Source organism: Nonomuraea sp. NPDC001831 (assembly GCF_042892035.1).
Taxonomy (GTDB): domain Bacteria; phylum Actinomycetota; class Actinomycetes; order Streptosporangiales; family Streptosporangiaceae; genus Nonomuraea.
Map to the genome: position 1 here is coordinate 226,729 of NZ_JBIATU010000012.1, position 56,382 is coordinate 283,110.

General features: G+C 73.3%; 47 protein-coding genes (2 of these 47 cut by a window edge). 24 read left to right on the top strand and 23 right to left on the bottom strand.

Annotated elements, in window-relative coordinates; translation table 11 throughout:
• On the bottom strand, positions 1-16 hold the 5' end (the start) of the coding sequence (locus ACFYYW_RS33445; protein ID WP_387654716.1) for an Lrp/AsnC family transcriptional regulator. 965 nt of this gene lie to the left of the window's left edge; only the first 16 of its 981 coding nucleotides appear in the window; its start codon is at positions 14-16; its stop codon lies off the left edge, out of view.
• Positions 17-101: 85 nt separating this feature from the next.
• On the opposite strand from ACFYYW_RS33445, the gene ACFYYW_RS33450 reads away from it, so the two are divergent.
• Positions 102-1,481: an MFS transporter gene (locus tag ACFYYW_RS33450; RefSeq protein WP_387654718.1), complete on the top strand. Its 1,380-nt coding sequence runs from the start codon at positions 102-104 to the stop codon at positions 1,479-1,481.
• A gap of 138 nt (positions 1,482-1,619) precedes the next feature.
• Here ACFYYW_RS33450 and ACFYYW_RS33455 read toward each other — a convergent pair whose 3' ends face one another.
• The 4 genes from ACFYYW_RS33455 to ACFYYW_RS33470 all read right to left on the bottom strand — a co-directional run bounded on the left by ACFYYW_RS33455 (position 1,620) and on the right by ACFYYW_RS33470 (position 10,094).
• A complete protein-coding gene (locus ACFYYW_RS33455; protein ID WP_387654721.1) occupies positions 1,620-4,406 on the bottom strand; it encodes a BTAD domain-containing putative transcriptional regulator in 2,787 nt (928 codons plus the stop codon).
• Between the two features lie 90 nt (positions 4,407-4,496).
• Positions 4,497-6,221, bottom strand: coding sequence for an acetolactate synthase large subunit (locus ACFYYW_RS33460; protein WP_387654724.1), 1,725 nt, complete (start codon positions 6,219-6,221; stop codon positions 4,497-4,499).
• Positions 6,222-6,288: 67 nt separating this feature from the next.
• The gene (locus tag ACFYYW_RS33465; protein ID WP_387654726.1) at positions 6,289-9,552 is read right to left on the bottom strand and encodes a BTAD domain-containing putative transcriptional regulator; all 3,264 of its coding nucleotides are present in this window, start codon (positions 9,550-9,552) and stop codon (positions 6,289-6,291) included.
• Between the two features lie 74 nt (positions 9,553-9,626).
• Positions 9,627-10,094, bottom strand: a complete 468-nt coding sequence (locus ACFYYW_RS33470) for an ATP-binding protein (RefSeq protein ID WP_352318303.1) — start codon at positions 10,092-10,094, stop codon at positions 9,627-9,629.
• Positions 10,095-10,289: 195 nt separating this feature from the next.
• On the opposite strand from ACFYYW_RS33470, the gene ACFYYW_RS33475 reads away from it, so the two are divergent.
• Complete coding sequence (locus ACFYYW_RS33475; protein ID WP_387654729.1) at positions 10,290-10,565, top strand: hypothetical protein; 276 nt, start codon at positions 10,290-10,292, stop codon at positions 10,563-10,565.
• On the opposite strand, the gene ACFYYW_RS33480 is transcribed toward ACFYYW_RS33475, so the two are convergent.
• Complete coding sequence (locus ACFYYW_RS33480) at positions 10,562-11,245, bottom strand: DUF2267 domain-containing protein (RefSeq protein ID WP_387654732.1); 684 nt, start codon at positions 11,243-11,245, stop codon at positions 10,562-10,564. The genes ACFYYW_RS33475 and ACFYYW_RS33480 overlap by 4 nt on opposite strands.
• Positions 11,246-11,306: 61 nt before the next feature.
• On the bottom strand, positions 11,307-13,586 hold the full coding sequence (locus ACFYYW_RS33485; RefSeq protein ID WP_387654735.1) for a xanthine dehydrogenase family protein molybdopterin-binding subunit: 2,280 nt from the start codon (positions 13,584-13,586) through the stop codon (positions 11,307-11,309).
• Positions 13,587-13,674: 88 nt separating this feature from the next.
• Here ACFYYW_RS33485 and ACFYYW_RS33490 point away from each other — a divergent pair, with 88 nt between their 5' ends.
• Positions 13,675-14,157, top strand: coding sequence for an MSMEG_6728 family protein (locus tag ACFYYW_RS33490; RefSeq protein ID WP_387654737.1), 483 nt, complete (start codon positions 13,675-13,677; stop codon positions 14,155-14,157).
• Here ACFYYW_RS33490 and ACFYYW_RS33495 read toward each other — a convergent pair.
• Positions 14,146-15,183 carry a carboxymuconolactone decarboxylase family protein gene (locus ACFYYW_RS33495; RefSeq protein WP_387654740.1) on the bottom strand — a complete coding sequence of 346 codons (1,038 nt, stop codon included), beginning with the start codon at positions 15,181-15,183 and terminating at the stop codon, positions 14,146-14,148. The genes ACFYYW_RS33490 and ACFYYW_RS33495 overlap by 12 nt on opposite strands.
• A 166-nt stretch (positions 15,184-15,349) precedes the next feature.
• Here ACFYYW_RS33495 and ACFYYW_RS33500 point away from each other — a divergent pair, with 166 nt between their 5' ends.
• From ACFYYW_RS33500 to ACFYYW_RS33510, 3 genes are all read left to right on the top strand, one after another.
• On the top strand, positions 15,350-16,480 hold the full coding sequence (locus ACFYYW_RS33500) for a sensor histidine kinase (protein ID WP_387654743.1): 1,131 nt from the start codon (positions 15,350-15,352) through the stop codon (positions 16,478-16,480).
• Positions 16,477-17,148 carry a response regulator gene (locus ACFYYW_RS33505; protein WP_387654746.1) on the top strand — a complete coding sequence of 224 codons (672 nt, stop codon included), beginning with the start codon at positions 16,477-16,479 and terminating at the stop codon, positions 17,146-17,148. The genes ACFYYW_RS33500 and ACFYYW_RS33505 overlap by 4 nt, the downstream gene beginning before the upstream one ends.
• A 135-nt stretch (positions 17,149-17,283) precedes the next feature.
• Positions 17,284-18,693 (top strand): LCP family protein, encoded by a 1,410-nt coding sequence (locus tag ACFYYW_RS33510; RefSeq protein ID WP_387654749.1) that lies wholly within the window; start codon positions 17,284-17,286, stop codon positions 18,691-18,693.
• A gap of 76 nt (positions 18,694-18,769) precedes the next feature.
• Here ACFYYW_RS33510 and ACFYYW_RS33515 read toward each other — a convergent pair whose 3' ends face one another.
• Positions 18,770-19,336: an NAD(P)-binding domain-containing protein gene (locus ACFYYW_RS33515; protein WP_352318322.1), complete on the bottom strand. Its 567-nt coding sequence runs from the start codon at positions 19,334-19,336 to the stop codon at positions 18,770-18,772.
• A 115-nt stretch (positions 19,337-19,451) separates the two neighbouring features.
• Here ACFYYW_RS33515 and ACFYYW_RS33520 point away from each other — a divergent pair, with 115 nt between their 5' ends.
• Positions 19,452-20,279, top strand: coding sequence for an alpha/beta hydrolase (locus tag ACFYYW_RS33520; RefSeq protein WP_387654753.1), 828 nt, complete (start codon positions 19,452-19,454; stop codon positions 20,277-20,279).
• Between the two features lie 200 nt (positions 20,280-20,479).
• Here ACFYYW_RS33520 and ACFYYW_RS33525 read toward each other — a convergent pair whose 3' ends face one another.
• Positions 20,480-20,650, bottom strand: a complete 171-nt coding sequence (locus ACFYYW_RS33525; RefSeq protein ID WP_352318325.1) for a DUF3073 domain-containing protein — start codon at positions 20,648-20,650, stop codon at positions 20,480-20,482.
• 86 nt (positions 20,651-20,736) lie between these two features.
• Between ACFYYW_RS33525 and ACFYYW_RS33530 the strand changes: the two genes are divergently transcribed.
• Positions 20,737-21,069, top strand: a complete 333-nt coding sequence (locus ACFYYW_RS33530) for a helix-turn-helix transcriptional regulator (RefSeq protein WP_090938046.1) — start codon at positions 20,737-20,739, stop codon at positions 21,067-21,069.
• Here ACFYYW_RS33530 and ACFYYW_RS33535 read toward each other — a convergent pair.
• Positions 21,062-21,625, bottom strand: coding sequence for a hypothetical protein (locus tag ACFYYW_RS33535; RefSeq protein ID WP_352318327.1), 564 nt, complete (start codon positions 21,623-21,625; stop codon positions 21,062-21,064). The genes ACFYYW_RS33530 and ACFYYW_RS33535 overlap by 8 nt on opposite strands.
• A 76-nt stretch (positions 21,626-21,701) precedes the next feature.
• Between ACFYYW_RS33535 and ACFYYW_RS33540 the strand changes: the two genes are divergently transcribed.
• Genes ACFYYW_RS33540 through ACFYYW_RS33550 form a run of 3 tightly spaced genes read left to right on the top strand, consistent with a single transcriptional unit; the run spans position 21,702 to position 24,055 of the window.
• Positions 21,702-22,214: a PadR family transcriptional regulator gene (locus tag ACFYYW_RS33540; RefSeq protein WP_387654758.1), complete on the top strand. Its 513-nt coding sequence runs from the start codon at positions 21,702-21,704 to the stop codon at positions 22,212-22,214.
• Positions 22,215-22,224: 10 nt separating this feature from the next.
• Complete coding sequence (locus tag ACFYYW_RS33545) at positions 22,225-23,103, top strand: 1,4-dihydroxy-2-naphthoyl-CoA synthase (protein ID WP_352318330.1); 879 nt, start codon at positions 22,225-22,227, stop codon at positions 23,101-23,103.
• A 34-nt stretch (positions 23,104-23,137) separates the two neighbouring features.
• Positions 23,138-24,055, top strand: coding sequence for an aminoglycoside phosphotransferase family protein (locus tag ACFYYW_RS33550; protein WP_387654761.1), 918 nt, complete (start codon positions 23,138-23,140; stop codon positions 24,053-24,055).
• A 4-nt stretch (positions 24,056-24,059) separates the two neighbouring features.
• Here the strand turns inward: ACFYYW_RS33550 and ACFYYW_RS33555 are convergent, their stop codons facing one another.
• Both ACFYYW_RS33555 and ACFYYW_RS33560 read right to left on the bottom strand, forming a co-directional pair.
• Positions 24,060-24,707: an HPP family protein gene (locus tag ACFYYW_RS33555; protein WP_387654763.1), complete on the bottom strand. Its 648-nt coding sequence runs from the start codon at positions 24,705-24,707 to the stop codon at positions 24,060-24,062.
• Positions 24,708-24,719: 12 nt separating this feature from the next.
• Positions 24,720-25,580 carry an alpha/beta fold hydrolase gene (locus tag ACFYYW_RS33560; RefSeq protein WP_387654766.1) on the bottom strand — a complete coding sequence of 287 codons (861 nt, stop codon included), beginning with the start codon at positions 25,578-25,580 and terminating at the stop codon, positions 24,720-24,722.
• 97 nt (positions 25,581-25,677) lie between these two features.
• Between ACFYYW_RS33560 and ACFYYW_RS33565 the strand changes: the two genes are divergently transcribed.
• Positions 25,678-26,199 carry a CGNR zinc finger domain-containing protein gene (locus tag ACFYYW_RS33565; protein WP_387654768.1) on the top strand — a complete coding sequence of 174 codons (522 nt, stop codon included), beginning with the start codon at positions 25,678-25,680 and terminating at the stop codon, positions 26,197-26,199.
• Positions 26,200-26,325: 126 nt separating this feature from the next.
• On the opposite strand, the gene ACFYYW_RS33570 is transcribed toward ACFYYW_RS33565, so the two are convergent.
• Positions 26,326-27,240: an NADP-dependent oxidoreductase gene (locus tag ACFYYW_RS33570; RefSeq protein WP_387654876.1), complete on the bottom strand. Its 915-nt coding sequence runs from the start codon at positions 27,238-27,240 to the stop codon at positions 26,326-26,328.
• Between the two features lie 155 nt (positions 27,241-27,395).
• On the opposite strand from ACFYYW_RS33570, the gene ACFYYW_RS33575 reads away from it, so the two are divergent.
• The 3 genes from ACFYYW_RS33575 to ACFYYW_RS33585 are packed head-to-tail and all read left to right on the top strand — an operon-like array spanning position 27,396 to position 34,799.
• Positions 27,396-27,947 carry a hypothetical protein gene (locus ACFYYW_RS33575; protein WP_352318337.1) on the top strand — a complete coding sequence of 184 codons (552 nt, stop codon included), beginning with the start codon at positions 27,396-27,398 and terminating at the stop codon, positions 27,945-27,947.
• Positions 27,947-29,923, top strand: a complete 1,977-nt coding sequence (locus ACFYYW_RS33580; RefSeq protein WP_387654771.1) for a flotillin family protein — start codon at positions 27,947-27,949, stop codon at positions 29,921-29,923. The genes ACFYYW_RS33575 and ACFYYW_RS33580 overlap by 1 nt, the downstream gene beginning before the upstream one ends.
• A 1-nt stretch (position 29,924) precedes the next feature.
• A complete protein-coding gene (locus ACFYYW_RS33585) occupies positions 29,925-34,799 on the top strand; it encodes a DNA repair ATPase (protein WP_387654774.1) in 4,875 nt (1,624 codons plus the stop codon).
• 39 nt (positions 34,800-34,838) lie between these two features.
• Here ACFYYW_RS33585 and ACFYYW_RS33590 read toward each other — a convergent pair whose 3' ends face one another.
• Complete coding sequence (locus ACFYYW_RS33590) at positions 34,839-36,629, bottom strand: ABC-F family ATP-binding cassette domain-containing protein (RefSeq protein ID WP_387654777.1); 1,791 nt, start codon at positions 36,627-36,629, stop codon at positions 34,839-34,841.
• Between the two features lie 158 nt (positions 36,630-36,787).
• Positions 36,788-37,228 (bottom strand): MarR family winged helix-turn-helix transcriptional regulator, encoded by a 441-nt coding sequence (locus ACFYYW_RS33595; RefSeq protein ID WP_387654780.1) that lies wholly within the window; start codon positions 37,226-37,228, stop codon positions 36,788-36,790.
• Between the two features lie 84 nt (positions 37,229-37,312).
• On the opposite strand from ACFYYW_RS33595, the gene ACFYYW_RS33600 reads away from it, so the two are divergent.
• Positions 37,313-38,500 (top strand): FAD-dependent oxidoreductase, encoded by a 1,188-nt coding sequence (locus ACFYYW_RS33600; RefSeq protein ID WP_387654782.1) that lies wholly within the window; start codon positions 37,313-37,315, stop codon positions 38,498-38,500.
• Here ACFYYW_RS33600 and ACFYYW_RS33605 read toward each other — a convergent pair.
• On the bottom strand, positions 38,462-39,340 hold the full coding sequence (locus ACFYYW_RS33605) for a 4-hydroxy-tetrahydrodipicolinate synthase family protein (RefSeq protein WP_387654784.1): 879 nt from the start codon (positions 39,338-39,340) through the stop codon (positions 38,462-38,464). The two genes, ACFYYW_RS33600 and ACFYYW_RS33605, sit on opposite strands and share 39 nt — an antisense overlap.
• A gap of 71 nt (positions 39,341-39,411) precedes the next feature.
• Between ACFYYW_RS33605 and ACFYYW_RS33610 the strand changes: the two genes are divergently transcribed.
• Positions 39,412-40,281 carry a LysR family transcriptional regulator gene (locus ACFYYW_RS33610; protein ID WP_364413047.1) on the top strand — a complete coding sequence of 290 codons (870 nt, stop codon included), beginning with the start codon at positions 39,412-39,414 and terminating at the stop codon, positions 40,279-40,281.
• On the opposite strand, the gene ACFYYW_RS33615 is transcribed toward ACFYYW_RS33610, so the two are convergent.
• Together ACFYYW_RS33615 and ACFYYW_RS33620 are read right to left on the bottom strand one after the other, a co-directional pair.
• A complete protein-coding gene (locus ACFYYW_RS33615; RefSeq protein WP_387654787.1) occupies positions 40,209-45,035 on the bottom strand; it encodes a hypothetical protein in 4,827 nt (1,608 codons plus the stop codon). The genes ACFYYW_RS33610 and ACFYYW_RS33615 overlap by 73 nt on opposite strands.
• A 118-nt stretch (positions 45,036-45,153) precedes the next feature.
• The gene (locus ACFYYW_RS33620) at positions 45,154-45,741 is read right to left on the bottom strand and encodes a helix-turn-helix domain-containing protein (RefSeq protein WP_352318352.1); all 588 of its coding nucleotides are present in this window, start codon (positions 45,739-45,741) and stop codon (positions 45,154-45,156) included.
• A gap of 84 nt (positions 45,742-45,825) precedes the next feature.
• On the opposite strand from ACFYYW_RS33620, the gene ACFYYW_RS33625 reads away from it, so the two are divergent.
• Positions 45,826-46,779: a zinc-binding alcohol dehydrogenase family protein gene (locus ACFYYW_RS33625; protein WP_387654789.1), complete on the top strand. Its 954-nt coding sequence runs from the start codon at positions 45,826-45,828 to the stop codon at positions 46,777-46,779.
• 38 nt (positions 46,780-46,817) lie between these two features.
• Here the strand turns inward: ACFYYW_RS33625 and ACFYYW_RS33630 are convergent, their stop codons facing one another.
• On the bottom strand, positions 46,818-47,768 hold the full coding sequence (locus ACFYYW_RS33630; protein ID WP_352318355.1) for a serine hydrolase: 951 nt from the start codon (positions 47,766-47,768) through the stop codon (positions 46,818-46,820).
• A 124-nt stretch (positions 47,769-47,892) separates the two neighbouring features.
• Between ACFYYW_RS33630 and ACFYYW_RS33635 the strand changes: the two genes are divergently transcribed.
• The 3 genes from ACFYYW_RS33635 (at position 47,893) to ACFYYW_RS33645 (ending at position 50,244) form a co-directional block, all read left to right on the top strand.
• The gene (locus ACFYYW_RS33635) at positions 47,893-48,876 is read left to right on the top strand and encodes a polyprenyl synthetase family protein (RefSeq protein ID WP_387654791.1); all 984 of its coding nucleotides are present in this window, start codon (positions 47,893-47,895) and stop codon (positions 48,874-48,876) included.
• Between the two features lie 84 nt (positions 48,877-48,960).
• A complete protein-coding gene (locus tag ACFYYW_RS33640; RefSeq protein WP_387654793.1) occupies positions 48,961-49,635 on the top strand; it encodes a hypothetical protein in 675 nt (224 codons plus the stop codon).
• Between the two features lie 48 nt (positions 49,636-49,683).
• Complete coding sequence (locus ACFYYW_RS33645; RefSeq protein WP_387654795.1) at positions 49,684-50,244, top strand: hypothetical protein; 561 nt, start codon at positions 49,684-49,686, stop codon at positions 50,242-50,244.
• Here ACFYYW_RS33645 and ACFYYW_RS33650 read toward each other — a convergent pair.
• Both ACFYYW_RS33650 and ACFYYW_RS33655 read right to left on the bottom strand, forming a co-directional pair.
• On the bottom strand, positions 50,222-51,652 hold the full coding sequence (locus tag ACFYYW_RS33650) for an MFS transporter (protein ID WP_352318361.1): 1,431 nt from the start codon (positions 51,650-51,652) through the stop codon (positions 50,222-50,224). The two genes, ACFYYW_RS33645 and ACFYYW_RS33650, sit on opposite strands and share 23 nt — an antisense overlap.
• Positions 51,653-51,693: 41 nt before the next feature.
• Complete coding sequence (locus ACFYYW_RS33655; RefSeq protein WP_387654797.1) at positions 51,694-52,422, bottom strand: class I SAM-dependent methyltransferase; 729 nt, start codon at positions 52,420-52,422, stop codon at positions 51,694-51,696.
• 127 nt (positions 52,423-52,549) lie between these two features.
• Here ACFYYW_RS33655 and ACFYYW_RS33660 point away from each other — a divergent pair, with 127 nt between their 5' ends.
• From ACFYYW_RS33660 to ACFYYW_RS33670, 3 genes are all read left to right on the top strand, one after another.
• The gene (locus ACFYYW_RS33660; protein ID WP_387654799.1) at positions 52,550-53,929 is read left to right on the top strand and encodes an LCP family protein; all 1,380 of its coding nucleotides are present in this window, start codon (positions 52,550-52,552) and stop codon (positions 53,927-53,929) included.
• 98 nt (positions 53,930-54,027) lie between these two features.
• On the top strand, positions 54,028-54,957 hold the full coding sequence (locus ACFYYW_RS33665) for an ATP-binding protein (RefSeq protein ID WP_387654801.1): 930 nt from the start codon (positions 54,028-54,030) through the stop codon (positions 54,955-54,957).
• A 77-nt stretch (positions 54,958-55,034) separates the two neighbouring features.
• Positions 55,035-55,421, top strand: coding sequence for an SCO5389 family protein (locus tag ACFYYW_RS33670; protein WP_358291377.1), 387 nt, complete (start codon positions 55,035-55,037; stop codon positions 55,419-55,421).
• A 35-nt stretch (positions 55,422-55,456) separates the two neighbouring features.
• On the opposite strand, the gene ACFYYW_RS33675 is transcribed toward ACFYYW_RS33670, so the two are convergent.
• Positions 55,457-56,382, bottom strand: the 3' portion of a protein-coding gene (locus tag ACFYYW_RS33675) for an LLM class flavin-dependent oxidoreductase (RefSeq protein ID WP_387654804.1). The gene runs 55 nt beyond the window's last position; the window shows 926 of its 981 coding nt (coding positions 56-981); the start codon falls outside the window, past its right edge; it ends in the stop codon at positions 55,457-55,459.

The window sequence follows — 56,382 nt, forward strand, 5'->3', positions numbered from 1 at the left end:
GCGTGACGTTTTCCACCAGAGAAGGCTACAGAGCGCGGAAAACCGGCAGAACTGCTTCGACGGCTAGGGTTATCCCCCGTCCGGGCCGGATTCTTGCCGCCATGAACACGACATTGACCCGTACGAGCTGGTGGCCGCTGGCCGCCGCCTGCCTGGGCGCCTTCATGCTCCTGGTGGACGTGACCATCGTCATGGTGGCCCTGCCCGGCATCACCGCCGACCTGAAGATGTCCTTCACCGACGCCCAATGGCTCCTGGACGGCTACGCCCTGGCCCTGGCCGCGCTGCTGCTGGCGGCCGGCTCGGTCGCCGACCACGCCGGGCGGCGCAAGGTGTACCTGATCGCCCTGGGCGTGTTCGCGCTGGCCTCCCTGGCCTGCGGACTCGCGCCCACCGGGGGTCTGCTGCTGGCGGCCCGCGTGCTCCAGGGGGCGGGCGGCGCCGCCATGATGGCCACGACGCTGGCCCTGATCAGCGCCACGTACCACGGCCGGGAACGCGGCATCGCGTTCGGCGTGTGGGGCGGCGTGAACGGGGCCGCCGCGGCGCTCGCCCCCGTGCTCGGCGGGCTGCTCACCGAGCACCTGCACTGGCGGGCGGTCTTCCTGGTGAACCTGCCCATCAGCCTGGCCGCCGCCTGGATGACCTGGCGTGCGGTCGGCGAGTCCCGCCTGCCGGGCGGGGGCCGGCCGGACGTGGTCGGGATGGGCACGTTCACCCTGGCGGCGGGCGCGCTCACGTACGGGCTGATCGAGGCCGGGCCGCACGGCTGGACGTCGGCGCGCACGCTGGCGCCGCTCGCCGTGGCGGTGCTCGCGTTCGCCGCGTTCGTGCTGGTGGAGTCGCGCAGTGCGCATCCCATGGTGGACCTGCGGCTGTTCGCGGACAAGGCGTTCAGCGGGATCATGGCGGGGGCCGGGCTGCTCATGCCGGCCGCGTTCGCCTGCCTGGCCTTCACCTCGCTCTGGTTGCAGCAGGCCGGCGGGCTGGGGCTCGGGCCGGTCCAGGCGGGCCTGGCGCTGACGCCGATGGCCGGCACCTCGCTGGTCGTCTCGGTCGCCATCGCCCGCCTGCTCCCCCGGCTGACGGCGCGCGCCGCGGTCGGCGGCGGCCTGCTGCTGATCGCCGCGGGCGCGTTGTTGCAGGGCATGCTCGACGAGCACTCCACGTGGACGGCGCTCGCGCCGGGCCTGGTGGTGACCGGGATCGGCGTCGGCCTGGCCATCCCGGCCCTCAGCTCGGCCGCCATGGCGCACGTCCCGCCGCACCGGGCGGGGATGGCGGCGGGCGCGGTCAACACCGTCCGGCAGCTCGGGTACGCCCTCGGCGTCGCCGCCTTCGGCATCCTGTTCCAGGACGGCATGACCGGGCCGGGTTCGTTCCCTGCGGCGCTGAACGCCGTCTACCTGGCCGCGGCGGTCACCGGGCTGCTCGCCGGGCTGCTGGTGCTGGCCGCCGTCCGGCCCGCGCGGTCGGCGTGAGCGGGGCGGCGGCTCGCGGGCCGGCCAGGTGAGAGCGGATCCCCGGCCAGGTGAGAGCGGGATCCCCGGCCAGGTGAGAGCGGGATCCCCAGCTCGGTGAGAGCGGGATCCCCAGCTCGGTGAGAGCGGGATCCCCGGTCAGTGGACGCGGCTCCGGATCAGCCGGTCGAGCAGGCCGTGCACCTGGGCGGGTGACAGGGCGGCGCCCTCGCGCAGGCACTCGGCCAGCTCGGCGGCGGGCAGCGCGCCCCGGATCAGCGCCTCCCGCTCGGCGCCGTCGGCCGGGTCCAGCTCCGGCGGCGAGAAGCCGACCCGGGCCCCGACCGCCTCGACCGCGCCGAGCAGGCGGGCGCCGTCGCGCGGCAGCCCGCCCGCGGTGAGCACCCCGGCCAGCGTGTGCGCCATGACCAGCCAGGACGTGACGTCCTTGTCCTCGTCGAGCATGCGCAGGATCGGCAGCCCGGACGCCAGCGGCCGGTCGGTACGGCCGTTCAGCAGGTCGATCTTCATCAGCAGCCAGGTCGAGGAGGCGGTGACGAAGCGGTGTCCCGTCCTGGTGGCCACCTCGATCGACCGGGTCAGCCAGCCGGCCGCCTCGCCCGTCTCCCGGGCGAACACCAGCAGCATGCCGAGCACCATCAGCGCCTCGGCGTGCAGCCACTCCATGCCGGCCACCTCGGCCAGGTCGAGCGCGGCACGGGCGTCGGCCAGGGCGTTGGGCGCCCCGCACAGGCCGCCGAACAGCGCGCGGTAGGTGAGGGCGCGTCCCTCGGCGACCAGGTCGTCGGCCAGACGGGCCATCTCGGCCGCCTCCCTGGCCCGCCGGCTCGCGGCGACGAAGTCGCCGGCCAGGTAGTGCAGGCCGGCCATGCCGATCAGCGCCTGGGAGCGCACGCCGGGCTCGGCGTCGGGGTAGAGCTCCATGGCCGCCGACAGGCTGGCCAGCCCCTCGGCCACATGGCCCCTGCGGTACCAGAACCACGACAGCAGGCCGGTGAGCCGCAGCGCGTACCCGCCGTCCCCGGCCAGCATCGCCGAGGTGAACGCGGCCCGGTGCTCGGCCTGGTCGGCGAGGAGCACCTCCATCGCGGCGGGCGCCCCCTCGCCGCGGATCCTGGCGTCGGCGGCCTCGGCGCGGGCCAGCACCCAGGCACGATGCGCGGCCTGGGCCTCGGCCAGCTCGGCCGGGTCCTGCCGGGCGCGGGCGAACTCCTTGATCGTCTCCAGCAGCCGGTAGCGGCGCGGCGAGGTGCCGGGCTCGACGGAGACCAGCGACTTGCGCACCAGCGCGCCCAGGCCGCCCAGGACCGGCCGCCCGCACACCGCGGCCGCGGCGTCCAGGTCGAAGCCGGAGGCGAACGCGCCGAGCCGGTGGAACAGCTCGCGTTCGGCTGGTTCGAGCAGGTCGTAGCTCCACTCGACGGTACGGGCCAGCGTGCGGTGCCGTTGCGGGCCGGCGCCGTCGGTGAGCACGCTGAACCTGTCGTCCATCGAGGTGAGGATCTGCTCGACCGACAACATGCGGCACTGCCCGGCGGCCAGCTCGACCGCCAGGGGCAGCCCGTCGAGCCCCAGGCAGAGGCGTTCGGCGTTGGCCAGCTCGGCGGGCGTCGGCTGCCAGCCGGGCGCGGCGGCCCTGGCCCGGCTCAGGAACAGGTCGCGGGCGTCCGCCGTGGACAGCGGCGGCACGTCGTACAGGGCCTCGCCCGGCACGCCGAGCGTCTCGCGGCTGGTGGCCAGCACGCGCACGCCGCCCGTCCCGGCCAGCAGCTCGGACACCGTGTCGCGGACGGCCGCCACGAGGTGCTCGCAGTTGTCGATCACGAGCAGCGGGCTCCGGCCGCGCAGCGCGTACGCCAGGCGTTGCCCGGTGACCGGGCCGGTGAGCCCGAGCACCTGGGCGATGGCCCCGGCCACCAGCGAAGGGTCGGCCAGCCCGGCCAGCTCGACCAGCCAGGGCCCGTCGGCGTCGTCCCTGGCCCGTGCGGTCTCCAGCGCCAGCCGGGTCTTGCCGATGCCGCCCGGCCCGGTGAGCGTGACCAGCCGGTGCCCGTCCAGCAGCGCGGCCACCTGCTCGACCTCGGCCGCCCGGCCGACCAGCGCGGTCACGGGGAAGGGCAGGTTGCCGCCGCGTTCCGGCAGCGGCGCGGCGACGCCGGGGCGCAGCGCGTCGTCCTGGGCCAGCACCGCCGCCTCCAGCTCGCGCAGCCCCGGCCCCGGGTCGATGCCCAGCTCCTCGGCCAGCACGCGGCGGGCGGAGCGCAGCGCGGCCAGCGCGTCGCCCTGGCGGCCCGACCGGTACAGGGCCAGCACCAGCAGCTCCCAGCCGCGCTCGCTCATGGGCTGCTCGGCGGTGAGCTTCTCCAGCTCCGGCACGACGACCGCGTGCCGTCCGAGTGCGAGCTGCGCGGCGAACAGGCTCTCCCGCGCCGACAGGAACAGCCCCTGGAGCCGCGCGATCTCCGGCACGGCGAAGGCCGCGCCCGCGAACTCCCCGTACGGCTGCCCGCGCCACAGCTCCACGGCCTCGCTCAGCACGGCCAGCGCCGAGCTGTGGTCGCCCGACTCCAGCAGGAGCTGCCCTTCGGCGACCTTGCGGGCGAACCGCTCGGCGTCCACGGCGTCGGGCTCGACGCGCAGCGTGTAGCCGTTGCCGACGCGGGCCAGCACGCTCTCCGGCGACCGGCTGGTCCGGCCGGGTTCGAGGGCTTTGCGCAGCCTGGTGATGTAGGAGTGCAGGGTGGGCATCGAGGCGGGCTCGCCCTCGTCCCAGGCGGCGTCGAGCACGCGTTCGGCCGAGACCACCTGCCCGCGCGCCGCGACCAGCACGGCGAGCACCGCGCGCTGTCTCGGGCCGCCGAGCGCGACCTCCACCCCGTCGATCTCGGCCACGATGGGCCCCAGCACCTTGACGCGCAGCGCCACTTTCCACCTCGGTTCCGCGGCCCGGGCCGCCCCGGGTCAAGGAAGCTTAAATGAGGTTCGGCACCTTTGGCTGCTTTGTTGCGACTTGACTCATTCGTCATCTCCCCAGTTCGGAGCCAGGTCCCTGGCGATCCGGATGTCGTCGTTGCTCGTGCCGGCGGGCACCATGGGCCACACCATCGCGTCCCGGTGCACGACGAAGTCCACCACCACCGGCCGGTCGTCGATCGCCATGGCCTTCTCGACGACCGCGTCCACGTCCTCGGGGCGCTCGCAGCGCAGGCCGTGGCAGCCGTACGCCTCGGCCAGCGCGACGAAGTCGGGGATGCGGCGGGCGGCGCGCAGGTCGGTGTTGGAGTGGCGGCCGCCGTACATGAGGGTCTGCCACTGACGGACCATGCCGAGGCTGCCGTTGTTGATGACGGCCACCTTGATCGGCACGCCCTCCAGCGCGCACACGGCCAGCTCCTGGTTGGTCATCTGGAAGCAGCCGTCGCCGTCGATCGCCCACACCGTGCGGTCCGGGCAGCCGATCTTGGCCCCCATCGCGGCGGGGACCGCGAAGCCCATCGTGCCCGCGCCGCCGGAGTTGACGAACGAGCCCGGCCGCTCGTGGTTGATGAACTGGGCGGCCCACATCTGGTGCTGGCCCACGCCGGAGGTGTAGATGGCCTCGGGACCGGCCAGGACGCTCAGCCGCTGCATGACGTACTGCGGGGCGAGCGTGCCCTCGACCGTCTCGTAGCCCAGCGGGTACGTGCGCCGGTAGCCCTCCAGCGTGCGCAACCAGTCCGCGCGGTCGCCCGGCCGACGGGCCAGGGCGTCCAGGGCGGCCGTCAGCTCGGTCAGCACCTCCTTGCAGTCGCCCACGACGGGCACGTCGGCGTGCCGGTTCTTGGAGATCTCGGCCGGGTCCACGTCGGCGTGCACGACCTTGGCGTGCGGCGCGAACGTGCCCAGGTCGCCGGTGACACGCTCGTCGAACCGGGTGCCGAGCGCGACGATCAGGTCGGCCCGCTGGAGGGCACCGACGGCCGCGACCGAGCCGTGCATGCCGGGCATGCCCATGTGCAGCGGGTGGCTGTCGGGGAACGTGCCGCGGGCCATGAGCGTGGTGACGACCGGGATGCCGGTCAGCTCGGCCAGGCGCAGCAGCTCGGCGGACGCGCCCGCCTTGTGCACGCCGCCGCCGACGTACAGGACCGGCCGCCGGGCCGCGGCCATGAGCTCGGCGGCGGCCCTGATCTGCCGGGCGTTCGGCCGGGCGACCGGGCGGTAGCCGGGCAGCCGCATGACCGGCGGCCAGACGAAGGCGGTCTCGGCCTGGAGCGCGTCCTTGGTGATGTCCACCAGCACCGGCCCGGGACGGCCCGTGGAGGCGATGTGGAACGCCTCCATGATCGTGCGGGGGATGTCGGCCGCGTCGGTGACCAGGAAGCTGTGCTTGGTGATCGACAGGGTGATGCCTGTGATGTCGGCCTCCTGGAAGGCGTCCGTGCCGATCTGCGAGCTGGGCACCTGGCCGGTGATCGCGACGATCGGCACCGAGTCCATGTAGGCGTCGGCGAGCGGCGTCACCAGGTTCGTGGCCCCCGGGCCGCTGGTCGCCATGCAGACCCCGACCTTGCCGGTGGCCTGCGCGTAGCCCTCGGCCGCGTGCCCGGCGCCCTGCTCGTGCCGGACCAGCACGTGCCTGATCGAGGTCGAGCGGTACAGCGGGTCGTAGGCGGGCAGGACGGCGCCGCCGGGGATGCCGAACACGGTGTCCACGCCGACCCGCTCAAGCGCCCGCACCAAAGCCTGCGCACCCGTCATCCCGCACTCCCCTCCCGGCGATCGGCTCCCCTGGCGATCGTCAGGAGAGTCGACCAGGGAGCCCTTGTCATCCGCTGGTGGCCAGTTGCAGGTGCTTGCGGCCGGGCCCCCGGCGGGCCTCGGCCGCCCGGTCGCGCCACCAGGTCAGGCCGTTGCGGGCGGCCAGCCGTTCGAGCTCGGTCAGGTGCCGGACCGCGCTCTCGTGCCGGCCGGTCGCCTCGGCCAGCAGCGCGAGGTGCCAGTCCACCGGCCCCACCCAGGCGCAGGCCGACAGGACGGTGATCCGGCCGCCGAAGGGCAGCAGCGCCTCGTAGAGCAGGCGGCACTCGTGCACCCGGCCGAGCGCCGCCGCGGCGGCGGCCCGCAGGCACAGGGTGGACGGGCGCGACCGGTCGAGCAGCGGTTGGCCGTTCAGCTTGCGGGCCTCGTCCATGCGGCCCTGTGCGTGCCGGTGAAGGGTGCGCACGGCCTGGTCGAGGGCGTGGTTCGCGCCGCGCAGGACGTCGATGAGCGGGCCCGCGGCGGCCATCGTGCCCCGGTGGTAGTCCAGGGCCAGGCGGCCGGCGGTCACGGCGCGGGCGGCGTGCCAGATGCCGAGGCCGGTCGCCTGGTCGGCGGCGTCGGCGTACAGGTCGTCCGCCTCGTCGAAGTGGCCGCCGAGCACCAGCCGGCCCGCCCGCCACAGCGTGTGCTGGAAGCGCGGCCAGGGCAGCGGGAGCCGGTCGAGCAGGTCGTCGCAGCGGGCCGCCGCCAGGTCGGCGCCGGTGACGTCGAAGAGCTCCAGCCGGTTGTGGGTGTCCATCATGTTCGCCAGCAGCTGGTAGGCCGGCTCGCCGTCCGCCAGTTCGTGCAGCTCGGCGGCGAGGTCGGCCAGCTCGTGCACGTGCAGGGGACGCGGCAGCGACAGGTGCCTGGCGTTGAGCGCGCGCATCAGCAGCCGCCGGTCGCCCAGCCGCCGGGCCATGGCCACGGCCCGCGCGGACAGCTCGTCGGCCCGCGGGTCGCCGGAGGCGTCGTAGAGTTCCTGGGCCAGCCCGGCCAGCAGCATCGCGCGCTCGGGGCCGTCCGGTTCCGGCAGCTCGCGCAGCGCGTCCTCGAAGCGGCGGACGAGCAGCGGGTCGGCCGCGCCGTACGGGTCGCGCAGCGTCCAGATCGACGGCGTGTCGAACGAGGTCAGCGCCCGGACCCGGAGCGCCGCGCCCCCTTCCGTGATGCGGTCGGCCGCCCGCACGGCCTGATCCCTGACCCGGCGGGCGCCGGCCGGCTCGCCCGCCGCGAGCAGCGCGCGCACCTGCCGCAGCAGCAGCTCCACGTGCTCGGCCGGGTCGCCGCCGCAGGCGTCGTGCGCGGCCACCGCGTGCCCCAGCCAGGACGCGGACTCGGCGTAGCCCAGCCGCCGCTCGGCCTGCTCGGCCGCGGCCCGCGCCCACCGCGCCGCCTCCGCGTACGCCACCGGCCCGGCCTGCACGGCGTGGTGGGCGATCACCTCGACGTCGGTCGCCGGACGCGCGGCCAGCGCGGCGGCGAGGTCCCGGTGCAGCGCGGCCTTGCGCAGCGGCGGCAGATCCCTGACGAGCGCCTCGCGCACCAGGTCGTGCACGAACGCCAGCCGCCCGCCGGCCCGCGCCGCCAGCAGGCCGCCGCGCACGGCCCGGTCGAGCGGCCCGTACGCCTCCTCCCCCGCGACCCGGGCCACCACGGCCGGGTCGAACTCCCGGCCGGCCAGCGCCGCGACCGCCAGCACGTCCGTGACCCCGGCGAGCGCGTCCAGCCGCAGGCGGACCAGCTCGGTCACCGCCTCGGGCACCTCGTCCACATCCGGGTCCTGGGCCAGCAGCCTGAGGCTCTCGCGCAGGAAGAACGGGTTGCCGCCGGTGCGGTCGGCCATCCTGGCGCACGACTCGTCGTCCAGCTCGACGCCGAGGTCGGCGGCGATGGCCCGGACCGCCTCGGGGCCGACGCCGGTCAGGCGCAGCCGCGACAGGTCGTAGCGGACCAGCCGCCCGAGCACGTCGCCGGTCCCGGTGCGGAAGGCCGCGACCAGCGTGACCGCGCCGCCGCGCAGCAGCATGACCAGGTGCCTGAGCAGGTCGAGCGAGGCAGGGTCGGCCCACTGGAGATCGTCCAGGACGATGACGAGCGGCTGGGCGCGCGAGGCCGTGACCAGCCACCGGGCGGCGGCCTGGTTCCGGCGCGACAACAACGCCTCGGCCGGGCCCCCGGCGTCCGGCGGCGCTTCGGGGCGGGCGTCGAGGAGGCCGGACAGGGGCTCGCGGTCCGGCGGCGGGCAGTGCGGCTCCAGCGCCTGGAACACCTGCGTCCACGGCCACAGCGCGGGCGTGCCCTCGGCGTCGTGGCAGCGTCCGCGCAGCACGAGCCGGCCGAGCCGCGCGCAGTGCTCGCCGAACGCCTCCAGCAGCCGCGTCTTCCCGATCCCCGGCTCACCGCTGACCTCGGCGACCGCGAGCCCGGCGGGCGTGGCCCGCTCGGCCACCGCCACCAGCTCGGCCAGCTCGGCCTCCCGCCCGTGCGGGACGTCCGGCGGGCGTGGCGCGGCCACCAGCGCCGGGGTGTCGTCCACCGGCGCGAGCGAGCCGGCCTGGCGCAGGATGTCCGACTCCAGCGACCGCAACTCCGGCCCGGGATCGAGACCCAGCTCCTCGGACAGCCGCCTGGCCGCCGTGCGCAGCACGGCCAGCGCCTCGGCCTGGCGCCCGGTGCGGTACAGGGACAGCGCGAGCAGGCACCACAGGCGCTCGCGCAGCGGGTTGGCGACGGTCTCGGCCTCCAGCTCGGTGATCAGCGCCTGGGGACGGCCCAGGTCGAGCAGCGCACGGGCCCGCCGCTCGACCGCGACCAGGCGCAGCTCGCGCAGGCGGCTCACCTCGATGATCGCCCACGGCTCGTCCTGGAACTCCTCGTACGGCGAGCCGCGCCACAGCCCGAGCGCCTCCTCCAGGCAGGCCAACGCCTCCTCGGCCGACCGGAACTCGGCCCGGTTCACCAGCTCGGCGAACCGGAGCGCGTCCACGTCGGCGGCGGCCAGCAGGTAGCCGGGCGGGCGGGCGACCAGCGTCCTGGGCCGGGCGCGCGGCCCCCGGTCCGGCTCGATCGCGCGGCGCAGGTTGGAGACGTAGGAGTGCAGGGTGGGCAGGGCGCTGGGCGGGGCGGCGTCGCCGTACAGGTCGTCGATCAGCGTCTCGGCGGGGACCACGGCCCCCTGCGCGACCAGCAGCCGGGCCAGCACGGCTCGCGGACGGGGGCCGCCGAGACCGACCACGCCCCCGTCGGCGTCGCGGACCTCCAGCGGCCCCAGAACTCGGAATTCCACGTTGTCCCACTCATCGGCTTCGTCCTAATTGATCACAGTATGGTCGGGCCGACTTGCAGGAGACTGGAAGCCCTCTACGTGCCCGCCCTGATCGGCACGACGTTGCCGGGCCCGCCGCGGCGTGGCAGCGCGAACCAGGTGGCCTTGCCGACCAGGTCGGGGTGGGTCAGGTAACGCTGGGGATGGCAGCCGTAGAAGCCGTCGGAGAGCCGGGCGACGATGCGCAGCCCCCGTCCGTGCTCGGCGGACGGGTCGGGGACCGAGGGGGCGGGCAGGGGCGGCCCGGCGTCCACGACGACGCACATGACCTCCTTGGCGTCCACGTGGAGCAGCAGCTCGTAGGGGCCCTCGCCGTACATGAACGCGTTGGTGACCAGCTCGCTCACCATGAGGACGGCGTCGTCCACGACGTCGTCGTGCAGGTCGAGCCCGGACAGCTCCTCCCGGATGATCGACCGGGCGTGGCCGACGGTCCGGGCGTCCGGGCGCAACGGCCATACGTACTGCATCCGGCTCCGCCGGGCCGACCGCAGCCTGGACATGGCCTCTCCATCCTGGGAAGGGCGGCGACGAATGCTCGTTTCAGTCAACACGAGACCTGCCTCCGAGTTGTCGGACATGCGGCTGTCCAAACCTGTACGCACGGAAGGGCGGTTCGGGTCGAACGTTTTCCGAGAAATCCTGACTTTCTTCGCAGCTCGACATGTCTTCCCAGGTCAGCGGGTACGGACAGGGCCATGAGCAGTCCTGACGAGAGCACCCCCAAGACCGACGCCAAGCCGCTCCCCGACGCGGCCAGGCGTCCGGCCGAACGTGCGGCCGGACGTGCGGCCGGGCGGCCCGGCAAGGCGGGCGAGGCGGGGAGGAGCCCCGCGGGGCACAGGACCGCCGGGCAGGCGGCGCTGGAACAGGCCCTGTCGCAGTCGGGCAAACACCTGGAGGACCTGACCGGCGAGGCGCCCGACCGGCACCGGGCCGGCCCGCGCCCCGGAACCGGCCGGGCCCGCGGCTAGGGCCGGCCGATGCCGGCGCCCACCTCCTCGATGAGGTCGTCCACCCGCCGGGCCAGCTGGACGTCGAGGGCCGTCACCGCGCCCACGGAGACGGTCCTGACCACGATGGCCAGGCCGTCCGCGGTGTCGTGGAGCTGGGGCTGCCGGCCGTAGGTGACCTTGAGCCGGTCGAGCGCGCGGCGGACGGCACGCAGGTTCTCCCGCGGCAGGGAGATCTCCCGGCGCAGCGCCGAGCGGTCGCCCGACCACAGCGGCAGGGTGGCGAGGGCCGCGGCGACCTCGTCGGCGGTGAGCGGGGCGGCGTGCCCCTTGGGGCCGGTGATGCCGCCGCCGCTGTCCGGCGGGTCGAACAGGGGGCGTACCTGCTCGGGGATGTGCAGCCGGGCGATCAGCTCGGGATCCTGCTCGGCGACGGCGGCCAGCACGGCCTGGGCCCTGATCCTGGCCTGCTCGGGCGGACGGCGGCCGAGCAGCGCTGCCTGCCGGACGAAGCCCTCCTCGGTGCCGTCGTTGCGCGGATGGTCCATGGGGAAGTCGTCGGTCAGCTCGGGCGGCAGGGCGTCGATGAGCTCGCGCCGGTCGTCGTCGTCGAGCGTGCGGGCGAGCGTGGTCAGCGTGGCCTCCGCCGCCGCTCTGGCCGGGCCGGCGCCCAGGCCCGTCATGCGGCCGATGGACGCCAAGAGTGCACGATATTCCATGATTCGTCCCCCGATCCGAACCTTCAGGCTCCTCGTGCCCAGGTCAGGGCTGCCGACACCTCCACACCACCTGGGGGGTGAGGGGCACGTCGGTGAGGCGTCCGGCCAGCTCGGGCATGGCGGCGGCGACCGCGTTGCCGATGGCGGCGGGCGGGCCGATCGTGCCCGCCTCGCCGGCCCCCTTCATGCCGCCCGGGGTGAGCGGCGAGGGCGTCTCCAGCAGCACGACCTCGATGTCGGGCACCTCGCGGGTGGTCGGCAGCAGGTACTCGGCGAGCGGCTGCCCGTCCTCGGTGTGGACGATCTCCTCGGTCAGCGCCATGCCGATGCTCTGTGCGACCCCGCCGCGGATCTGGCCCTCGACCACGGCCGGGTTGACCAGCGTCCCGGCGTCGTTGACCACCCAGTAGCGCTCCACCTCGACCGCGCCGGTCTCGGGGTCCACCGCGACGGCGGCGGCGTGCGCGCCGTAGGCGAAGGTGTAGGCGGCCGGGTCGTAGCTGACCCGCTCCTCCAGGCCGGGCGTGACGCCTTCCGGCAGGTCCCAGGCCCGCCAGGCGGACGTGGCCAGCTCCCGCAGCGACACCGACGCCCGCGGGTCGCCCTTGACGCGCACGCACTCCTCGGCGATCTCCAGGTCGCCGGGCGCCGCCTCCAGCCGGTGGGCGGCGATGGCCAGCAGCTTGTCCCGCAGCCGGGCGGCGGCCTGGACGAGCGCCCCGCCGCCGACCGCGAGCGACCGGCTGGCGATCGACCCGATCGACGAGTACGGCGTCGCCGCCGTGTCTCCCAGCACCACCCGCACCCGCTCGATCGGCACCCCCATCCGGTCGGCCGCGACCTGGGCCAGCGCGGTCTCGATGCCCTGCCCGATCGAGACCACCCCGGCCGACACCACCACCGACGCGTCCGGCTCCATCCGCAGCACGGCCGTCTCGTAGCCGCCCGCCTGGATGCCCGACGCCTTCATCTCCATCGACGGGCCCAGGCCGGTGGTCTCGACGTGGCAGGAGTAGCCGACGCCGCGAAGGCGGCCGTCGTCCACGCCGGTGACCGGGGTGACCAGGTCGCGCAGGGTGCGCAGGGCCCGGGGGTAGTCGCCGGAGTCGTACTGCTGGTAGACGCGGCTCGTGCACGGCAGCTCGTCCGGCGTCAGCATGTTGCGCAGCCGCAGCTCGACCGGGTCGAGGCCGAGCCGCCGGGCCGCCTCGTCGATCAGGCGCTCCCTGGTCCAGGTGCACTCGGGCTGCCCGAAGCCGCGGTAGGAGCCGGTCGGGGTGGTGTTGGTGACCACCCCGCGCACCCGTACGCCGACCCGCTCGAACCGGTACGGCCCCGGCAGCAGGGTGGCCGAGACCGCGAAGGGCGAGATGCCCACGTTCGAGGGATGGGCGCCGAGGTCGCCGAGGATGTCGGCGTCCAGGGCGACGAACCGGCCCCGGCCGTCGAGCGCCAGCCTGGCCCGGTGGACGGCGGCCCGCGCGGGCAGGGTCGCCGACAGCCGGTCGCCGGGCGACTCGGTCCAGCTCACCGGGCGGCCCGTCCGCATCGCGGCCAGGCAGACGAGCGCCTCGTCGGGGTAGACGTGCTCCTTGCCGCCGAACCCGCCGCCGACGTCCCGGCTGATCACGCGTACCCGGTCGTGGGTGAGCCCGAACGCGTCGGCCAGGTGCTCGCGCACGTGGTGCGGGGCCTGGGAGGAGAGGTGCACGGTCAGCTCGTCGTCGGCGTAGGAGGCCACGACGCCGCGCGGCTCGACGGGATGCGGCGAGATCCGGCCCATCCTGAACGTCATCTCGACGACGTGCTCGGCGGACTCGACGAACTCCGCGCAGTCGGCGTCGCCGAGCAGGAAGTCGGTGACCAGGTTCGTGCCCCACTCGGGGTAGAGCAGCGGCGCGTCCTCGTCGAGGGCGCGTTCCGCGCCGACGGTCGCGGGCGACTGGTCGAGCTCCAGGTCCAGCAGGTCCGCGGCGTCGCGGGCGGCGGCGGGGGTGCCGGCCACGACGACGGCGAGCGGCTGGCCGGCGTACCTGATCGTGTCGTCGAGCACCCGGTAGGAGGTCAGCCGCTGGCCGGGGGCGAGGGTGACGCAGGGCAGCAGCAGCTCCGCGGCGTCGGCGGGGGTGATCACGTCGAGCACCCCCTCGACCGTCCAGGCCGCCTTGGCGTCGCAGCCGAGGAGCCGTCCGTGCGCGACGGGGCTGCGCACCACCACCGCGTACGCCATGCCAGGCAGGCGTACGTTGCCGACGTATCTCCCCTTTCCGGTCAGCAGTCTGGCGTCTTCCCTGCGAGGCGTCCGCGCGCCGACATAGCCCATGGGCCGATTGTGCGCGCCGCGAGGCGTGCGGTCCATATACGATCTCGCGGGGCGGCAGGCGAGAAAGACCAGGTCAGCGGGGGCGTCGATGCAGACTTTTCTTCCATATCCGGATTTCACGGCCAGCGCCGGGGTCCTGGATGCGCTGCGGCTGGGCAAGCAGCGGGTGGAGGCCCTGCAGGTGCTGCGCGCCCTGATCGTCCCCGGCTACGGCTGGCGCCACCACCCCGCCGTCAAGATGTGGGCCGGCTACGAGGAGGCCCTCGTGCGCTACGGGCTCGACGTCTGCGACCGCTGGTGCTCGACCGGCCGGGCCGACACCTGCGCGGCCACGATGTCCGTCGAGCTGGGCCGCGCCTGCGGCACGCCCGTCATCCGCACCCAGCACGAGCTGGCGGCGGCCGGCGAGCTGCCGCCCTGGCTCGGCGACGACGCCTTCCACCGCAGCCACCGCTCCGCCCTCCTGCGCAAGGACCCCGGCCACTACCGCCCCCTCTTCGGCGACGAGCCCGACGACCTCGCATACGTCTGGCCCGCCTCGGGCCGCCCGCCCGCCTGCCTACCGACCTGACCGCCCTCCGGCGTCCAGGCGGGTCCCCGTGAGTGCGGCCTCCACGTGCCGCGTCGCCGTGGCGGCGCCGAAGGCGACGAGCCGCACCAGGTCCTCGTCCGTCGTCGCGGCGCCGCGCCAGGCGGCGACGTCCGCGTCGGTGACCCGGTAGGGCGCGAGGGCGGCGAGCAGCGCGAGCCTGGCTGCGGGCCGTTCCTCGTCGGGCACGCCGGCCAGCGGGCTCGACAGCCGGTCGCCGCCCATCGGCGGGTGCTCGCCGTCCCAGGCGGCGACCGCCTCGGTGACGGCCGTCCTGACCGCCTCGCCGAGCAGCTCCCCGCCCGTGCCCGCGACGGCCATGAGCGTGGCGTACGCCGTGCCGACCGGCGTGCCGGCCGCCCAGGCGGGCTCGGCGGACGAGGGCAGGCCGTCCAGCACGTCCAGGCCCGCGCCGGGCGGCAGCTGCCTGCGCACCGTCCGGGACATGGCCCGGCCGCCCACGCTGCGCACCAGGCGCGACTTCTGCAGGTTGCCCGGCAGCAGGTTCTCGGTGAGCAGGGACGAGGCGATCCGGTTGACGAAGTGGAAGGTCAGCGCGGTGCCGACGTACGCGGGCGCCTGGTCCGCGGGGAAGGGCGCGGGCACCCGCCGGTCCTTGGCCCACCGCAGCAGCGCGGCGTGCTCCGGATCCGCCGGCACGCCCCCGGCCGCGACGGTCTCGGCCAGCCTGTGGTCGCCGGTGGCGTGCAGCAGCGTCGTGTGCGCGGCCACGCAGAACGGGCACCGGTTGGCCAGCGACACCCCCAGCGCCACCACCTCCCTGCCGGTCCTGGAGCCCGGCCCGGCCAGCAGCGACTCCCGCAGCAGCGCCCAGGTCCCGGCCAGCACGGCGGGGGCGGGCGACAACGTCAGGAAGACCGCCATGCGGGCCATGCCGAAGTCGTCGGCGAGGCGCGCGTAGACCTGGGCCACCCGGCCCGTGGCGTCCTGCGGCCGGACGGGCGTGACGTAGCGGAACTGGCCTGCGGGCGTCTGCGTCGTGTTCATGGCCGCCATGGTGGGGCGCGGGACGGGCCGGAGTCGTCCTGCCCGGGATGACTTCCGCGGCTACGGCACGGGGTGCAGAGGCGGGCGGAGTACGACGGCGGGAGTAGTCCCCCATTCCGCCCACGTGAGGACGATTATCGACACATCAGGCTTTACTGTGCTTGGCATGAGCTTGCGATGGCACCCCGCCGTCATGGACGCGGCGCTCGCGGCCGTGGTGGCCGTGCTGCTGACGGCGACCGTGGTGGCCACGCCGGGCGCGGGGCCCGCGGACTACGCCGCCGTGCTCGCCGGGTCGTTCGCGCTCGTCGCCTGGCGGCGGGCGCCGATCCCGGCGCTGCTGATCACCACGCTGTGCATGCTGGTCTACTCCGCGCACGCGCAGCCCGGCCCGCCGGCCGCCTTCCCCGTGATGGTGACCGTGTTCGCCACGGTCAGGGCCGGTCACCGGGCGCTCGCCGCGGCGGCCGGCGCGCTGTTCCTGGGCGGGACCCTCGCGGTCAACCTGGCCACCCCCGACGGGCAGACCGCGCAGGAGATCGTGCAGAAGACGACGCTGCTGCTCGGCTGGTTCCTGGCGGCCGGGGTGACCGCGACCGTGACCCGGCACCGGCAGGCCTACCTCGCGCAGGTCGAGCAGCGGGCCGCCGAGGCCGAGCGGACCCGCGAGGAGGCGGCGCTGCGCCGGGCCGGCGAGGAGCGGCTGCGCATCGCCAGGGAGCTGCACGACTCGCTCACCCACACCATCTCGGTCATCAAGGTGCAGGCGGGCGTGGCCGTGCACCTCGCGCGCAAGCGCGGCGAGGAGGTGCCGGCGGCGCTGCTGGCCATCCAGGAGGCCAGCGGCGAGGCCATGCGCGAGCTGCGCGCCACGCTGGAGGTGCTGCGCGAGGACGACGACGCCCCCGCCGCCAGCGGCCTCGACCGGCTCACCCACCTGGTCGAACGGGCCCGCTCGACCGGCGTCCCGGCCACGGTGACGGTCACCGGCGACCGCCGCGACCTGCCGGCCGAGGTCGACCGGGCGGCCTACCGGATCGTCCAGGAGGCGCTGACCAACGTCTCCAAGCACGCCGGGCCCGCCACCGCCTCGGTACGCGTCGACTACGGCAAGGAGGAGCTGATCGTGCAGGTGGACGACGACGGCCGCGCGAACGGCGGCCCCTGCGACCCCGGCGTGGGCCTGCTGGGCATGCGCGAGCGCGTCACGGCCCTCGGCGGACGGCTGGCGACCGGGCCGCGTCCCGAGGGCGGGTTCACCGTGCGCGCCGAGCTGCCGCTGCAGGAGGCCCGGTGATCCGCGTGCTGCTGGTGGACGACCAGGCCCTCATCCGCGGCGGCTTCCGCGCCCTGCTGGAGGCCGAGGACGACATCGAGGTCGTCGCCGAGGCCGCCAACGGGGAGCAGGCGGTCGCCCTCGCCCTGGAGCACCGCCCCGACGTGGCGCTCGTGGACGTGCAGATGCCCGTCATGGACGGCATCGAGGCCACCAGGCGCATCGCCGCCGACGACCGCCTGGCCGGTGTCCACGTGGTGATCCTGACCAACTACGGCCTGGACGAGTACGTCTTCCACGCCCTGCGCGCCGGCGCGAGCGGCTTCCTGGTCAAGGACACCGAGCCCGCGGACCTGCTCCAGGGCGTCAGGGTGGCCGCCCGCGGCGACGCCCTGCTCTCCCCCGCCATCACCCGCCGCCTGATCGGCGAGTACGTCGCCCGCCGCCCCGAACCCGAACCCCAGGGCCTGGACGTGCTCACCAACCGCGAACGCGAGGTGACCGCCCTGGTCGCCCGCGGCATGTCCAACGACGAGATCGCCGCCCAGATGGTGATCAGCCCGACCACCGCCAAGACGCACGTCAGCCGGGCCATGACCAAGCTGCACGCCCGCGACCGCGCCCAGCTCGTGGTCTTCGCCTACGAGTCCGGCCTGGTGACCCCGCGCGAGCGCGGACGCGAGGCTTGACCGTCAAGGAACACGGTCCCTCCGCATACCCGTCCCGGACTGAGTACACTCGGGCACGTTCAACGGCCGAGACTTGTACGGCGAGGCTCTTGGCCCGGGGCGGTGGCCCCTCGGCCCCCGTCCCTCTGGAGTCACGTGAGCAGCGGGCTTGTCGATGCTCCGCCCTCCAGCGACCCCGGCGCCCCCAAGCGGCGCCGCCGGCGCTGGCTACGCTGGGTGATCGCGATCGCGGTCGCCGTCGTCCTGCTGGTCGCCGGCGTGGCCGTCGGCGTCACCGCCAAGCTCAGCGGCAACCTCAAGCGCTCCACGGTCACCAAGGAGGACCTCGGCGAGACGCGGCCCCCCAAGGTCGCCACCTCGGCGATGAACGTCCTGATCGTGGGCTCCGACCAGCGCGACGGCAAGAACGCCAGGTACGGCCGCCGCATCGCGGGCGAGCGCACGGACACGATCATGCTGGCGCACGTGTCGTCCAAGCGGGACAACGCCATGGTGATCAGCTTCCCGCGCGACTCGCTGGTCCAGCTGCCCGCCTGCCGGGCCACGGGCGGCCTGCCCGGCCAGCAGCCGCACCTGGGCATGATCAACGAGTCGTTCAACTCCGGGGGCATCGCCTGCACCTGGAAGACGATCGAGTCGCTCACCCGCATCCACATCGACCACTTCGTGAAGGTCGACTTCACCGGCTTCAAGAGCATGGTCAACGCCGTGGGCGGCGTCGAGGTCTGCCTGCCCTCTCCGGTGAACGACAAGAAGGCCCTGCTCCACCTGCCCGCCGGGCGGCAGACGCTCAACGGCGAGCAGGCGCTCGGCTACGTCCGCGCCCGCTACAGCCTCGGCGACGGCTCCGACATCGGGCGCATCCAGCGGCAGCAGATGTTCATCGCCTCGATGCTCAAGAAGGTGATGAGCGGCGAGACGCTCACCGACCCGTCCAAGCTGTTCGGCTTCCTCAACGCCGGCACCAAGTCGGTGACCGTCGACGACGACCTGTCGGTGGGCGTCATGAAGGACCTCGCCACCAGCCTCCAGGGCCTCAACGCCGGGCAGATCCGGTTCATCACCACCCCTTGGCACTACTCGCTGACCCAGCCGGGCCGGGTCGAGTGGGTGCAGCCGCAGGCGGGCCGGCTGTTCCAGATCGTCGCCAGGGACCAGAGCGTCCAGGGCGTCAAGGGCGGCCAGGCCAAGGTGGGGCGGTCGAAGATCCAGATCGAGCTGCGCAACGGCACCTACCGCGGCGGCCTCGGCACGCAGGTGGCCGCGTTCCTGGAACAGCGCGGCTACCACATCAGCAAGATCGGCGACACGGCCAGGAAGCCGCAGGCGAAGACTACGCTGCTCTACGGCCCCAACGCCGAGACGCGGGTGCCCACCCTCACCAACGACCTGCTCGCCGCCACGCCGAAGCTGGTCGCCGGCGCCCGGACGAACCACCTGGTGCTGGTGCTCGGCGACGACTGGAAGGGGCTCAAGCCGCTGCGCGCCGACGACACCGAGGCGATCAAGGGCTTCGACGCCACCCACGACACCTGCGCGGCCTGACCGGCCCACCCTCGGCTCCCTCAGGCCCATCCCGGCTCACGCAGGGCCGGCCGGGCCCAGGGCGGCTCGGCCCGGCTCACAGGGCGTCGGCCAGGCCGCCCCCGTCGATGGCGGTGAAGCCGGCGTCCTCGATGAGCGGCACCACGGCCTTCTTGGCGGCCTCGTCGTCCCCCCAGTAGGGCATGTCGGCCCGCGGGCCGCCCCGCTGCCCGGCCGTGCCCAGGTCCAGCAGCTCGTTGGGGTACTTGGTGTTGAACGTGCGCACCAGCCGCACCTCGCGGCCGAGCACGTGTTGCTGGTACTGCGGGCTGGTGAGCCCGTCCGGCACGGCCACCACCGCCTCGGCGCCGTCGAGCCGGGTGATCGGGTTGCTGGGGTCGATGACGATCTTGCCGCCCAGCGCCGCGCCCAGCTCCTCGACCACGGTCGGGAACGCCTCCCACCACACCGCCATGACGACGACCTCGCCGAAGCGCGCCGACTCGATCGGCGAGCCGACGCCCGACTGCCCCTCGGCGGCGGCCGCGGCCTCCTCGGCGAGGGCCGGCCGGGCGTCGCTGAAGAGCACGTCGTGGCCGGCCGCCGCGAACAGCCGGCCGAGCGGCGCGCCGAGCCGGCCCGAACCCACGATTCCTACGCGCATGTCTGGATCTCCTTGTCGGCCGATCGGCACCTGCCCATCGGCCTTCCCCGCATGCCTGGCTTTGCGCCTGCGCCGCGAGATCTTTGCCCGCCGGTGATCCCTACACTCGTCGTCCATGAACGATCCCGACGTCCACGAGCTGCGCAGGGGCAGCGCCGAGCGGGCGCACCTGCGTGCGCGGGGGCCCGAGCTGCCGCGGGTGAACGACCTGGCCGGGCCGCGCGGGCTGCCGCTGCGGCACTACCGGCCCGCGCGGGAACGGCGGCCGCTGGTGGTGTACGTGCACGGCGGCGCGTGGGTGTTCTGCGGCCTGGACACGCACGACCGGATCTGCCGCCTGCTGGCCCGCGAGTGCGGGGTGGAGGTGCTGGCCGTGGACTACCGGCTGGCGCCCGAGCACCCGTACCCGGCGGCCGTCGAGGACGTCGTGGACGTGCTGCGCGCGGCCCGTCCGGCGGCGGTGGCCGGGGACAGCGCGGGCGGCTACCTGGCCACGATGGCCTGCCTGGCGCTGCGGGACGCGGGCGACCCGTTGCCCGCCGCCCAGATCCTGGTCTGCCCCAACACCGACCTCACGCTCTCCTGCCCCAGCGTGCGGGAGAAGGGCACCGGTCACGGCCTCGACGAGAGCTTCCTCGCCTGGGCCGTACGGCAGTGGGCGCCCGATCCGGCGCGGCGCGCCGACCCGAGGCTGAGCCCGTTGCTCGTGCCCGACCTGAGCGGGATGCCCGCCACGCTGGTGGTCACCGCCGAGCACGACGCCCTCAGGGACGAGGGCGAGGCCTACGCCCGCCGGCTGGCCGAGGCGGGCGTGCCGGTCACGTGCCGCAGGGAGCCCGGCCTCACGCACGGATTCCAGCAGAACGCCGACCCGGTGTCGCAGGCCGCCACCGGCCGCCTGCTCGCCGACGCGCGCCGGCTGCTCGAAGCGGTGACGGGCTAGCAGCCCGCCGGACCACTGCGGCCCGCCCCGCACCCTGCGGCACGCCGCCGGGCGGGCACGGGATCGGGCACGGGATCGGGCCCGGGATCGGGCACGACATCGGGCACGGCAACACCGCCTGGAACTCGCGGCGACCGGTCAGGCGCCGGAGGCCAGGCGGCCCGAGAACGTCGCGGACGCCCCCGCGAAGCCGGCGCGCGTCATTGCGCGCGCTCGGACTCCTGCTCGGGCGCCGTAGACGTGTACATCTCCTCGCGTGGCGAGTCCGCGCCCAGCTCCTCGCGCAGCCGGTCGTAGTCGATGTTGTGGTTGGCGTACTTCAGCTGGCGAGCGACCTTCGTCTGCTTCGCCTTGGCTCTTCCTCGGCCCATGGCTACTCCCTAGTCCCCGCTGTCATGCTATCCAACAACATGGTGACTTGAAGAATTATGCAACTGCGCTCGATTAGTCTTGCAATATGCACGTGGAGGTCCACCAGGCCAAGGCCGACTTCTTCCGGACACTCGGCCACCCCGCTCGCATCAGAGTGTTGGAGCTACTCCAGGAAGGTCCACTGCCCGTCAGGGACCTGCTGGCCCAGATCGACATCGAGGCGTCGAGCCTCTCACAGCAGCTGGCGGTCCTGCGCAGGGCCGGGATCGTGAGCGCAATCCGCGAAGGCAGCACGGTGGTCTACACCCTGGCCACTCCCGAGCTGGCAGACCTGCTCGGGGCCGCCCGCCGCATCCTCACCGACATGCTGGCCGACCAGGGGGAGCTCCTGGCCGAGCTGCGGGCGGAGGTCACTTAGCGGCGGCCTCGGCGCGGCGCCTGACGACCTTCGGGTACCGGGCGGTGAAGACGGCGGGGACGACGAACGAGAGCACCTTGATCGCGATGACGACCGTGGTGGCGTGGGGGGCCGCGGCCAGCACGAACGTCAGCGAGACGGCGGCGAGCGTGAACGCCGCCGCCCACACCGTCGTGATCACGACGTTGACGCGGCGGAACGCCTGGGTCTCCCAGATCTCCTTCGGCGCCATCGTGCGCGCGATGCCCAGCGTGAACGGCTTGCCGATGGCCAGCGAGCCCCAGGCGGTGCCGGCCAGCCACACGTTGACCAGCGCGGGCCCGTACGGCGTGAGCGGCGAGTGCGGGGCCGCCAGGGAGAGCACCGTGAGCAGGGCGAAGAAGGCGGCGGCGCTCGTCTCGATGACGATCTCGTCCCAGGCCCGGCCGGACCGGCGGTCGATGGCCACGAGGGCGAGGGCGATCACGAGGCCGGTGATGGCGCCCCAGCGCCACTCGTCGCCGGTGGCGATGACCGCGTAGACGACCCAGGGGAGGAAACCGAGCAGACCGCGCATCGCGCAACTCCTTTGACATTCCTATGTAGACATGTCGAATGTAGAACCTCCTGTGGAGATATGTCAATATAGGAATATGAGCTTGAGACACGCCGTGCTTGGTCTGCTCGCCGAGGGCCCGGCCAGCGGCTACGACCTGCTGAAGACCTTCGACGTCTCATTGTCCAACGTCTGGCCGGCCACGCAGAGCCAGCTCTACGCCGAGCTCGGCAAGCTGGCCGACGCCGGGCTCGTGAGCGTCGCGGCCGAGGGCCCCCGCGGCCGCAAGGAGTACGCGATCACCCAGGAGGGCCGGGCCGAGCTGCGCCGCTGGATCACCGAGGTCGAGCCGGTCCGGGTCGGGCGCAGCGACATGCTGCTGCGCGTGTTCTTCCTCGGCCAGGTCGATCCCGAGCAGGCCCGCGCTTACCTGCGCCGCCAGGCCGAGGTGGTGGGCAAGCACATGGAGCACATGGAGGCCATCAAGGGCTTCGTCGAGAGCGGCCAGGACAACCTGTCGGTCTACGGCCGGCTCGCCCTGGAGTACGGCCTGCGGCTCGGGGCCGCCCAGAAGGCGTGGGCCGAGTGGGCCGAGGGGCAGATCCGTTAGGCTCGCCTCCATGGTCTCCGAGCTGTTCGATCCGAAGATGTGGCAGGCAGTCGAGGGCTTCGACTTCACCGACATCACCTACCACCGGGCCCTCGACCAGGGCACGGTGCGGGTCGCGTTCAACCGGCCCGAAGTGCGCAACGCCTTCAGGCCCCAGACGGTCGACGAGCTCTACCGGGCGCTCGACCACGCCAGGCAGGCCACCGACGTCGGCTGCGTGCTGCTCACGGGCAACGGCCCCTCGCCCAAGGACGGCGGGTGGGCCTTCTGCTCCGGCGGCGACCAGCGCATCAGGGGCAAAGACGGCTACCAGTACGCCGACGGCACCCCCGCCACCGGGCGCCTGCACATCCTGGAGGTGCAGCGCCTGATCCGGTTCATGCCCAAGATCGTGATCTGCGTGGTGCCCGGCTGGGCCGCGGGCGGCGGGCACAGCCTCCACGTCGTGGCCGATCTCACCCTGGCCAGCGCCGAGCACGCCCGCTTCAAGCAGACCGACGCCGACGTCGCCAGCTTCGACGGCGGCTTCGGCTCGGCCTACCTGGCCCGGCAGGTCGGGCAGAAGTTCGCCCGCGAGATCTTCTTCCTGGGCGACACCTACAGCGCGGCCGACGCCCACCGCATGGGCATGGTCAACGCCGTCGTCCCGCACGCCGAGCTGGAGGCCACGGCGCTGGAGTGGGCGCGCAAGGTCAACGGCAAGTCGCCCACCGCGCAGCGCATGCTGAAGTTCGCCTTCAACATGATCGACGACGGGCTGGTCGGGCAGCAGGTGTTCGCGGGCGAGGCGACGCGGCTGGCGTACATGACGGACGAGGCGGCCGAGGGGCGCGACTCCTTCCTGGAGAAGCGGGCGCCCGACTGGTCGCCCTTCCCCTGGCACTTCTAGCCGCGGGCGCCCCGGCCGGAGGCAGACTGGGGCGATGAGGATCATGGTTCCCGAGGCGTTGACCGCATCACACGTGAAGATCGACGGCGAGCGGGGGCGGGCCTGGTCGGCCGGCCTGCCCGCGCTGGCCGAGCGTTACCTGGAGGAGTGGGGGCTGCGGCTCGACGAGGGCCGTCCCATGCACGGCGTGGTCTCCCTCGTGCTGCCCGTCGTGCGGGAGGACGGCACCAGGGCGGCGCTCAAGCTCCAGCCCGTCACCGACGAGAACGCCACCGAGGCGCCGGGCCTGCGCACGTGGGCCGGGAAGGGCTCGGTGCTGCTGCTCGACGACGACCCCGAGACCGGCGCCCTGCTGCTGGAACGCCTCGACTCCGGCCGCCCGCTGTCGGCCGTCCCTGACGACACCGAGGCGCTGACGATCCTGACCGGGTTGCTGGGCCGGTTGACCGCATTCCCCGCCCCGCCGGGGCTGCGCCGGTTGGGCGACATCGCCGCGCAGATGCTGGCCGACGTCGACCGCGCGGCGGCCGCGCTGCCCCGCGAGCAGGACCGGTACTGGCTGCGCTGGTGCGCCGACGCGGTCGCCGAGCTCGTCGGCGAGCCGGGCGACCGGCTGCTGCACTGGGACCTGCACTACGACAACGTGCTGGCCGCCGAGCGGGAGCCGTGGCTGGCCATCGACCCCAAGCCGCTGGCCGGCGACCCCGGCTTCGACCTGTGGCCCGCCCTGGACAACCGCTGGGACGCCGTCGTCGCCACCGGCGACCCGATCAAGGGCGTGCTGCGGCGGTTCGACCTGATGGTGGACGGGCTGGGCCTCGACCCCGCCAGGGCGGCCGGCTGGACCCTCGGCCGGATCCTGCAGAACGCCCTCTGGGACGTCGAGGACGGCGAGCACGAGCTCAACGACGTCGCCCTGGTGATCGCCGAGGCCATGCGCCGCCGCCAGTGACGAGTCACCGCCAGTAGGCGGGGTATCGGCGGTCCGGCAGCGCCCTTCCGAGCGCCACCCCGGCGACGATCACCACGACGCCGGCGACCAGGACCGGGTCGAGCAGGTACACCGGGTCGGGGGCGGTGAGCCCGACCAGCGCCGCCGTGGCCCCGGCCGGCGGGTGAGGGGCCCGCAGCAGCAACATCGGGGCCGTGGAGAGCGCCGCCGCGGCCACCGCCGTCCACACCGAGGGGCCGATGAGGGCGGTGAGCGCCAGGGCGAGCGCGGCGGCGCTCAGGTGGCCGAGGAGGATGCTGCGCGGCTGGGCGAACGGCGCGGCGGGCGCCAGGGCCACGATCCCGGCGGAGGCGGCGAACGGCAGCGCGAACAGCTCCATGCCGGTGAGGCCGGCCAGCAGGGCCAGTGAGGACAGTCCGGCCAGCGCCGCCGCGGTGGCCAGGGCCACCGCCCTGGCGGACGGCCGGGCGGGCGCCCCCGACGTCCCGGCCCACCCCCGCCTCCGGGAGGGCGGCGGCCCGGCCGCCGGGCCCGCCGCGCGCCCGTGGGGGGCGGGCGCGGGGCGGGAGCCCAGGGATCGGTGCGCGTGGACGGCGGCGGCGGACAGGCCGGTGCGGGCCGTGGTGTTCCCGCGGCGGCGGGGCTGGCTCATCGGAGGCTCCCGTCAGTCGGAGAGGCGGCGGAGGAAGTCGCGGACCAGGGCCGCGATCTGCGGGCCGCGCGTCTCCAGGGCGAAGTGGCCGGCGTCCAGGAGCTGGATCTGCGCGCGCTTGGTGTCCCGGTCGAAGGCGAGGGCGCCGTCGGGGCCGAAGATCTCGTCGTGCCGGCCCCACACGGCCAGCACCGGGGTCTGGTGCGTGCGCAGGTACTCCTGCCACTGCGGGTAGAGGCCCGGGTTGCGGCCGTAGTCCACGAAGAGGGCGAGCTGGACGGCGTGGTTGCCGGGCCGGTCGAGCCGGGCCTGGTCGAGGGCCGCCTTGTCCGGGTTGACCAGGGCGGCGTCGGGGACGCCGTGCGTGTACTGCCAGTGGGTGGCCTCGGGGGTGAGCAGGCCGAGCAGCGCGGAGGTGTTCTCCTCGGACGGGTCGGCCCACGCCTTGCGCAGCGGCTCCCAGAACGGCGTCAGACCCTCCTCGTACGCGTTGCCGTTCTGGGTGACGATGCCGGTGACGCGCTCCGGGTGCCGGACGGCGAGGCGGAAGCCGACGGGGGCGCCGTAGTCGTGCACGTAGAGCGCGTACTTGGTGACGTCCAGGGTGTCCAGGAGGCTGTCCACCACGTCGGCCAGGTGGTCGAAGCTGTACTCCCACTCGTCGGCCGCGGGGGCCGAGCTGTGGCCGAAGCCCGGGTAGTCGGGCGCGATCAGATGGAACTCGTCCGCCAGGTCGGCGATCAGCTCCTGGTAGGCCACCGACGAGGTCGGGAACCCGTGCAGCAGCACCAGCGTGGGCGCCGACGGGTCACCGGCCTCCCGGTAGAACACGTCGAGGCCGTCCACCACAGCGGTGCGGTACCGAACAGTCATCTCATCCTCCAGCTATAACCGGCTAAATCCGTTTTGCTGGTTAAGTGATAGCATGGCGATGGATAACCGGTCAAATCGCTTTGGGGGGTTAGGGGCAGTGAGGATACGGCCGCTTCGCGACGAGCCCATGGCGCTCGACCTGGTCGACACCGTCTGGGTGGACCAGGGCGCCCTGCTCGACCAGTTCGACGACCTGGAAGGCGTGCGCTCCTGGCTCGGCGACCACGGCCTGCCGGGCGAGGACGACCTGGAGCGGGTGCGCGACCGGCTCGTCCGGACGCGGGACGCACTGCGCGGCTCGCTCGAAGGCCGGGGGCACGACGCGCTCAACGCGGTGCTCGCCGAGGGCTCCACCAGGCCGCGGATGGACGACGACGGGCCGCGCGAGACCGTCGTGGTGAACGATCCGGCCTGGGAGGCGGCCTGGACGGCGGCCGCCGACTTCGTCCGGCTCCTGCGCGAACGTCCCGAACGGCTGCGCAAGTGCGCGAACCCGGCCTGCGTCCTGTGGTTCCTCGACGTGAGCAAGAACGGCAGCCGCAGGTGGTGCTCGATGGAGGTGTGCGGCAACCGCGCGAAGGCGGGCCGGTTCAACCAGCGCCACAGGAACGCCGTCTGAACCGCGAAGGCAGGCCGGCTCGGCAGGCGTCACAGGAACGCCGTCCGAACCGCGAAGGCGGGCCGGCTCGACCGGCGTCACAGGAACGCCGTCCCAACCGGCCCGCCCGGGGATTCGGGGCGGACCTCAGTCCGTCACCAGGACGACCTTCCCCCGGCCGTGGCCGGTCTCGATCTCGCGGTGGGCGTCGGCGGCCTCCTCCAGCCGGTACGTCCGCCGCACCGGGAAGGCGAAGCGGCCCTCGGCGTACAGTGCGGCGTACCGGCCGAGCCGTTCGGCCGTGCGCTCGCCCTGGACGACCTTGACGCCCAGCTCGGCCGCCCGGCCGTGCTCGACCAGCGTGACGATGCGCCCGCGGTCGGCGACCAGGTCGAGCGAGACCTCCAGGGCGTGGCCGCCGGCGCCGTCGAGTGCCGCGTGCACGCCACCGGGGGCGAGCGCGCGCACCCGGTCGGCGAGCCCGTCACCGTAGGCGACCGGGATCGCGCCGAGGTCGCGCAGGTGGTCGTGGTTGGCCTCGCGGGCGGTGCCGATCACCGTGGCGCCGCGCATGCGGGCGATCTGCACGGCCGCCGTGCCCACGGACCCGGCCGCGCCGTGCACGAGCAGCGTCTCGCCGGCGCCGACCGCCAGGGCGTCGAGGGCCAGCTCGGCCGTCTGCACGCCGGAGGTCAGCCCGCCGGCCACCTCCCAGGGGATCCCGGCGGGCTTGGGCGCCACGTCGGCCGCCGGGACCACGATGTACTCGGCGTAGGCGAACAGGCGCGAGAACCCCAGCACCTCGTCGCCGGCCGACACCCCGGCGACCCCGTCGCCCACCTGGTCGACCACGCCGGCGAACTCGTTGCCCGGGATGCGCGGCCAGGGCACCTCCCCCAGGTACGGCGGCAGCCACCCCTGCCGGATGGCCGTGTCGAACGGCTGCACCCCGGCCGCCCGCACGCGGACGCGCACCTGTCCCCGGCCCGCCTGCGGCGCGGGCACCTCCATCACCTTCAGCACCTCGGGGCCGCCCGGCTCGGCGAACGCCGCCGCCCTCATCACGTCAGTCATGTCGTCGAGCGTGCTACCTCAACCGCCCTTGAGGTCAAGTCGGCCAACTTTCGATATGAAGTCGGGAACTTTCCCCTTTAGTCGCGCTTTATATGTATATAGTCCGTCAGGACACACCGGGGGATGGGGCAAACCGAGGGTTGATGACCGAGTTCTTCCACGCCGCTCTGGGCTTTCCGACCGTCATTTTCACTTTCCTCCTCGCGGCCGTCCTGGCTTATTGGCTGGCCGTCATCGCGGGCCTGCTGGATCTCGACCACGACGCGCCATGGCTGGGGTTCGGCGGCGTCCCCGCCGGGATCGTCATCTCCCTGCTCGTCGCGGTCGCGTGGCTGCTGAGCCTGGTCGGCAGCCAGGTGCTGCCGGACGCCGCACTGGCCGCTGTGCCCTTCGCCGCGGCGGCGGGCGGCTGGCTCGCCACGCGCGCCCTGATCAGGCCGCTGCGCAGGGCGTTCCAGGACGGCGGGCAGCACTCGCGCGGCGACCTCGTGGGCCGCCCGTGCGTCATCCGCACCGGGGCCGCCACCCCCGACTTCGGCCAGGCCGAGGTCACCGCCGAGGACGGCTCGACCGCGGTCGTCCAGGTCCGGACGACCGGACGGGACCGCCTGGGCCGCGGCGACAAAGCGCTCATCTTCGAATACGACAAAGACGGCGAATTCTTCTGGGTCATGCCCTACGAAAGCGAGATCTGATGGACGTCATCTCCACGGGCTTCGGCGTATTTCTCGCCGTCGTCCTGGTCATCGTGATTGGCCTGCTGGTCATCATCGGCCGCCTTTTCCGCAAGGTGGAACAGGGCAAGGCGCTGATCGTGTCGAAGGTCAACAAGGTGGACGTGACGTTCACCGGCGCCATCGTGCTGCCGGTCGTCCACAAGGCCGAGACCATGGACATCTCGGTGAAGACCATCGAGATCACCCGTACCGGCCGTGAGGGGCTGATCTGCCGGGACAACATCAGGGCGGACATCAAGATCACGTTCTTCGTCCGGGTGAACAAGACCGCCGAGGACGTCATCAAGGTCGCCCAGGCCATCGGCACCGCGCGGGCCAGCGACGAGAACACCCTCCAGGAGCTGTTCAGCGCCAAGTTCTCCGAGGCGCTGAAGACGGCCGGCAAGCAGCTCGACTTCGTCGACCTCTACACCAAGCGGGACGAGTTCCGCGACGAGATCATCCGGCTCATCGGCACCGACCTGAACGGCTACAGCCTCGAAGACGCCGCCATCGACTACCTGGAGCAGACCGCGCTCACCCAGCTCGACTCCAGCAACATCCTGGACGCCCAGGGCATCAGGAAGATCACCGAGCTGACCGCGCTGGAGCACGTACGGACCAACGAGTTCCAGCGGGCCGAGGAGAAGGAGATCACCCGCCAGAACGTGGACGCCCGCGAGGCCATCCTGGAGCTCCAGCGCCGCCAGGCCGACGCCGAGCTCAAGCAGCGCCGCGAGATCGAGACCGTCAAGGCCCGCGAGGAGGCGGAGATCGCCCGCGTGCAGGCCGAGGAGCGGCTGCGCGCGCAGACGGCCGGCATCAAGACCGACGAGCAGATCGGCGTGCAGCGCGAGAACCAGGCCCGCGAGGTGGCGGTCGCCGAGAAGAACCGCGAGCGGGTGATCGCGATCGAGAGCGAGCGCATCGAGAAGGACCGCCTGCTGGAGGTCATCGCCCGCGAGCGGGAGACCGAGCTGTCGCGCATCGCCAAGGACAAGGAGGTCGAGACCGAGAAGCGGTCGATCGCCGAGGTCATCAGGGAGCGCATCGCGGTCGACAAGACGGTGGCCGAGCAGGAGGAGAGCATCAAGCGGCTGCGGGTGGTCGAGGAGGCCGAGCGCACCCGTCAGCAGGTGATCATCGCGGCCGAGGCCGAGGCGCAGGAGAACCTGGTCAAGGACATCAAGGCGGCCGAGGCCGCCGAGGCGGCCTCGAAGTTCAGGGCCCGCGAGGAGCTGGTGCTGGCCGAGGCCCGGCAGCAGGCCGCGGAGCTGGAGGCGCGGGCCAAGATCCGGCTCGCGGAGGGCGTGCAGGCCGAGTCCGCCGCGGCCGGGCTGGCGCAGGTGCAGGTCAAGGAGCGCGACGCGGACGCCATCGAGAAGGTCGGCCGCGCCGAGGCCCTGTCCCTGGGCGAGAGGCTGCGGGCCGAGGCCGAGGGCCTGACCCAGAAGGCCGCCGCGATGGCCGCCCTGGACGAGGCCAGCCGGGGCCACGAGGAGTACCGCCTGCGCCTGGAGGCCGACAAGGAGATCAGGCTCAAGCACATCGACGTCACCCGCCAGGTGGCCGAGTCGCAGGCCAGCGTGCTGGCGGCGGGGCTGGCCAAGGCCAACATCGACATCGTCGGCGGCGACACGATGTTCTTCGACAAGGTGGTCGGCTCGATCACCACGGGCAAGGCGGTGGACGGCTTCGTCGGCCACTCGACCGTGGCCGGGGCCCTCGCGGCGCCGTACCTCAACGGGACGGCCAGCCTGGCGGCGGACATCGCGAGCGTGGTCGGCGGGGTGCGCACCGAGGACATCAAGAACCTGACCGTCTCGGCCCTGCTCATGCGGCTCATCCAGGACGGCGGCCCGCAGTCGTCGGCGCTCGGCGAGCTGCTGGAGACCGCGCGCCGGCTGGGCGTGGCCGACTCCCCCGTGGCCGCGCTGGCGGCGGCGAAGGGCTGACGTGAGCACCACCGAGCTGGAGGCCGGGACCTACGAGGTTCTCCGGAACCGTCTCCAGGCGCAGGCCAAGGCCCTCGCGGTGGCGGCGGAGGAGGTCAACGGGCAGCGGCTGCGCGTCTTCGGCGGCGCGGAGCTGCGCCTGCTCGGCACCGAGCGGATCAGGACCGAGAACAACTGCGTCCCGAGGGACATCGTCTCGCTGGGCGAGGTGATGTTGTTCGGCTACAACGTCTTCATCGGGCTCAAGCCCGAGACGACCGTGGCCGACGTGTTCGCCGTGCACCGCTTCACCAGGGACGGGGACGCGTTCACGTTCGAGACCGGGAAGCTGGAGACGCTGGAGGAGCCGGCGTTCAGGAAGGACTTCGCCGAGCTGTACCGGTACTACAAGGAGACCAGGCTCCAGCAGCTGCGCCGGGTCGAGGGCAAGCTGCTGGCGGTGTTCCGGACGGGCCCGGCGGACACGCGGGTGCTCAGGTGGACGGTCAGCAACGGCGGTGTCCCGAAATATCTGGATAACAGGGGGGAGCGGGACCACGTCTTCCCCCCGTCCCACGACTTCGAGTGGACGCCGACCACCCGCGACGACCACGTGCTCGGTCGCCATCCGCACATCTCCATCGAGGGCGAGGTCTTCGTCGAGACGATCGGCGGCGACCTCACCATCAAGGTCGAGAACAACACCGAGACCGGCGCCGGCGTCTACTCCGAGCCGGTCGCCGAACGCCTCCAGTCGCTGGCCGACGCCGACGTCGAGTACGCCAGGGTCGGGCCGCTCGTCCTCATGCGGATCAGGCCGTACAAGGAGCCGGACTGGCGGCATCTGGTGTTCAACACCCGTACCAAGGCGGTGACCAGGCTCGACGGCATCGGCCAGTCCTGCCAGCGGCTGCCCGAGGACCAGGGGCTGATCTTCCCGGGCGGCTACTACCTGGCCACCGGCATCAGCAAGACCTTCGACACGGACGTGACGGACCTGGAGTTCGAGCGGGTCGTGCGCTCGCCCAACGGCGAGGACGTCCTGTACGTCTTCCACGCCCGCGGCGACGGCCGCTCGTTGCTGCTGCCGTACAACGTGATCAGGAAGGAGGTGGCCAACCCCATCGTCTGCCACGGGTACTCCCTGTTCGACGACGGCACGATGGTGGTCTTCCGCGCCCTCTCCGAGGAGCCGACCCGGGTCCACCCGATGCAGGTGTGGCAGACGCCGTACGTGTCCGACACCTACGCCGCCGCCCAGCCCGCCGGGACCGGGCCCCTGGAGCGCATCGGCAACGCCGAGCTGGTGCGCGGCATCTCCGACTGCCTGTCCGTGGCCCGCATGGTCGAGGAGATGGCGGCCTCGGAGGCCACGTTCGAGGCCCTGATCGCCGCCTGCACCCGCGCCGCCGACTCCTACCACTGGCTCGGCGAGCACGGGCTCGCCGCGCCGCTCGCCGACGTGCGCGCCACCGCCGAGCAGGTGCTCGACGAGTACGAGAACGTCGAGCAGCTCACCCGCCAGGCCGCCGACACCCTGGCCGCGGCCGCCGAGGAGACCGCCCACCTGGTACGCGCGGCCGCCGCCGACACCCCCGCCGGCGCCGACGCCTGGGTCACCACGCTGGCCGGCCTGCGCAGGCAGCAGGGCCGCCTGGTGACCCTGCGCGACGTCCGCTACCTGGACCTCGCCCGCCTGGACGAGCTGTCCGCCGCCGTGACCGCGGAGCTGGCCGCGACCGGCCGGCGCGCGGTCGCCTTCCTGGAGGGCGCGGAGGCGTTCACCGCCTACCACGTGGCGGTCGAGCGGCTGGCCGCCGACGCCGCCGCGATCGCGACCGTGGCCGAGGCCGCGCCGGTCGCCGACCGGCTGGCCGAGCAGGCGGAGGGCCTGGAGGTGGTGACGGAGGTCGTCGGCTCGCTGGAGATCGCCGACGCCACGGTCCGCACGTCGATCCTGGGCCGGATCGCCGAGGTGCTGGCCGGGGTGAACCGGGCGCGGGCCGTCCTCGACGGGCGGCGGCGGGAGCTGCTCGGCTCGGAGGGCCGCGCGGCCTTCGCCGCCGAGTTCGCCCTGTTCGGGCAGGCCGTCTCGGGCGCGCTGGCGATGGCCGACACGCCGGACAAGTGCGACGAGCAGCTCGGCCGCCTGATGCTCCAGGTGGAGAACCTGGAGGCGCGGTTCGGCGAGTTCGACGACTTCGCCGCCCAGCTCGCGGGCAAGCGGGACGAGGTCTACGAGGCGTTCTCGGCCAGGAAGCAGACCCAGCTCGACGGCCTGGCCCGGCGGGCCGACCGGGTCTTCGCCTCGGCCGAGCGCATCCTGGGCAGCGTGACCAGGCGGCTGGCGTCGCTGGGCTCGATGGACGAGGTCAACACGTACTTCGCCACCGATCCGATGGTCGGCAGGGTCCGTACGGCGGCGGCCGAGCTGCGTTCCCTGGGCGACGCCGTCCGGGCCGAGGAGCTGGACGGCCGGGTCAAGGCGGCCCAGCAGGAGGCCGGCCGCGCGCTGCGGGACCGGCTGGACCTGTTCACCGACGGCGGCGAGACGCTGCGGCTCGGCCGTCACCTGTTCGCCGTCAACACCCAGCCGATCGACCTGACGCTGGTCCCGCACGACGGCGAGATGCACTTCGCGATCACCGGCACCGACTACCGCGCGCCCGTGCCGGCGTCCTTCGCCGACACGCGGCCGTTCTGGGATCAGCTGCTGGTGTCGGAGACGCCGGAGATGTACCGGGCCGAGCACCTGGCCGCCTCGCTCCTGGACTCCGCGGAGCCCGGCGCTGCCCTGGCCGACCTGGTACGCCAGGCCGCCGAGCAGCGCTACGACGAGGGCTACGAGCGCGGCGTGCACGACCACGACGCGATCCTCGTCCTGGAGAGCCTGGTCCGCCTGCGCGAGGGCGCCGGCCTGCTGCGCTACCCGCCCGAGGCGCGCGCGGCCGCGCAGCTCTTCTGGGCCTTCGGCACGGACGAGGTTTCACGTAAAACATTGGCCACCAGGGCCGCCTCCCTGGTCCGCGCCCGCGCGGTCTTCGGCCGGACGCCCGCCCTGGAGGCGCTGGCCGCCGAACTCGGCGCCCGGATCGCCGCCTTCTCCCCCGCCCAGAACCCCGCCCACGACACCAGCCCGGACACCGGGCAGGACACCGGCCAGGACACCGGCCAGGACACCGGCCGGGGCACCGGGCAGAGCACGGCCGCGCTGGCCGGCGAGTACCTGGTCGAGGAGCTGGGCGCGACGCCGTCCGGCTTCGTGACCGGCAAGGCGGCGCGCGACCTCCTCGACGGCTTCAGGCAGGCGCTCGGCCCGGCCAGGACGCGCGAGTTCGAGGAGGAGCTGGCCGCGCTCCCCCTGCCCGAGCGGCTGCAGCTCGCCCACGCCTGGATCGGCGCCTACCGGGAGGGCCCCGAGGTGGCCGAGGCGGTCGCCGTGCTCCTGTGCGACCTGCCCCGCCACGACTCCGGCGCCGCCGTCGAGGAGACCGTCGAGGGGCTGCTCGGCGCGCATCCGCGCGTGCAGGACCGCAGGCTGCGGGTCAGGCTCGACGAGCTGCTGACCAGGGCGCGCGCCTTCAGGCAGGACCGGGTCCCGGCCTACCGGGCCTACCAGCGCCGTCGCAACGAGCTGATCGAGCAGGAACGCCGCCGGCTGCGCCTGGAGGAGTACCAGCCCAAGGTCATGAGCGCGTTCGTCCGCAACCGGCTGCTGGACGAGGTCTACCTGCCGCTGATCGGCGACAACCTGGCCAAGCAGCTCGGCGCGGCGGGCGCGGGCAAGCGCACCGACCAGATGGGCCTGCTGCTGCTCATCTCACCGCCCGGCTACGGCAAGACCACGCTGATGGAGTACGTCGCCAGCCGCCTCGGCCTCGTCTTCGTCAAGGTGAACGGCCCGGCGCTCGGCCACGGCGTCACCTCGCTCGACCCGGCCGACGCCCCCGACGCCACGGCCAGGCAGGAGGTCGAGAAGATCTCCTTCGCGCTGGAGAGCGGCAACAACACCCTGCTCTACCTGGACGACATCCAGCACACCTCGCCGGAGCTGCTGCAGAAGTTCATCTCGCTGTGCGACGCCCAGCGCCGCATCGAGGGCGTCTGGAACGGCCGGACCCGCACGTACGACCTGCGTGGGAAGCGCTTCGCGGTGTGCATGGCGGGCAACCCGTACACCGAGTCCGGGCAGCGCTTCCGCATCCCGGACATGCTGGCCAACCGCGCCGACGTGTGGAACCTGGGCGACGTGCTCTCCGGCAAGGACGAGCTGTTCGCGCTGAGCTACGTGGACAACGCGCTGACCTCCAACCCGGTGCTCGCCCCCCTGTCGGGCCGCGACCGGGCCGACGTCGAGCTCCTGGTACGCCTGGCCAAGGGCGACCCCGCCGTCCGCCCTGACCAGCTGCGGCACCCGTACGGCAAGGCCGAGCTGGAGCAGGTGCTCGGCGTGCTGGGCAAGCTGGTGCGGGCGCAGGAGGTGGTGCTGGCCAACAACGCGGCCTACATCGCGTCGGCGTCCCAGGCGGAGGCGTCCAGGACCGAGCCGCCGTACCGGTTGCAGGGGTCGTACCGGAACATGAACAAGCTGGCCGAGCGCATCGTGCCCGCCATGAACGAGGAGGAGCTGGAGGCGGTGATCGACGACCACTACCTGGGCGAGGCGCAGACCCTCACCCAGGACGCCGAGGCCAACCTGCTCAAGCTGGCCGAGCTGCGCGGCCGCCTCACCCCCGCCCAGGCGGCACGCTGGGCGGAGATCAAGGCGGCCTACCTCAGGGCCAGGGCGCTCGGCGGATCCGGCGATGACCCGATGACCAGGGCCGTGGGCGCCCTCGGCCTCCTCGCCGACCGGGTGAGCGAGGTGGGCACGGCCATCAGGGAGTCGGACCGCTGACCGCAACGGGCCCGACCCCTCAGCGGAGCGGGCCCGGCGTCAGCGGGTCCGGTCGCTGGGCGGGGCGGGGGCGAGCTCCAGGTGGGTGCCGGTGAAGGCGGCGCGCAGGCGGCGGTCGTGGGTGACGACCACCAGCGCGCCCTCGTAGTGGGCCAGCGCCTCCTCGAGCTGCTCCACCAGCATCGGCGACAGGTGGTTGGTCGGCTCGTCGAGCAGCAGCAGGTCCACCGGGTCGGTGACCAGGCGGGCCAGCTCGACCCGGCGGCGCTGCCCGTACGAGAGGTCGGCCAGCCGCCGCCGCAGGTCGTCCGGACGGAACAGGCCCAGGCCGAGCAGCCGGTCGGCGTGCTCGTCCGGGCTGCCCGGCCGGCCCTCGGCGAAGGCCGCGAGTACGGTGCGGTCCAGCCGGGCCGCCCGTTCCTCCTGGCGCAGCAGGCCGGCCCGTCCGTTCCGGCGTACGGTCCCCGCGTCGGGACGCAGCTCGCCGGCCAGCACCCGCATGAGCGTGGTCTTGCCCGCGCCGTTCGGCCCGGTGACGAGCAGCCGCTCCCCCCGCCGTACGGCGAGCCCGTCGATCCGCAACCGCCCCGCCACCCGCACCCCGTCGAGCACGACCACCATCGACCGCCGCTCCACGCCGCCCACACCGTGGGGGCCTTCCAACGGCCGCACATCGGCCGGGACGACCACGTCCTCGAAGTGTTCCGGCAGGTGCCCATCGGCGGGGGTGATCACCTCGTGGCGGTGATCCGGCAGGAGGTGCCCGTCGGCGGGGATGATCACCTCCTGGGGGTGATCAGGGAGGAGCACGTCGGCGGGGGGCGGGGCGGTGATGGCGGCGGTGAAGCGGAGTGGCACGGGGGGCGGCGGGACCGGGTGCTCTTCGAGCCACCGCATCCGCGCGCGCGACTGCCGGACGCGCCCGGCGGCGCCGTGCGTTCGCGACCGCGCCCGCCATGCGCCGGTGCCCATCCCGGCCTGCACCATCGCGCGCGGGATGGCCGCCAGCCGCCCCGCGTTGGCCGCCACCAGCCCGGCGTGCCGGGCCAGCTCGGACCGCCACTCCTCATGGGCCCGCACGTGCGCGGCCCGTTCGGCGGCCTTGGCCGCGAGGTAGCCCGAGTAGCCGTCGCCGTAGCGGCGCACCCGCCCGTCGGAGACCTCCAGGATCACCGTGGTGACCCGGTCGAGGAACGCGCGGTCGTGGCTGATCGCGACGACCGTGCCGCGGTGCTCGCGCAGGTGCTGTTCGAGCCAGGCGACGGCCTGGTCGTCCAGGTCGTTGGTCGGCTCGTCGAGCAGCAGCAGCTCCGGGGCGGCGGCCAGCGTCGCGGCCAGGGCGAGCCTGGACCGCTCGCCGCCCGACATCGTCGCGACCGGGCGGCTCCGGTCCAGGCCGGGCAGGCCCAGGCCGTGCAGCGCGACGTCCACCCGGGTGTCGGCCTCGTAGCCGCCGCGCGCCTCGAACTCGGCGACGGCGGCGGCGTAGGCGTCCAGGTCGGTGCCGGCGAGCGCGCGCATGCGCGCCTCGATCTCGCGCAGCTCGGCCAGGGCCAGATCGACGACGTCGGCCACGGTGGCGTGCGAGGGCAGCTCCAGCGACTGCGGCAGGTGCCCCACGCCGCCGGGCGCGGCCACGGTCAGCTCGCCGTTGTCCGGACGTTCGACGCCCGCCATGAGCCTGAGCAGCGTGGACTTGCCCGAGCCGTTGTCGCCGATCACCCCGGCCTTCTCGCCGGGCCGGACGGTGAGCGACACCCGGTCCAGGACGACGCGGGTGTCGTAACGCTTGGTGATCTCGTTCAGCGCCAATTGGGCAGCGGTACGCATAGAGGCTCCACCTCCTTGTCTCAACGCGGATATGACCGGTACGAGGCGCGGCGGAGCGGTCGGCTCAACGCGTGCGCGCCTCGGGCGTGAGAATCACAGGAAGCAGTAACCCATAGCGCCGGACACCATAGCCCAGAAACGGGATTGTGTACAGCCCCTTATTCGGCGCGCAGCGACGCGGTGGCCTCCCGTTGCAGGGCCGTGGACCGCCGGAGGAAGTCGACGATCAGGGCCAGCTCGTCGTCGGTGTAGCGGTCGTACAGGCCGGACATGGCGGCCACGAACGGCTCGAACAGCTCGCCGAAGCCGGCCAGCCGCTCCCAGTTGATCTCGACGATGACCCGGCGCCGGTCCTTGGTGTCGCGCACCCGGCGGACCAGCCATTTGGCCTCCAGCCGGTCGATCAGCCCGCTGACGGAGGCCGGGGCGAGGCCCGTGTGCTGGGACAGCTCCCCGGCCGTCAGCGGCCCGAGGCGCTGGAGCAGGTCGAGCGTCTTCTCCTCGGTCATCCCCAGGCCCAGCCGCTCGCCCATGGCGCTGTGGTACATGACCGCGGCGTTGCTGCTCTCCCGGCCCGCCTCGACCAGTTCGTCCAACAATTTCTTTCGATGCTCCGAAATATCCCTGGACATCCCGCCACCCGTGCTCATATATTTCGTTCGGCCGAACGAAAGGATACCAGCATGAAGGCTCTGATCATAGGCTGCGGCATCGGCGGTCCCGTCACGGCGATGGCCCTTCAGGCGGCCGGCATCGAGGCCGAGATCCACGAGGCGTACCCGCGGGGCGCCGAGAACGTCGGCTCGTTCCTCAACCTCGCCTCCAACGGCCTGGCCGCCCTGCGCGTGCTCGGCGTCCACCGCCAGGTGCTGGCGTCGGCCATTCCCACCCCGCGCATGGTCATGTGGAGCGGCACCGGCAAGCGCCTCGGCGAGGTGGCCAACGGCCTGCGCCTCGACGACGGCACGGTCAGCCACACCGTGCTCCGCGCTGACCTCTACGGCGCCCTGCGCGACGAGGCCGCCCGGCGCGGCGTCCCGATCGTGTACGGCCACCGCCTGGTCTCCTACGACGACACCGGCGACCAGGTCGTGGCGACCTTCGAGGACGGCACCTCGGCCACCGGCGACCTGCTGATCGCCTGCGACGGCGTGCACTCGCGCACCCGTTCGCTGCTCGACCCCGGCGCGCCCGGCCCGCGCTACAGCGGCCTGTACAGCTTCGGCGGCATCGTCAGGAACACCGGAGCCGGCGGCTTCAGCGGCCCCGGCGGCTTCAGCGGCCCCGGCGGCTTCGGCGAGCCCGGCGTCTACGACATGGTCTTCGGCAAGCGGGCCTTCTTCGGCTGCACGGTGACCGAGTCGGGCGACACGTGGTGGTTCGCGAACCTGCCCAGGCGGCTCGGCGACGTGCCCGCGGACTGGCGGCCCGTCCTGGCGGCGGCGTTCGAGGGGGACGCGAACCCCTCGGCCGACCTCGTCCGCCACGGCCCGGTGGGCCCGGCGCTGCCGGTGTACGACCTGCCGCCGGTGCCCGTCTGGCACCGGGGCCGCGTGCTGCTCACCGGGGACGCCGCCCACGCCACCTCGCCCAGCTCCGGCCAGGGCGCCTCGCTGGCCGTCGAGGACGCGGTCGTGCTGGCCAGATGCCTGCGCGAGGCGAAGGACCACCGCACGGCGTTCGAGCGGTTCGAGGCCGAGCGGCGGCCCAGGGTCGAGCGGGTGGTGGCCTACTCCAGGACGATCAGCAACAGCAAGGCCGCGGGCCCGGTCGGCCGGGTCCTCCGCGACCTGATGCTGCCGATGTTCCTGAAGCGGAGCGCGAGCCAGGAGTCACTGGCCTGGATGTACCGCCACCAGGTCGGCCTGTGACACCGCGGCGACGGAGGCGGGCAGCAGCGGCAGCCGCACGTCCGGCGTCGGGATCAGGCCCCTGGCGTGCAGGACGCCCTTGATCACGGTCGGGTTGGGCTCGGCGAAGAGCGCGCGGGAGACCTGGGCCAGCCGGTGCCCGAGCGGGCGCGCGGTGGCCACGTCGCCGGCCAGCCAGGCGTCGACCAGCTCGACGAAGCTCCTGGTCAGCACGTGCGCCGAGGCCAGGATGCCGCCGGTGGCGCCGAGCGCGAGCAGCGGCGAGACGAACGCGTCGTCGCCGCCCAGCACCTCGAAGCCGTCGGGCAGGTCCGCGAGCAGGTCCACCGTGTCCTGGTCGATGCCGCCGGCGGCGTACTTGACGCCCGCGATGTTCGGGTGCTCCCCGATGGCCCGCAGCGTCGCGGCGCCCACGGCCTGCCCGGTCCGGTAGGGAATGTGGTAGATCACCAGCGGCACGGGTGACGCCTCGGCCAGCGCCTCGAAGTGCGCGATCACGCCGCGCTCGCCGGGCCGCAGGAAGTACGGCACGGTCACCAGGGCCGCGTCCACCCCGGTGGGCAGTTCGCGCAGCGCGGCGGCGGTCGTGCGGGTGTCGTTCCCGGTCACGCCGACGGTGAGCAGTGCCCGGCGCTCGGCGCACACGCGCACGCAGGTCTCGACCACCAGGGCCCGCTCGCCGGGGTCGAGGGCGGCCACCTCGGCCGTCGTGCCCAGCGCCACCAGACCGGCCGCGCCCTCGTCGAGCATCTGCCGGGCGAGCTTCTCGACCGCGTCGGCGGCCACCTCCCCCGACGACGTGAACGGCGTGACCAGCGGTACGTGGATTCCTCTCAGCATGCTTCGAGCCTGCCGCCCGCCGACCTGTTAGGTCCAGTTCGGATTTCTTCGTTCAAGCTTAAGATGAACTTATGCTCGACCCACGCAAGCTCCACCTGCTCCGCGAGCTGGCCAGACGCGGCACGATCACCGCCGTGGCGGAGGCGGTCACGTTCACTCCCTCGGCGGTCTCGCAGCAGCTCAGCGCCCTCGAACGGGAGGCGGGCGTGCCGCTGTTGGAACGCACCGGGCGCACGGTCACGCTCACCCCGGCCGGGCTGCTGCTGGTCGAGCACGCGCAGGCCGTCCTGGAACAGCTCGAACGCGCCTCGGCCGCGCTCGCCGCCGCCCGGGGCGGGCCGTCGGGCCCGCTGCGGATCGGCGCGTTCCCGACGGCCACCCGCGTGCTGCTGCCGCCCGCCCTCGCCCGCCTGGCCGCGGACTGTCCCGGGCTGGAGCCGATGGTGGCCGAGATCGACCCCGCCGACGTCTCGGCGGCGCTGCGGGCGGGCGAGCTCGACGTCGCCCTCGTGCACGAGTACGACTTCGTGCCCCCGGTCACCGACGCCTCCATCGAGACCGAGCCGCTGTTCACCGAGCCGATGTACCTGACCGTCCGGGCCCGCGTCCTCGACGCCCGCGACGACCCGTGGATCATGGGCAAGCCGGGCACTCTCTGCCACACCATGGCGATCAGGGCCTGCCAGGCGGCCGGGTTCGAGCCCCGGGTCCGGCACCACATCGACGACTTCGACACCGTGCTCGCCTTCGCCGCCGCGGGTCAGGGCGTCGCGCTCGTGCCCCGGCTGGCGGCGCTCACCCCGCCGGACGGCGTCCCGCTGACCCGCCTGCCCCTGAGCCGCCGCACGCGCGCGGCCTTCCGCCGCGGCTACGGCGACCATCCTGCGGTCCGCGCGGCCGTCGCCGCCTTCCACACCGCCGCCACCACCCTCCCCCTCTGACCGTGCCGCCCACGGGCTCTCCGAAGGCCCCGCTCGCGTGAGCCGAGTCGCCGGCGCGGGGGCGCCTCCGCGATCAGCGCGTACGGCAGGTCGAGCGCCGTGACGCATTCGGTGACCAGCCGCAGCCGGCGCCGCAGGCGGATCGGCGTCCACGGGCCCAGGTCGATCAGGAGCGCGAGCCGCTTCTCGCCCAGCCACCGGATCGCGGTCTCCACGTCCATGCCGTGCTCGCGGGCCAACTGTCCCGCGACCCAGGACGTGACCCGGCGGCGCGCGGGGCCGCTGTGCGGGAAGGCGCGCGGCGCCAGCAGGACGGGTACGGGGGCGGTGGGCTCGGCTTCGGCACGCCGTAGCAGCTCGGCGCCGAGCGCGTACAGCGCCTGGTGCCCGTCGTGCCGCGTGCCGGTGAGGGTGAGGGCGCCGCCGGCGGCGTCGAAGCGCCGTACCAGGCCGGGATCGGCGGGCGCCTGCCGCAGTCCGGCCCGCACACTCGCGATCAGCTGCTCCCGAACGGCGGTGTCGTGCCCGTCCGGCGGCGGCAGCCCCTCGTCCGGATCGATGCGCCGCACGAACGCGTGGATCGGCGGATTGCTCAGGTCCAGCCCTTCCGCGTGCATCGCGGCCACGAACCGGTTGGACCGGAACCACAGCACCCACGGCAGACCCCCCGTCATCATGTCGCCGACAAGGATGACCGGGGCCATCAGCACCGGCGCCACGACTCCGCCGACCGGGACGCCCAGGAGCAGCAGGCGCACATGACCGGGCACGGCAGGCAGCAGCCCCAGCTCGACGGCCCCGGCGAGCAGGGGGATCGTGAGGAGCGCCGCGAGCACGGACCGGTTCACCCGCGGCCCGTCCGGCGCTCCGGACTGCTCGCCCTCGGCCAGCCTGAGCCACAGAGCGGGCAGCACCATGCACGCGCCGAACGCCGCACCCCACCAGAATGTGCCCGTGAGCTGCGCCGGAGACGTCCCGTCGAACACCAGGAAGACCGCGCCCAGCAGCAACAGGCGCACCGCCAGTTGGGCGCCGAGATCCTTCCGTCGGCCGTGGAAGAGGTCGGCGTAGTCCTGGACCAAGACCCAGTACAGCAGCATGACCAGCACGCGGAGATCCGGGCCGGTCCAGGCGGAGATCTCCGCGGTCGTCCAGCCGAGGGCCGCGAAGGCCGTGCGGAAGACGTTCAGGAGGGGCGCGACGACATCGGGTTCGCCCGTGAGGAACCCGGTCACGGCCGGGATCGCGCCCCCCAGCCCCTGTGCCAAAGGCGCCACCAGCAGGCCCACCGCCACTCCCAGCGGCACGCCGCACAGGCCGTACACGATCCGCCGCCACCGGCCCGCCGTGCCGATCGGACAGCGCGACCGCGGCCGGAGCATGGAGGCGGTCGTCAGCCAGGCGGCCAGCGCCGCCAGGGGCGTCCAGGTGGCCGCCGCCGGCCATCCGTAGCGGTGTGCCAGGGGCAGCCCCAGCCCGGTGAGCACCGCGGCGACGTACACGACCGGCAGGCAAAGACGCCGGACCAGGTCGGCTCTGACCGGCGACAGCGCGATCGACAGGAAGGGCGCGCGGGCGGCCAGGGACAAGGAGCGCAGCGTCCGCACGGGATCGTCACCGGGACGGCGGGCCAGGCCCTGGGCCACGAAACCGGCCAGGAAGCCGTAGCGCGCCGGATGCCGGCCTGCGCCCCGGGCGATCGGCAGCAGCCAGTCCGGCCGAATCAGCAGCTCCCACACGCCGGTGTCGCGGGCGGCGACGGCGAGCAGCTCCGGCGTGAGATGGGCGGCACGGACCGGGCCGGGCAGCGGCAGGATGGCGAACGCCGCCGGCCCCCTGACGGCCGTGGCCGACAGGGCGGCGTAGCTCAGCTCGTACCGCTCGCACAGGTCGGCGAGGAGGGCCAGCAGCGCCTTGCGGCGTCGCTCGGACAACGTGGCCAGGCCGTCGATGAGCAGGGCCGGGCGTCCGGCGCGCAGCCACCGGCCGGCCATGTCGCGCGGGATCCGGTGGTCGGCGGCGATGCGCGCCGCCAGCCAGGCCACCAGCGGATTGCCCGCCCTCTCGCCCCGCCTCCATTCCGGCGTCGGCCTCCAGGAGCCGACATCCACCAGGACGGGCAACCCGCCCGGCACCGCGGCGTCCGGGGGCGCGGCGTCGGCGGGGTGCAGGAGGGCAGCGGCCAGTTCGGCCAGGACGATCCGGCCGCCGCCATCGGGCGGCCCGACGAGCAGCGTCTGCGCCTCCAGCCGGCTCGGCAGGTCAGCGACGGGGATCAGCTCGCCGGGCTTCCGGTCCGGTGAGTGCGGCATCACGAGCATCCCGAGCCGCTCCCGTCCCGCCAGGACGTCGCGGACCCGGGCGGCCAGCAGCGCGTGATCGGCCGGGTAGCCGGCCGCGTCCTCGGCGGCCCGCCGATCGAGCGCGCCGGCGAAATGCTCCTTGATCAGCGGATGGCGGAACCGGTACTGGCCCAGCGTGCCGACCAGCAGGTCGCGCTCGGCGCCGAAGCGCAGGACCGGCATCAGTCGCCACGGCAGCCAGCCGCCCAGCGGCAACGCGATCCGCATGATCAGGTGATGCAGGGCTCTGAGCAAGGGCCTCGGCTCGGTCATCGCGATCGGTGCGAGCCAGGAGGCGGCCAGCGCCAGGATCGCGAGCGACCACAGTCCGGTCTCTCCGTCGAAGTCGCCGGCATCCGTCGTCAGGATCAGCGCCGCGCCCGCCGCCGCGGTCAGCACCGCGACCCGCTTGGTCACCGCGTTCTGCAGGATGCTCCGGCTGGTCACCGCCTCGGGGAAAGGGTCGGCGACGCGCCCGGGGCCGTCCCTCTCCCCCGCACCGGCCGGCGGGACGAGCAGGATGACCGCGGCGACGAGGACCAGCATGGCCAGGAACGCCACCAGCAGGACCGCGTAGATCTCCACATAGGACATGGGCGGGGCGGGCAGCAGGAAGCACGCCGTCACCAGGCTCGCCAGGATGACGCCCGCCACGGCCCTGCCCGCCGGCGTGGGTGAGGCGACGACCTTCCACCCCGCCGCCGCCAGCAGGGCCGACAGCATCAACAACCAGTGGACGGGCCCGGGCAGCGGGCGTGCCAGCTCGGTCAACCCCCACGATGCCAGCCACAGCACGCCGCCCGAGGTGACCCCCAGCGCCGCGCCGGCCGCGTGCACCGCGATCAGGTGCCGCATCCCCGCCGACGGTGAGCCGGGCGCGTACGGCAGTCCGGCGAAGACCTCCCGGGACGCGCCCACCAGCACGGCGATCGCGGCGAAGTAGGCCACGCCACCCACGGCGCTGCCCAGGTGCCGTGCCAGCGGCAGTGCCAGGCCGACCGCCGCCAGGGCCGCTCCCGCCCAGGGCAGGCCGTGCAGCAGCGTCAGAGCCCTCGCCTCGGGGGACGGGACGATCCAGCGGTACACCGTGCGCAGATCGTCCTCCCCGTCCACGGCCGCGAGCCGGCGCAGCGAGCGGCGCGCCCTGGCCGGCGGCATGCGCGGCGACGGACGTGAGGTGATCATGGCCTGCTCGTACAGGGCCAGGAGCTCGCCGGGCAGCGCGCGGCCCGGCAGTCCGGCGGCGGAGCCGCCGGTGCTCGCGTCGGCGGCGATCTGCAACCACAGGGGCGTGGTCACCAGCGCGCCGAGGTCGCTGTCCCGCCGCAACAACGCACGCAGCGCTTCGAAGCGCTCGTCGCCCGCCTCCGCGTAGGCACGCACCTCCTCGATGGTCAGCGCTTCGATGCGGACGGCGCCCTCCAGGCGCAGGCGCGTGTCCAGGCCCTCGTACTCGCCGCTGCGGCAGGTCACGACCACGGGTGGAGCGGCATCGCCCGCATGCAGTTCGTTGACCAGTCGCACCATCACCTCCCGCTCCTCGGGAGGGATCTCGTCCAGGCCGTCGAGCAGCAGCACCAGGGCGCCGTGGGCCAGCCAGCGCTTGGTGACGCCGGCCGGGATCTTGTAGCGGGCCCGCGCGGCCCGCGCGATCCACTCCTTCAGGTCCTCCACCGTCAGCGCCGGCGGTTCGGCGGGCCGCTGCCGGCTGTTGCGCTCCTCCCTCCGCAGCCGCCACCCCCGGGACCAGCCGGAGAGCCGCCGCAGCCACCGCGACCACGGCACGGCCGGCCGTCGGCGGCGGGGCCAGACGTCGCCGCGCAGCCCGGAATGGCTGGCCAGGGCCAGCACGATCGGAACCGGCTCCCGGTCCTCGGGCTCGGCCCGCTCGGCCCGCTCGGCAAGGGCCAGCGCCAGGCGGTGCAGCTCCGTGGTCTTGCCCGCTCCCGGCGCGCCGACCAGCAGCATCGACCCGCGCAGGTCGTCGAACACCGAGACGACCTCCGCCTCCGGCCGTGGCCGAAGCGCCCGGTGCCCGGCGTCCTCCACCGGTGCGAGCACCAGCTCCGGGGCCTCGCGGAAACGCAGGCGCAGGGGCGGAAGCCCGATCTCCAGGCGTTCCGACGCCTCGCGGCGCACGTCGTCCAACGCGCGGGCACGGGCCTTCGACGCCGGCGGGTCACCGTCCTCGGCCGGGGACCGCTCCCCGGTCGCCAGCAGGCGGACCGCCAGCGTCGCGCTGATCACGGTGACGGCCGCCAGCGCCACGTAGGTCAGCCAGGGGCGGGAGGCGAACGGCTCCGGCGGGGGGCCGGCGGTGGCGAAGTTCGTCAGCAGGGCGGACAGCGCGGCCACCCCCACCGCGGCAACGGCCAGGGCGGCGGCCCTCCGGCTGGCTCGACGCCCCGGCATGACCCTCGTCACCCCCGTTCGCGGTCTCGCCTCTCACGGGGTTATCGCGAAGGTGCGCGAAGTGTTGCACGCCAGGCCGTCCGACAGCTCTGTGCCGGTCGGGCGGCGGCCGGGGCGCCTAGCGGGCGGGCCTGCCGAGCAGGCCCTCGGCGAGGGCGGCGAAGCTGCGGGCGAGCCGCGCGCTGTCCCCCGCCCGCAACCGGCTCGCGATCGGCTCCATGTGCAGGGACCCGAGCAGCAGGTGCGCGATCTCGTCCGCGTCCACGTCGGGGCGGCCCTCGGTGATCAGCGCGGTGACGTGCCGGTGCCAGCCGGTGTAGATCGGGTTGGTCTCCCGGGGCTCGGATCTGCTGGTCGCGACCGCGTGCTCGTGCGCCGCCACCAGGTTGCCGTTGCGCGCCGCCAGCTCGGCCACCGCGCCCAGGAAGGCGACCAGCCGCTCGACGGGCGGCGCTCCGGGGCCGAGCGGCGGCGGGCCCTCGGCCACCGCCTTGTCCAGCTCGCGGGCCCGTTCGCTCATCAGCTCCCGCATCAGCCCGGTACGGCTGCCGAACCGGTGGAACACCGTCCCCTTGCCCACGCCGGCGGCCACCGCCACGCGCTCGACGGAGACCTGCTCGGGCGGGTGGCGGCGGAGCAGTTCCTCCGCCGCCCGCAGGATCGCCCGCCTGTTGCGCGCGGCGTCGGCCCGCTCTTGACGTTCCATCCGGTCATTGTTGCCCATGGACAAACTTGACCAGCGGTCCATATATTAACTGGACCAATGGTTCAGATACAGACGGGAACAACCATGCGTGCCATCCAGCTCGACGCCATCGGCGGCCCCGAGACCCTGCGGCCGGTGGACCTGCCCCGCCCGCGTCCCGAGGCCGGCCAGGTCCTCCTCCGCGCGCGGGCGATCGGCGTCAGCTACGCCGAGACGCAGATCCGCTCCGGCGCGCTGCCGTTCCCGCTGCCGCTGCCCGTCGTGCCCGGCGCGGAGGCGGTCGGCGAGGTCGTCGAGCTCGGCGAGGGCGTGGACGACGGCCTGCTCGGCACCGTGCGCGTGGGGGTGACCGGCGGCCTCGGCGCCTACGCGGAGTACGTGGCCATGCCCGCCGCCCTGACCTGCCCCGTCCCCGAGGACGTGCCGCCCCTGGAGGCCCTGGCCGGAGCCGCGCCCGGCGCGATCGCCCTCGCCCTGCTGCACCGGGCGCGGCTCGGCGGCGAGGAGACCGTGCTGGTCGAGGCGGGCGCCAGCGCGGTCGGCGGCTACGTCGTGGCGCACGCCAAGGAGTTCGGGGCGGCCCGGGTGATCGCCACCGCGGGCTCGCCCGCCAAGCGGCAGCGGGCCCTCGACCTGGGCGCCGACCAGGTCCTGGACCACGGCGACCCCGGCTGGCCGGACGCGCTGCCGGACGTCGACGTGGCCTTCGAGTCGATCGGCGGCGCGTCGGCCCGGCGGGTGCTCGACCGGCTCGTGCCCGGCACCGGACGGATGTTGTTCTACGGCATGCTGAGCGGCGAGCCCGCCGCCGTCACGGCCGCCGACCTGATGGAACGCGGCGTGACCGTCGTCGGCTGCAGCGGCCCCGGCTGGGCCGGCCAGGTGTTCGGCACGCACTATCCCGAGATGCTGGCCCGGCTCGGCTCAGGACGCAGCCGCGCCGTCGTCCACGAGACCCTGCCGCTGGCCGAGGCGGCGAAGGCCCACCGGCTCCTGGAGTCGCGCGCGGTCACGGGCCGCGTCCTGCTGGTGCCGTGAGCGGTCACGGGCCGCGTCCTGCTGGTGCCGTGAGCGGCTCAGCGGTCCAGGACGGCGTCCAGCACGGCCGTGGCGCTGACCTGCTCGGCGTTGTAGTCGCCGGCCGTCACCGCGACGACCAGTTCCTCGCCGGGCAGCACGAGCAGCCGCTGGCCGCCGTTCCCGATCGCCTCGGTCCACGGCCGGTCGCCGGTGCTGACGTACCACTGGTAGCCGTAGCGGAAGTCGCCGTCGATGACGACGCGCGGCCGCGTCATCTCGCGCACCCACTGCTCGGGGACGATGCCCAGCCCGCCGCCGAGCACCAGCCGGCCGAGCGCGGCCAGGTCGAGGGGCCGCAGCCGCAGCCCGGCCGCGGCCATCGCCACGCCGTCCGTGCCCTTGACCCACTCGGTTCTGGTGATGCCGAGCGGCTCGAACAGCGCCTTGGCGGCGTACTCCGCCAGCGGTTCGCCGGCGCCCCGCGCGATGAGCCCGCCGAGCAGGGCCGAGGCGCCGCCGCAGTACCGCCACCGCTTCCCGGCCTCCTCGACCACCGGGCGTTCCAGGACGAACCGGTACCGGTCAGGGGCGAGCTCCATCGCGATCTCGCTGTTGGCCGGGCTCGTGTACGGCAGGTCCTCGTTCCAGTCGATCCCGAGCGTCATGGTGAGCGCGTGCGCGACGGTGAGGTGCGCCCGGGCCGGATCAGCCACCAGATCCGGATATTCGGGGAACTGCTCCACCAGCCTCGCGTCCGGCGGCGGCACCAGCCCGTCGCGCAGGGCCACGCCGTACAGCAGCGCGACCACGCTCTTGGTGACCGACCGCACGTCGTGCGGCGTGTCGCGGTCGAACACGACGTGCCGGGGCTCCTCGGTGATCCGCTGGTCGACGCCCGCGCCGTAGTGCTCGACGACGACCTCGCCGCCGCGCATGACCACGACCGCGTGCAGATTGGGCGCCGTGCCGGCCTTCAGGACCGCCTCGACCCGCTCCGCCATTCCCATGATGTCCTCCTAGGCCCGGGGGACATCCTTTCGTACCCGCTCACACGATGTCAGGGTCAAGGGCTGAGAGCGTCCTCAGCGTCTCTCAGGAGCGGCACAGCGACGCGGGAGCAGGCTTGGCCCCATGGAGCAACTCGTGAACAGCCCGGCCGTCGCCCAAGGTCTGCGCAAGGTGGAGGCCAGGATCAGGCGGCTCAGCGGCTCGTCCGCGCTGCCGGGGATCAACGCGGGCGCCGGTCGGATCGTCAGCGCCGGCGGCAAGCGGTTGCGTCCGGCGCTGACGCTGGCGACCTCGCTGGCCCTCGGCAAGGCCCCGGACCGCCGGGTGGTCACGGCCGCCGCGTGCGTCGAGCTGATCCACGCCGGCTCACTCGTGCACGACGACCTCATGGACCGGGCGACCGAGCGGCGCGGCACCCGTACGCTCAACGCCGAGCTGGGCGACGGCAAGGCCCTGGTGATCGGCGACTTCATGCTGGCCAGGGCGGGGCTGGCGGCCATCACCGCGGTGTCCAGGCCGGTCGCCGAGGTGCTCGCGGCCACCGTGGTGGAGCTGGCCGAGGGCCAGTACATGGAGACGAGCGACCTGTTCAACCCGGCCAGGACCAGGGAGAGCGCGCTGCGTTCGATCACCGGCAAGACCGCCGCGCTGTTCCGGGCCGGCTGCCTGGCGGCGGCCGTCTGCGCGCGGGCTTCGACCGAGGACCGGGCGCGCGTGGCGGCGTACGGCGAGAAGTTCGGGCTGATCTTCCAGGTGCTGGACGACCTGCTCGACCTGACCGCCTCCAGCGCCCAGCTCGGCAAGCCGGCCGGCAACGACCTGCGGCAGGGCGTCTACAGCCTGCCGCTGCTCCTGTCCGGCACCGACCTCGGCGACCTGCTCGGCCGCGACATGAGCGACGAGCAGGTGGACGAGGCGCTGCGCCGGCTGCGCGCGGGCGACCTGGTGGCCAACACGCTGGAGTTCTGCCGCGGCCTGGCCTCGGACGCGCTGGCCGCCCTCCCGGTGATCCACGACAGCGAGATCGCGGCCCTGCTGTACGGCCTCCCGACGGCCTACATCGACCACGTCGCGGGGGTGTCGTCGCAGTTGACGGGCGTCAGTTGAGATTTGTTGGAACAATTGGTAGAAATCGCCTCCACAACCCGGCGAATCGCGCTAATACTGGAGTCACGCACTACAGGAGCGCACATGCGAAAGATCCCCCCTCGCATGATGATCCGGGACGACGGGCTTGAGTCCAGTCACTTCCTCCAGCTCGCCGCCGTGGACTTCACCGGCATCTACGCGGTCCACCTGGCCGCGAAGGAAGAACGGCTGAAGATGACCAGGCTCGCCATGAGCCTGTTGTCCGGGCCGTTCCTGGCGGCCATCGCCCTGACCAGCGCCAAGGTGGTGGACCCGCAGAGCCTCACGGACTGGCAGCGCGTGCCGTGGTACCTGTTCGCCCTGGTCACGGCGTTCGGGGTGCTCAGCGTGCTGCCGTTCCTGCGGCTGATCGAGGCGGTCCGCGCGCACGCCAGGACGGCCCGCGCGATCAACAACTTCCGCCTGCTGTACGCCACCAGGCTCAAGGACCGGCTCGGCTGGAGCCCGAACCTGCCGATCGACCCCCGCTTCCCGGAGACGTACGCGCCGCTGGCCTGGCCCGGGATCAACGTGACGACCCTGGCGCTGGCGAACTCGACCTACCTGACGGTGGGCCTGACCGGCCTGTGCGGGCAGGCGCCCGACCTGCTCCTGCTCACCTTCGGCATCCTCCTGGTCACGCTGGTCCACTACGCCGTCTACTACGTGCGCTGCAACGTGACCAGGCGGCGCCGGCCCCCGCGCGACCCCTACGAATACCCGGATCAGGAGACCTGAATGCCCGGCCCCGCGTTATGGGCGTCATGTGGGGAGGCGTGGATGTGGATGATGCGACATGTCTGGACGGCGGGCACACTCGCCGACGACGACCGCGGCCCCGTGATCGAGGCCCCGTCCGTGCTGTTCGAGATCGCCGAGGTGCGGGGCGACGACCCGATCATCGCGCGGTACGGCGACGCCGAGCGGCTGGCCCTCTACAGCAGGAAGTTCAGCGAGGACACGATCGTGCCGCCGTTCAAGTACAGCTACGGCGCCCGGATCAGGGGGCAGCTCGCCTGGGCGGCCGACCTGCTGCGGGTCAAGCCGTACAGCAAGAGCGCGTGGATCTCGCTGACCATCCCCGGCGAGCCGTACGACGCGGTGCCCTGCCTGATCGGCGTGGCGTTCCGGATCCGGGACGGCGCGCTCGCCATGACCGCGACCTTCCGCTCCCAGAACGCCTTCACCAGCTACCTCAACTACCTGCCGCTCGCCGAGGTGCACGCGTCCATGGCCCGCGAGCTGGACCTGGACCGCGGGCCGATGCGGGTGTTCGTGGACGTGCCGCACCTGTACCTGGCCGACAGCACCCAGGTGCTGCGGGTCATGCGGCCCGCGCGGCGGTGAGCGGCGCGGCGATCTCCTCCAGCCCCTTGCGCTCGGCCTTGACCCCGAAGGCCAGCTCGACCAGCCCCGCGACGATCATCACGATGGCGCCGATCGAGAACGCCAGCGCCGTGTCGCCCGGCGCGCCGCTCTCCACCAGCGAGGCGAACACGAGCGGGCCGGCGATGCCGCCGGCGGCCGTGCCGATGGCGAAGAAGAACGCGATGGCCATCGCCCTGGTCTCCATGGGGAAGATCTCGCTCACCGTCAGGTACGCCGCGCTGGCCCCCGCCGAGGCCACGAAGAGCACCACCGACCAGCAGAGGGTCAGCGTCATCGCGGTCAGCGCGCCCTGGTTGAACAGCCAGGCGGTGCCGAGCAGCAGCACCCCGGAGCCGATGTAGGTGGCCGAGATCATGGGAACCCGGCCGACGGTGTCGAAGAGCCTGCCGAGCAGCAGCGGGCCGAGGAAGTTGCCGACCGCGATGATCGCGAAGTAGTAGCCCGTGTGCGAGTCGATCTTGAAGAACGTGGTCAGGATCTGGGCGTAGCCGAAGGTGATCGCGTTGTAGAGGAACGCCTGGCCGATGAAGAGCGACAACCCGAGCACCGTGCGCTTGGGGTAGAGCGCCACCATCGTGTGCGCGATCTTCAGGAAGCCGATCGACCGGCGCTGGTGGATGGTCATCGACTCCTGCGGCTCGGGCAGGTCCCGGCCGATCTGTCGTTCGATGTCGTCCACGATCTGCTCGGCCTCGCGGTCGCGTCCGTGGATGAACAGCCAGCGCGGGCTCTCCGGGACGTTCCTGCGTACCAGCAGGATGGCCAGGCCGAGCACCACGCCCAGCCCGAACGCCACCCGCCAGCCGATGTTGACCGGCAGGTCGTTCAGCAGCGGCACGGTCAGCAGGGCGCCGCCCGCCGCGCCGAGCCAGTAGCTGCCGTTGATGATGATGTCGATGCGTCCCCGGTGGTGGCTCGGGATCAGCTCGTCGATGGCCGAGTTGATGGCCGCGTACTCGCCGCCGATGCCGAAACCGGTCATGAAGCGGAACAGGAAGAACCACCAGGCGTCGAAGGACAGGGCGGTCATCAGCGTCGCCGCGAGGTAGACCACGAGCGTCAGCAGGAACAGCTTCTTCCTGCCGAACCTGTCGGTCAGCCAGCCGAAGAACAGCGCCCCCACGCAGGCCCCGGCCACGTAGAGGGCCGCGGCGAGGCCGGCGACCTGCGCCTGGGTGATGTCCAGGCCGCTGCCGGGCTTGGCGAGCTGCCCGGACAGGTTGCCGACGATGGTGACCTCCAACCCGTCGAGCACCCATACCGTGCCGAGACCGATGACGATCATCCAGTGCCAGCGGGACCACGGCAGCCGGTCCAGCCGTGCGGGCACCTTGGTAGTTACCGTGCCGGTATCCACGTCGCTCATAAGGGCACTTGGGTACCCGGTAAACGGACGGCAAACGTTCCCTACAAGGCAGGTTTTCTGGCCTCGACCAGGGTGGTGCCGAACCAGGGGCCGCCGTACCACAGGCGGGCGCCCAGGTCGCGCCGGCGGATGTCGATCACGCCCAGGTCGCGCAGGGCGTCCTCGTAGTCGGGCGCGTACCGGAAGTCGGCGATCAGCATGAGCCCGCCGGGCCGCAGCACCCGATGGGCCTCCCTGATGGCCTGCCGGCGGCCTTCGGCGGCGGGGATGTTGTGGATCGCCAGGCTCGACACGACGACGTCGAACGCGCCGTCCTCGAACGGCAGGTCGCGCATGTCGCCCGTGACCAGGTCGATCCGGTCGGCGACGCCTTCGGCCGCGGCGTTGGCCAGGGTGACGGCCGCGGCGTTGCCCGACTGGTCCTTCGAGCTCCACAGGTCGACGCCGGCGGCCCGTCCGGAGGTGAGCCGGGCGGCGGCGGCCAGCAGCACCGCGCCGCGCCCGCAGCCGAGGTCGAGCACCCGCTCACCGCCTTCGAGCGGCTCCAGCAGCTCGGCCCAGACGGCGAACTTGCCCCGGCGCGTGGTGTAGAGGTAGCTGGCCGCGCTGGCCAGCGTGTAGAGCCCGCCGAAGGCGAAGGCGATCCCGGCGGCGGGGATGTCCAGCACGAACGAGACCGCCGCGAGAGCCAGCAGGACGATCGCCCCGAAGAGCAGTCCGCCGAGGGCCCACGGTGCGTCGAATCCGTAGCTACCGTGTCGAGTGCTCACGTTCACGTTATATCTCAAGAGGGTCTTGACCGGGAATTGAGCAAACACTTCCCCTTCACCCTCAAATAGCCCGCAACGCAATAACTATGGTGACTTGGATGGGCTGGCATTGGGGGTTTGACCAGGCATGACAGGGAAACAACGCGAATTCGGCCTAGGAGCGAGCATCGCGCTGACGGTGGCGTCGGCCGCGCTGTGGGGGGTGGCGCACCTGGCCACCCACCGTCATCGGATGGGCATCGCCCTCATGGCGGCCTACGTGCTGATGCTCGCCGGCGTCCTGACGGTGGTCACGGCGTTCAGCACCCGTCTGTTGTCGCTGGCGGTCCAGCCCGGCTGGCTCACGGTGCTCACCGTGGCGCTGGTCGGGATCGCGCTGGCGTGGACCGCCGTGATCATCCGGTCGTTCCTGCTCGTCCGTCCCGACTCCTCCGACACGGCCGGACGTTTCCTGACCACCACGCTCGCGGCCGCCCTCTGCGCGCTCGTCCTGGCCCCCACCGCGTACGCCACCCGCATGGCCTACCTGTCCCGCGACGTCGTCAGCCACGTCTTCGCCACCACCACCGGCAGCGCCCCCGTCGTCGCCCAGGACCCGTGGAACGGCGCGAAGCGCGTCAACTTCCTGCTGATCGGCGCGGACGCCGCCCCCGGCCGCCCCGGCGTGCGCACCGACAGCATGACCGTGGCCAGCGTGGACACCGAGACCGGCGCCACCACCCTGTTCGGCCTGCCGCGCAACCTGCAGCGGGTCCAGCTCCCGCACGGCCCGGCCAGGAGCCGCTTCCCCTTCGGCTTCACCGGCGACGGCCCCAGCACCCCCGGCCTGCTCAACGAGATCTTCCAGTACGCCGAGGACCACCCGGAGATGGTCCCCGGCGTGGGCAAGGGCAAGCGCGGCCCGTCGCTGCTCAAGCGCACCGTCAGCGACATCCTCGGCATCCCGGTCGACTACTACGCCATGGTCGACATGAAGGGCTTCGCCGAGATCGTCGATGCGATGGGCGGCGTCCGGGTCACCGTCAAGGACCCCATCGTGTACGGCAGGTACCGCGAGGGCCTGCTGCCCGCCGGCACCCGCAAGCTGTCCGGCGAGGAGGCCCTCTGGTACGGCCGCTCCCGCACCGACAGCGACGACTACGTCCGCATGGGCCGCCAGAAGTGCCTGCTCAACGCGGTGGCCAAGCAGGCCGATCCGATGACCGTGCTCAAGAGCTTCGAGAAGCTGGCCGCGGCCACCAAGCGGGCCATCTCCAGCGACGTGCCCCAGGACCTGCTGCCTGCCCTGATCGAGCTGTCGGACAAGGTGAAGGACACCAGGATCCGGAGCCTCAGCTTCGTCCCGCCGCTGATCAGCACCGTCACGCCCGACTGGTACCTGATCAGGCGCAAGGTCTCCGAGGCCCTGGACGAGCGCCCGGCCAACCGGTCGGCGAGCGCGCACCACTCCGCCGCCCCGACCCAGGACCCGGAGACCCCGGTCAACCTGGACGCCGCCTGCGGCTGACTCTCACTTTCCCGACAGCCATCTCCCGAGCACGGAGTGTGGCATGATGGTGCGCGAGCCCAACGGAAACGATTTTCATCGTCATTTCAGGAGCGCACGTGAGAGTGGCATTCGTCGGCAAGGGCGGCAGCGGGAAGACGACGATCTCGGCGCTGTTCGCGCGGCACGTGGCGGCCCAGGGCGACCCGGTGGTCGTCATGGACGCCGACATCAACCAGCACCTGGCCCTGGTGCTCGGCCTCGACGCCCAGCCCGAGCCGCTCGGGGCCCACCTCACCGAGATCAAAGACCTGCTGCGCGGCGACAACCCGCGCATCGCCTCGGCCGAGACCATGGTCAAGACCACCCCGCCGGGCCGCGGCTCGCGCCTGCTCCGCTTCGACGACCTGGCCGCGCTCGACTACGCCGTGACCACCCCTCATGGCCTGCGCCTGCTGGCCACCGGCCCGTTCGACGACGACGACCTCGGCGTGGCCTGCTACCACTCGAAGGTCGGCGCGGTGGAGCTGCTGCTCAACCACCTGGTCGACGGCCAGGGCGAATACGTCGTGGTCGACATGACCGCCGGCTCCGACTCCTTCGCCTCCGGGCTGTTCACCCGGTTCGACCTGACCTTCCTCGTCGCCGAGCCGACCAGGCAGGGCGTGAGCGTCTACCAGCAGTACCGCGACCACGCCGCCAAGTACGACGTCGCGCTCGCCGTGGTCGGCAACAAGGTCCACGGCCCGTCCGACGTGGAGTTCCTCCGCGCGCACGTGGGCGACGACCTGCTGACCTGGATGGAGCACTCCTCGGCGGTGCGCGCCATGGAGCAGGGCCGCCACTTCACGCTCGACGACCTGGAGCCGGCCAACACCGAGGCGCTGGCCGTCCTACGCAAGACCCTCGACGCGCAGGAGAAGGACTGGCCGCGCTTCGGCCGCCAGACCGCCGAGTTCCACCTGCGCAACGCCCGCGCGTGGGCCAACGCCCGAACGGGAGCCGACCTGGCCGAGCAGATCGATCCTGACTTCGTCTACGGCCCCTAAAACGCACCTCCAGGCCTCTGGAGCTACCCACTTCCCCCACATAACGTCAGATTCGATCCCCTTCGAGAGGAGACAGCATGTCGCTGACCGTCCCGAACGATCTGCTGGACCAGGCCCGAGCCGGAGACGTGGACGACGCCGCGTTCGTCGCCTGCGTCCGCGACTCACTCCCCTACGCGTGGTCGCTGATCAGCGAGCTGGTCGCCGAGCGCGCGCAGAGCGGAGCCGAGTTCGCCGACAACCAGGTGCCACCGCCGTCCGAGGAGGCACGCGGCCAGCTCCTGCGGTGTCTGGCGAGCGACGCGATGCGCGGCGCGCTCGAACGCCACTTCGGCGTACGGCTGGCCTTCCAGAACTGCCACCGGGTCGCCGTCTTCGACCCGTCGGCCACCAAGGCCCTCGACGAGTTCGTCACCCCACGGGCCCAGATCCTCAACCAGAAACCGGAGCTGGTCGACTGCTGAACCCACGGGCGAGCCGGGCCGTCCCGGCTCGCCCGTCAGCCCGCCAACAGGGGGAGGACCTCGGCGCCGATGCGGCGCACGTCCTCCAGGGCCCGCCGGTGGTCGCCGATGCCCTCCACGGTCAGGATGACGTGCTCGATCCCGGTGCTCTCGGCCGTGCGCCGCAGCACCTCGGTGCAGTGGGCCGGCGAGCCGACCGGATGGATGCGTGTCAGCAGGTCGACGTAGGCGGCGACGTCCCGCGAGGGGCGCGGCCGGCCGTCCACCGGCAGGTATCCGGCCAGCCCGGGGCCCAGCCAAGCGGGCATCGACTGCTTCAGCTCCCGGACGGCCGCCTCCGTCGAGTCGGCCACGTGCGCCACCCCGGCCGCCAGGTGCCCCACGGGGCTCCCGCCCCGCGCGACGTGCTCGGCGACCAGCAGGGCCTTGTCGTGGTCGCCGATGTGCATGCCGAGCAGCATCGGCAGCCCGCGCTCGGCCGCCAGCGCCACCGTCGAGCCCGACGTGCACGCCACCACGGGCCGCAGCCGGGCCCGCGGCACCAGGGCGACCTCCCTGAACCGGAAGAACTCCCCCTCGGCCGCCACCGACCCCGCGGACAGGGCCTCGACCAGCAGGTCCAGCGACTCGGCGAAGCCCCGCTCGAACCGGTCGAGCCCGGTGCCGAACACCTCCAGGTCGACCCACGGGCCGCCCCTGCCGACGCCGGGCGTGAACCGCCCGCCCGACAGGTGGTGGAGCATCGCCGCCTGCTCGGCCAGCGCCACGGGATGCTGGGACGACAACACGCTGACCGCCGTGCCGAGCCCGATCCGGCTGGTACGCCCCGCCGCCACGGCGGCCAGCGTGACCGCCGACGGGCACACGCCGTAGGACATGAAGTGGTGCTCGGCGATCCAGGCGTCGTGGAACCCGGCCGCCTCGGCGGCCTCGATCAGCTCCACCGAGTTCCGCAGGACCT

Excerpts from the sequence above, each read along its gene's own strand:
- ACFYYW_RS33450 (WP_387654718.1), top strand. The coding sequence starts at position 102 with ATGAACACGACATTGACCCGTACGAGCTGGTGGCCGCTGGCCGCCGCC.
- ACFYYW_RS33460 (WP_387654724.1), bottom strand. The coding sequence starts at position 6,221 with ATGACGGGTGCGCAGGCTTTGGTGCGGGCGCTTGAGCGGGTCGGCGTG.
- ACFYYW_RS33470 (WP_352318303.1), bottom strand. The coding sequence starts at position 10,094 with ATGTCCAGGCTGCGGTCGGCCCGGCGGAGCCGGATGCAGTACGTATGG.
- ACFYYW_RS33475 (WP_387654729.1), top strand. The coding sequence starts at position 10,290 with ATGAGCAGTCCTGACGAGAGCACCCCCAAGACCGACGCCAAGCCGCTC.
- ACFYYW_RS33485 (WP_387654735.1), bottom strand. The coding sequence starts at position 13,586 with ATGGGCTATGTCGGCGCGCGGACGCCTCGCAGGGAAGACGCCAGACTG.
- ACFYYW_RS33490 (WP_387654737.1), top strand. The coding sequence starts at position 13,675 with ATGCAGACTTTTCTTCCATATCCGGATTTCACGGCCAGCGCCGGGGTC.
- ACFYYW_RS33495 (WP_387654740.1), bottom strand. The coding sequence starts at position 15,183 with ATGAACACGACGCAGACGCCCGCAGGCCAGTTCCGCTACGTCACGCCC.
- ACFYYW_RS33500 (WP_387654743.1), top strand. The coding sequence starts at position 15,350 with ATGAGCTTGCGATGGCACCCCGCCGTCATGGACGCGGCGCTCGCGGCC.
- ACFYYW_RS33515 (WP_352318322.1), bottom strand. The coding sequence starts at position 19,336 with ATGCGCGTAGGAATCGTGGGTTCGGGCCGGCTCGGCGCGCCGCTCGGC.
- ACFYYW_RS33520 (WP_387654753.1), top strand. The coding sequence starts at position 19,452 with ATGAACGATCCCGACGTCCACGAGCTGCGCAGGGGCAGCGCCGAGCGG.
- ACFYYW_RS33525 (WP_352318325.1), bottom strand. The coding sequence starts at position 20,650 with ATGGGCCGAGGAAGAGCCAAGGCGAAGCAGACGAAGGTCGCTCGCCAG.
- ACFYYW_RS33530 (WP_090938046.1), top strand. The coding sequence starts at position 20,737 with ATGCACGTGGAGGTCCACCAGGCCAAGGCCGACTTCTTCCGGACACTC.
- ACFYYW_RS33535 (WP_352318327.1), bottom strand. The coding sequence starts at position 21,625 with ATGCGCGGTCTGCTCGGTTTCCTCCCCTGGGTCGTCTACGCGGTCATC.
- ACFYYW_RS33540 (WP_387654758.1), top strand. The coding sequence starts at position 21,702 with ATGAGCTTGAGACACGCCGTGCTTGGTCTGCTCGCCGAGGGCCCGGCC.
- ACFYYW_RS33545 (WP_352318330.1), top strand. The coding sequence starts at position 22,225 with ATGGTCTCCGAGCTGTTCGATCCGAAGATGTGGCAGGCAGTCGAGGGC.
- ACFYYW_RS33550 (WP_387654761.1), top strand. The coding sequence starts at position 23,138 with ATGAGGATCATGGTTCCCGAGGCGTTGACCGCATCACACGTGAAGATC.
- ACFYYW_RS33555 (WP_387654763.1), bottom strand. The coding sequence starts at position 24,707 with ATGAGCCAGCCCCGCCGCCGCGGGAACACCACGGCCCGCACCGGCCTG.
- ACFYYW_RS33560 (WP_387654766.1), bottom strand. The coding sequence starts at position 25,580 with ATGACTGTTCGGTACCGCACCGCTGTGGTGGACGGCCTCGACGTGTTC.
- ACFYYW_RS33570 (WP_387654876.1), bottom strand. The coding sequence starts at position 27,240 with ATGAGGGCGGCGGCGTTCGCCGAGCCGGGCGGCCCCGAGGTGCTGAAG.
- ACFYYW_RS33575 (WP_352318337.1), top strand. The coding sequence starts at position 27,396 with ATGACCGAGTTCTTCCACGCCGCTCTGGGCTTTCCGACCGTCATTTTC.
- ACFYYW_RS33580 (WP_387654771.1), top strand. The coding sequence starts at position 27,947 with ATGGACGTCATCTCCACGGGCTTCGGCGTATTTCTCGCCGTCGTCCTG.
- ACFYYW_RS33590 (WP_387654777.1), bottom strand. The coding sequence starts at position 36,629 with ATGCGTACCGCTGCCCAATTGGCGCTGAACGAGATCACCAAGCGTTAC.
- ACFYYW_RS33600 (WP_387654782.1), top strand. The coding sequence starts at position 37,313 with ATGAAGGCTCTGATCATAGGCTGCGGCATCGGCGGTCCCGTCACGGCG.
- ACFYYW_RS33605 (WP_387654784.1), bottom strand. The coding sequence starts at position 39,340 with ATGCTGAGAGGAATCCACGTACCGCTGGTCACGCCGTTCACGTCGTCG.
- ACFYYW_RS33610 (WP_364413047.1), top strand. The coding sequence starts at position 39,412 with ATGCTCGACCCACGCAAGCTCCACCTGCTCCGCGAGCTGGCCAGACGC.
- ACFYYW_RS33615 (WP_387654787.1), bottom strand. The coding sequence starts at position 45,035 with ATGCCGGGGCGTCGAGCCAGCCGGAGGGCCGCCGCCCTGGCCGTTGCC.
- ACFYYW_RS33620 (WP_352318352.1), bottom strand. The coding sequence starts at position 45,741 with ATGGAACGTCAAGAGCGGGCCGACGCCGCGCGCAACAGGCGGGCGATC.
- ACFYYW_RS33625 (WP_387654789.1), top strand. The coding sequence starts at position 45,826 with ATGCGTGCCATCCAGCTCGACGCCATCGGCGGCCCCGAGACCCTGCGG.
- ACFYYW_RS33630 (WP_352318355.1), bottom strand. The coding sequence starts at position 47,768 with ATGGGAATGGCGGAGCGGGTCGAGGCGGTCCTGAAGGCCGGCACGGCG.
- ACFYYW_RS33635 (WP_387654791.1), top strand. The coding sequence starts at position 47,893 with ATGGAGCAACTCGTGAACAGCCCGGCCGTCGCCCAAGGTCTGCGCAAG.
- ACFYYW_RS33640 (WP_387654793.1), top strand. The coding sequence starts at position 48,961 with ATGCGAAAGATCCCCCCTCGCATGATGATCCGGGACGACGGGCTTGAG.
- ACFYYW_RS33645 (WP_387654795.1), top strand. The coding sequence starts at position 49,684 with ATGATGCGACATGTCTGGACGGCGGGCACACTCGCCGACGACGACCGC.
- ACFYYW_RS33650 (WP_352318361.1), bottom strand. The coding sequence starts at position 51,652 with ATGAGCGACGTGGATACCGGCACGGTAACTACCAAGGTGCCCGCACGG.
- ACFYYW_RS33660 (WP_387654799.1), top strand. The coding sequence starts at position 52,550 with ATGACAGGGAAACAACGCGAATTCGGCCTAGGAGCGAGCATCGCGCTG.
- ACFYYW_RS33670 (WP_358291377.1), top strand. The coding sequence starts at position 55,035 with ATGTCGCTGACCGTCCCGAACGATCTGCTGGACCAGGCCCGAGCCGGA.